General features: G+C 64.8%; 51 protein-coding genes (1 of these 51 running past the window's edge). 17 read left to right on the forward strand and 34 right to left on the reverse strand.

All coding sequences use genetic code 11. The annotated features are described in order from the left end of the window. Positions 1-109: 109 nt before the first annotated feature. From kdpE to ACE3TQ_RS07735, 8 genes are all read right to left on the reverse strand, one after another. Positions 110-817 (reverse strand): two-component system response regulator KdpE, encoded by a 708-nt coding sequence (gene kdpE, locus ACE3TQ_RS07700; protein ID WP_374581439.1) that lies wholly within the window; start codon positions 815-817, stop codon positions 110-112. Further along, positions 814-3,543 carry a two-component system sensor histidine kinase KdpD gene (gene kdpD, locus ACE3TQ_RS07705; protein WP_374581440.1) on the reverse strand — a complete coding sequence of 910 codons (2,730 nt, stop codon included), beginning with the start codon at positions 3,541-3,543 and terminating at the stop codon, positions 814-816. The genes kdpE and kdpD overlap by 4 nt, the downstream gene beginning before the upstream one ends. 1 nt (position 3,544) lies before the next feature. Beyond that, on the reverse strand, positions 3,545-4,129 hold the full coding sequence (gene kdpC, locus ACE3TQ_RS07710) for a potassium-transporting ATPase subunit KdpC (protein ID WP_374581441.1): 585 nt from the start codon (positions 4,127-4,129) through the stop codon (positions 3,545-3,547). A gap of 13 nt (positions 4,130-4,142) precedes the next feature. Then, positions 4,143-6,200: a potassium-transporting ATPase subunit KdpB gene (gene kdpB, locus ACE3TQ_RS07715; RefSeq protein ID WP_374581442.1), complete on the reverse strand. Its 2,058-nt coding sequence runs from the start codon at positions 6,198-6,200 to the stop codon at positions 4,143-4,145. A gap of 12 nt (positions 6,201-6,212) precedes the next feature. After that, entirely contained in the window at positions 6,213-7,913 is a 1,701-nt protein-coding gene (kdpA, locus tag ACE3TQ_RS07720; RefSeq protein WP_374581443.1) for a potassium-transporting ATPase subunit KdpA, read from the reverse strand. Beyond that, the gene (locus ACE3TQ_RS07725) at positions 7,913-8,002 is read right to left on the reverse strand and encodes a potassium-transporting ATPase subunit F (protein WP_374581444.1); all 90 of its coding nucleotides are present in this window, start codon (positions 8,000-8,002) and stop codon (positions 7,913-7,915) included. Before ACE3TQ_RS07725 ends, kdpA begins: the two co-directional genes overlap by 1 nt. Positions 8,003-8,194: 192 nt before the next feature. Beyond that, positions 8,195-8,905: a TorF family putative porin gene (locus ACE3TQ_RS07730; protein WP_374581445.1), complete on the reverse strand. Its 711-nt coding sequence runs from the start codon at positions 8,903-8,905 to the stop codon at positions 8,195-8,197. A gap of 196 nt (positions 8,906-9,101) precedes the next feature. After that, complete coding sequence (locus ACE3TQ_RS07735; RefSeq protein ID WP_374581446.1) at positions 9,102-9,917, reverse strand: two-component system response regulator; 816 nt, start codon at positions 9,915-9,917, stop codon at positions 9,102-9,104. A gap of 127 nt (positions 9,918-10,044) precedes the next feature. Between ACE3TQ_RS07735 and ACE3TQ_RS07740 the strand changes: the two genes are divergently transcribed. Beyond that, entirely contained in the window at positions 10,045-12,045 is a 2,001-nt protein-coding gene (locus ACE3TQ_RS07740) for a DNA topoisomerase IV subunit B (RefSeq protein ID WP_374581447.1), read from the forward strand. A 133-nt stretch (positions 12,046-12,178) separates the two neighbouring features. After that, positions 12,179-14,518 carry a DNA topoisomerase IV subunit A gene (gene parC, locus ACE3TQ_RS07745; RefSeq protein ID WP_374581448.1) on the forward strand — a complete coding sequence of 780 codons (2,340 nt, stop codon included), beginning with the start codon at positions 12,179-12,181 and terminating at the stop codon, positions 14,516-14,518. 64 nt (positions 14,519-14,582) lie between these two features. Here the strand turns inward: parC and ACE3TQ_RS07750 are convergent, their stop codons facing one another. Continuing rightward, positions 14,583-15,989, reverse strand: a complete 1,407-nt coding sequence (locus ACE3TQ_RS07750) for a M64 family metallopeptidase (protein ID WP_374581450.1) — start codon at positions 15,987-15,989, stop codon at positions 14,583-14,585. Positions 15,990-16,081: 92 nt separating this feature from the next. Here ACE3TQ_RS07750 and ACE3TQ_RS07755 point away from each other — a divergent pair, with 92 nt between their 5' ends. Further along, positions 16,082-16,633: a sigma-70 family RNA polymerase sigma factor gene (locus ACE3TQ_RS07755; RefSeq protein ID WP_374581451.1), complete on the forward strand. Its 552-nt coding sequence runs from the start codon at positions 16,082-16,084 to the stop codon at positions 16,631-16,633. Next, a complete protein-coding gene (locus ACE3TQ_RS07760; RefSeq protein WP_374581453.1) occupies positions 16,630-17,316 on the forward strand; it encodes an anti-sigma factor domain-containing protein in 687 nt (228 codons plus the stop codon). Before ACE3TQ_RS07755 ends, ACE3TQ_RS07760 begins: the two co-directional genes overlap by 4 nt. On the opposite strand, the gene ACE3TQ_RS07765 is transcribed toward ACE3TQ_RS07760, so the two are convergent. From ACE3TQ_RS07765 to ACE3TQ_RS07795, 7 genes are all read right to left on the reverse strand, one after another. Then, positions 17,317-18,411, reverse strand: coding sequence for a HupE/UreJ family protein (locus ACE3TQ_RS07765; protein ID WP_374581454.1), 1,095 nt, complete (start codon positions 18,409-18,411; stop codon positions 17,317-17,319). It lies immediately after the preceding gene. Further along, on the reverse strand, positions 18,408-19,577 hold the full coding sequence (locus ACE3TQ_RS07770) for a hypothetical protein (protein ID WP_374581455.1): 1,170 nt from the start codon (positions 19,575-19,577) through the stop codon (positions 18,408-18,410). The genes ACE3TQ_RS07765 and ACE3TQ_RS07770 overlap by 4 nt, the downstream gene beginning before the upstream one ends. Before the next feature lie 8 nt (positions 19,578-19,585). Then, entirely contained in the window at positions 19,586-19,822 is a 237-nt protein-coding gene (locus ACE3TQ_RS07775; RefSeq protein WP_374581456.1) for a hypothetical protein, read from the reverse strand. Between the two features lie 11 nt (positions 19,823-19,833). Further along, positions 19,834-21,297: a DUF4331 domain-containing protein gene (locus ACE3TQ_RS07780; protein WP_374581457.1), complete on the reverse strand. Its 1,464-nt coding sequence runs from the start codon at positions 21,295-21,297 to the stop codon at positions 19,834-19,836. Between the two features lie 67 nt (positions 21,298-21,364). Then, positions 21,365-22,861, reverse strand: coding sequence for a cyanophycinase (locus ACE3TQ_RS07785; RefSeq protein WP_374581458.1), 1,497 nt, complete (start codon positions 22,859-22,861; stop codon positions 21,365-21,367). Then, a complete protein-coding gene (locus tag ACE3TQ_RS07790) occupies positions 22,839-23,270 on the reverse strand; it encodes a GNAT family N-acetyltransferase (protein ID WP_374581460.1) in 432 nt (143 codons plus the stop codon). The genes ACE3TQ_RS07785 and ACE3TQ_RS07790 overlap by 23 nt, the downstream gene beginning before the upstream one ends. Continuing rightward, complete coding sequence (locus tag ACE3TQ_RS07795; RefSeq protein WP_374581461.1) at positions 23,270-23,785, reverse strand: hypothetical protein; 516 nt, start codon at positions 23,783-23,785, stop codon at positions 23,270-23,272. The genes ACE3TQ_RS07790 and ACE3TQ_RS07795 overlap by 1 nt, the downstream gene beginning before the upstream one ends. A gap of 50 nt (positions 23,786-23,835) precedes the next feature. Between ACE3TQ_RS07795 and argH the strand changes: the two genes are divergently transcribed. The 3 genes from argH (at position 23,836) to ACE3TQ_RS07810 (ending at position 26,025) form a co-directional block, all read left to right on the forward strand. Further along, on the forward strand, positions 23,836-25,233 hold the full coding sequence (gene argH, locus ACE3TQ_RS07800) for an argininosuccinate lyase (RefSeq protein WP_374581463.1): 1,398 nt from the start codon (positions 23,836-23,838) through the stop codon (positions 25,231-25,233). 177 nt (positions 25,234-25,410) lie between these two features. Continuing rightward, positions 25,411-25,677, forward strand: a complete 267-nt coding sequence (locus ACE3TQ_RS07805) for a hypothetical protein (protein WP_374581466.1) — start codon at positions 25,411-25,413, stop codon at positions 25,675-25,677. Between the two features lie 6 nt (positions 25,678-25,683). Continuing rightward, positions 25,684-26,025: a hypothetical protein gene (locus tag ACE3TQ_RS07810; RefSeq protein ID WP_374581468.1), complete on the forward strand. Its 342-nt coding sequence runs from the start codon at positions 25,684-25,686 to the stop codon at positions 26,023-26,025. A gap of 69 nt (positions 26,026-26,094) precedes the next feature. Here the strand turns inward: ACE3TQ_RS07810 and ACE3TQ_RS07815 are convergent, their stop codons facing one another. From ACE3TQ_RS07815 to ACE3TQ_RS07840, 6 genes are all read right to left on the reverse strand, one after another. Then, positions 26,095-26,847, reverse strand: a complete 753-nt coding sequence (locus ACE3TQ_RS07815; RefSeq protein WP_374581470.1) for a DUF3304 domain-containing protein — start codon at positions 26,845-26,847, stop codon at positions 26,095-26,097. Positions 26,848-26,998: 151 nt separating this feature from the next. Next, on the reverse strand, positions 26,999-27,748 hold the full coding sequence (locus ACE3TQ_RS07820; RefSeq protein ID WP_374581472.1) for a DUF3304 domain-containing protein: 750 nt from the start codon (positions 27,746-27,748) through the stop codon (positions 26,999-27,001). Positions 27,749-27,966: 218 nt separating this feature from the next. Then, on the reverse strand, positions 27,967-29,946 hold the full coding sequence (locus ACE3TQ_RS07825) for a DUF2235 domain-containing protein (RefSeq protein ID WP_374581474.1): 1,980 nt from the start codon (positions 29,944-29,946) through the stop codon (positions 27,967-27,969). Further along, a complete protein-coding gene (locus ACE3TQ_RS07830) occupies positions 29,936-30,532 on the reverse strand; it encodes a DUF3304 domain-containing protein (protein ID WP_374581476.1) in 597 nt (198 codons plus the stop codon). The genes ACE3TQ_RS07825 and ACE3TQ_RS07830 overlap by 11 nt, the downstream gene beginning before the upstream one ends. After that, positions 30,481-31,362: a DUF4123 domain-containing protein gene (locus ACE3TQ_RS07835; protein ID WP_374581477.1), complete on the reverse strand. Its 882-nt coding sequence runs from the start codon at positions 31,360-31,362 to the stop codon at positions 30,481-30,483. Before ACE3TQ_RS07835 ends, ACE3TQ_RS07830 begins: the two co-directional genes overlap by 52 nt. Continuing rightward, positions 31,363-34,236: a type VI secretion system Vgr family protein gene (locus ACE3TQ_RS07840; RefSeq protein ID WP_374581478.1), complete on the reverse strand. Its 2,874-nt coding sequence runs from the start codon at positions 34,234-34,236 to the stop codon at positions 31,363-31,365. 130 nt (positions 34,237-34,366) lie between these two features. Between ACE3TQ_RS07840 and ACE3TQ_RS07845 the strand changes: the two genes are divergently transcribed. From ACE3TQ_RS07845 to ACE3TQ_RS07855, 3 genes are read left to right on the forward strand one after another with little or no spacing between them, the layout of a single operon-like run. Next, positions 34,367-34,909, forward strand: a complete 543-nt coding sequence (locus tag ACE3TQ_RS07845; RefSeq protein ID WP_374581479.1) for a TRAP transporter small permease subunit — start codon at positions 34,367-34,369, stop codon at positions 34,907-34,909. After that, positions 34,906-36,627 carry a TRAP transporter large permease subunit gene (locus tag ACE3TQ_RS07850; RefSeq protein ID WP_374581480.1) on the forward strand — a complete coding sequence of 574 codons (1,722 nt, stop codon included), beginning with the start codon at positions 34,906-34,908 and terminating at the stop codon, positions 36,625-36,627. The genes ACE3TQ_RS07845 and ACE3TQ_RS07850 overlap by 4 nt, the downstream gene beginning before the upstream one ends. Then, positions 36,624-37,043 (forward strand): DUF3052 domain-containing protein, encoded by a 420-nt coding sequence (locus tag ACE3TQ_RS07855; RefSeq protein ID WP_374581481.1) that lies wholly within the window; start codon positions 36,624-36,626, stop codon positions 37,041-37,043. Before ACE3TQ_RS07850 ends, ACE3TQ_RS07855 begins: the two co-directional genes overlap by 4 nt. On the opposite strand, the gene ACE3TQ_RS07860 is transcribed toward ACE3TQ_RS07855, so the two are convergent. The 3 genes from ACE3TQ_RS07860 to ACE3TQ_RS07870 are packed head-to-tail and all read right to left on the reverse strand — an operon-like array spanning position 37,040 to position 38,601. Beyond that, positions 37,040-37,510, reverse strand: coding sequence for a DUF4124 domain-containing protein (locus tag ACE3TQ_RS07860; RefSeq protein WP_374581482.1), 471 nt, complete (start codon positions 37,508-37,510; stop codon positions 37,040-37,042). The genes ACE3TQ_RS07855 and ACE3TQ_RS07860 overlap by 4 nt on opposite strands. Positions 37,511-37,517: 7 nt before the next feature. Then, positions 37,518-37,898 (reverse strand): glyoxalase superfamily protein, encoded by a 381-nt coding sequence (locus ACE3TQ_RS07865; RefSeq protein ID WP_374581483.1) that lies wholly within the window; start codon positions 37,896-37,898, stop codon positions 37,518-37,520. 40 nt (positions 37,899-37,938) lie between these two features. Beyond that, positions 37,939-38,601 (reverse strand): hypothetical protein, encoded by a 663-nt coding sequence (locus ACE3TQ_RS07870; protein ID WP_374581484.1) that lies wholly within the window; start codon positions 38,599-38,601, stop codon positions 37,939-37,941. Between the two features lie 349 nt (positions 38,602-38,950). Here ACE3TQ_RS07870 and ACE3TQ_RS07875 point away from each other — a divergent pair, with 349 nt between their 5' ends. Both ACE3TQ_RS07875 and ACE3TQ_RS07880 read left to right on the forward strand, forming a co-directional pair. Further along, positions 38,951-41,482, forward strand: a complete 2,532-nt coding sequence (locus ACE3TQ_RS07875) for a M4 family metallopeptidase (RefSeq protein ID WP_374581486.1) — start codon at positions 38,951-38,953, stop codon at positions 41,480-41,482. Between the two features lie 126 nt (positions 41,483-41,608). Continuing rightward, positions 41,609-42,853, forward strand: a complete 1,245-nt coding sequence (locus ACE3TQ_RS07880) for a M24 family metallopeptidase (protein ID WP_374581487.1) — start codon at positions 41,609-41,611, stop codon at positions 42,851-42,853. Here the strand turns inward: ACE3TQ_RS07880 and ACE3TQ_RS07885 are convergent, their stop codons facing one another. Beyond that, positions 42,854-43,297 carry a DUF2846 domain-containing protein gene (locus ACE3TQ_RS07885; RefSeq protein ID WP_374581488.1) on the reverse strand — a complete coding sequence of 148 codons (444 nt, stop codon included), beginning with the start codon at positions 43,295-43,297 and terminating at the stop codon, positions 42,854-42,856. A 9-nt stretch (positions 43,298-43,306) separates the two neighbouring features. Beyond that, positions 43,307-43,672, reverse strand: a complete 366-nt coding sequence (locus ACE3TQ_RS07890; protein ID WP_374581490.1) for a hypothetical protein — start codon at positions 43,670-43,672, stop codon at positions 43,307-43,309. Positions 43,673-43,797: 125 nt separating this feature from the next. Between ACE3TQ_RS07890 and ACE3TQ_RS07895 the strand changes: the two genes are divergently transcribed. Genes ACE3TQ_RS07895 through ACE3TQ_RS07915 form a run of 5 tightly spaced genes read left to right on the forward strand, consistent with a single transcriptional unit; the run spans position 43,798 to position 49,029 of the window. Then, positions 43,798-46,584: a DUF3857 domain-containing protein gene (locus ACE3TQ_RS07895; RefSeq protein ID WP_374581491.1), complete on the forward strand. Its 2,787-nt coding sequence runs from the start codon at positions 43,798-43,800 to the stop codon at positions 46,582-46,584. A 14-nt stretch (positions 46,585-46,598) separates the two neighbouring features. After that, positions 46,599-47,843: a hypothetical protein gene (locus ACE3TQ_RS07900; RefSeq protein WP_374581492.1), complete on the forward strand. Its 1,245-nt coding sequence runs from the start codon at positions 46,599-46,601 to the stop codon at positions 47,841-47,843. Between the two features lie 59 nt (positions 47,844-47,902). After that, positions 47,903-48,352, forward strand: a complete 450-nt coding sequence (locus ACE3TQ_RS07905; protein ID WP_374581493.1) for a hypothetical protein — start codon at positions 47,903-47,905, stop codon at positions 48,350-48,352. Beyond that, complete coding sequence (locus tag ACE3TQ_RS07910) at positions 48,297-48,548, forward strand: hypothetical protein (protein ID WP_374581494.1); 252 nt, start codon at positions 48,297-48,299, stop codon at positions 48,546-48,548. Before ACE3TQ_RS07905 ends, ACE3TQ_RS07910 begins: the two co-directional genes overlap by 56 nt. 46 nt (positions 48,549-48,594) lie before the next feature. Further along, a complete protein-coding gene (locus tag ACE3TQ_RS07915; protein WP_374581495.1) occupies positions 48,595-49,029 on the forward strand; it encodes a hypothetical protein in 435 nt (144 codons plus the stop codon). On the opposite strand, the gene paaZ is transcribed toward ACE3TQ_RS07915, so the two are convergent. The 7 genes in view from paaZ to paaG are tightly spaced (at most 14 nt apart) and all read right to left on the reverse strand, a layout consistent with a single transcriptional unit that may run on beyond the window. After that, entirely contained in the window at positions 48,993-51,038 is a 2,046-nt protein-coding gene (gene paaZ / locus ACE3TQ_RS07920; protein WP_374581497.1) for a phenylacetic acid degradation bifunctional protein PaaZ, read from the reverse strand. The genes ACE3TQ_RS07915 and paaZ overlap by 37 nt on opposite strands. A gap of 13 nt (positions 51,039-51,051) precedes the next feature. After that, positions 51,052-51,666 carry a phenylacetic acid degradation protein PaaY gene (gene paaY / locus ACE3TQ_RS07925; protein WP_374581498.1) on the reverse strand — a complete coding sequence of 205 codons (615 nt, stop codon included), beginning with the start codon at positions 51,664-51,666 and terminating at the stop codon, positions 51,052-51,054. 2 nt (positions 51,667-51,668) lie between these two features. Beyond that, positions 51,669-52,874: a 3-oxoadipyl-CoA thiolase gene (pcaF, locus tag ACE3TQ_RS07930; protein WP_374581499.1), complete on the reverse strand. Its 1,206-nt coding sequence runs from the start codon at positions 52,872-52,874 to the stop codon at positions 51,669-51,671. After that, positions 52,871-54,187, reverse strand: coding sequence for a phenylacetate--CoA ligase PaaK (paaK, locus tag ACE3TQ_RS07935; RefSeq protein WP_374581500.1), 1,317 nt, complete (start codon positions 54,185-54,187; stop codon positions 52,871-52,873). The genes pcaF and paaK overlap by 4 nt, the downstream gene beginning before the upstream one ends. Before the next feature lie 14 nt (positions 54,188-54,201). Beyond that, positions 54,202-54,648, reverse strand: a complete 447-nt coding sequence (gene paaI / locus ACE3TQ_RS07940) for a hydroxyphenylacetyl-CoA thioesterase PaaI (protein WP_374581502.1) — start codon at positions 54,646-54,648, stop codon at positions 54,202-54,204. After that, positions 54,641-56,197, reverse strand: a complete 1,557-nt coding sequence (gene paaH, locus ACE3TQ_RS07945; protein ID WP_374581503.1) for a 3-hydroxyacyl-CoA dehydrogenase PaaH — start codon at positions 56,195-56,197, stop codon at positions 54,641-54,643. The genes paaI and paaH overlap by 8 nt, the downstream gene beginning before the upstream one ends. A gap of 2 nt (positions 56,198-56,199) precedes the next feature. Then, positions 56,200-56,535: the final stretch of a 2-(1,2-epoxy-1,2-dihydrophenyl)acetyl-CoA isomerase PaaG gene (gene paaG / locus ACE3TQ_RS07950; RefSeq protein WP_374581504.1), read on the reverse strand. 456 nt of this gene lie beyond the right edge of the window; the window shows 336 of its 792 coding nt (coding positions 457-792); the start codon falls outside the window, past its right edge — the gene reads right to left on this strand; the stop codon is at positions 56,200-56,202.

Here is a 56,535-nt window from a genome sequence, read left to right on the forward strand (position 1 = left end):
CCCGGCCCCCAAAACTCCCCAGTTGGGGCCCTCTAATATGTTTGAAATTTACATACAAAACGCCAAACTTTAACCCCTCACCCCAAAGTGGACATTTTTTGCTTGATGCTCAGCTGAGCTGGAGGCGGTAGCCGACGGCGGTTTCGGTCAGCAGGTGTTGCGGCTGGGCGGGGTCGTCTTCCAGTTTGTGGCGCAGGTGGCCCATGTAGATGCGCAGGTAGTGGCTGTTGTCGGATTGGGCGGGTCCCCAGACGGCGCGCAGCAGCTGCGGTGCGGTCATGACGCGGCCGGCGTTGGCCACCAGCACGGATAGCAGGCGGTATTCGGTCGGCGTGAGGTGCACGTGCTCGCCGCGCTTGGTGACGCGTCGGTTCGGCAGGTCCACCACCACTTCGCCAAACTGTACCTGGCCGGCCAGGTCGGCCTGCGGTTGGCGCTGGCGGCGCAGGGTGGCCCGCACGCGGGCCAGCAGCTCGCCGACGCCGAACGGCTTGCCCAGGTAGTCGTCGGCGCCGGCGTCGAGGGCCTTGATCTTGTCTGCTTCGTTGACGCGCGCGGACAGCACAATCACCGGCACGTTCGACCATTTGCGCAGGTCGGCGATGAAGTCGTTGCCGTCGCCGTCCGGCAGGCCGAGGTCGAGGATGACCAGGTCCGGCCGGCGCGTGCCGGCGTCGATCAGGCCGCGCTGCATGCTGGCCGCTTCGTGCACATGCCAGCCCTCCTCTTCCAGCGCGGCGCGCACGAAACGGCGGATCTGCGGTTCATCCTCGACCAGCAGGGCGGTGGGGACGATGTCGGTCTGCTGCATACTCATGTTTCCTCAATTTCCGGCACTTGTGGCGGGGTGCCGACCGGCAGCGTGAACACCACGGCGGCGCCGCCCAGTGGCGACTTGTCGGCGGCGATGCTGCCGCCGTGCGCTTCGACGATGGCGCGGCAAATCGCCAGCCCCAGGCCGACGCCCGGCTTGGCCGATTCCTTTTCGCCGCGCGTGAATTTCTCGAAGATGGCTTCTTCGCGGCCGCGCGGCAGGCCGGGGCCGTCATCGTACACCATCACGCGCACGAATTCGCCGCGCTGCACGGCGTAGACCACGATGCGCGATCCGGGCGGGGTGTATTTGGCCGCGTTCTCGAGCAGGTTGCACAGCACGCGCTCGACCAGCACGGCGTCGAAGCGCAGCAGCGGCAGGTCGAGCGCGAGCTGGGTGCTGACCTGGTGGCCGCCCAGCTGCAGCCGGCTGGCGCGCAGCGCGCTGCCGACCACTTCTTCCAGCGGCTGCCATTGCAGGTTGAATTTCAGGCCGCCGCTTTCGATGCGCGCCATGTCGAGCAGGTTGGCGACCAGGGCGCTCATGCGCAGCGATTCGTCGTGCAGCGACTGCGCCAGGCTGGCCTGGGTCGGCGACAGCGGCGGGCGCGATTGCGCCAGCGATTCGGACAGTCCGACCAGGGCGGTGAGCGGCGTGCGCAAGTCGTGCGACAGCGCGGCCAGCAGGGAGTTGCGCAGGCGCTCCGATTCCATGCTGACCAGCGCGCCCTGCGCCACCTCCACGTAATGCACGCGCTCCAGGGCGATGGCGGCCAGCGCGGCGAAGGTGTCGAGGTGCTGCCGCTGCTCGGGCACCATCAGCCAGCGCCGCTGCGCTGGCCGGATCGCCAGTACGCCGCGCGTGCGCATGGGCGCCAGCAGCGGCATGTAGAACAGCTGGCTGGCCGGCAGCGTCCCGGTGCCCAGGCCGGCGCTTTCGGCCTGGTCGAAGGCCCATTGCGCCACGCCGAGGTCGACCTGGCCCGTCGCGGCATGGCCGGGCGGCAGGTGCAGGCGCCCTTCCGCATCGGGGACCAGCAGGACAGCCTCGGCGCCAAAGGTCGATTGCACGAAGCGCGCTGTGGTCTCGAAGATCTGCTCGGTCTGCAGCGCGCCGGACAGCTCGCGGGCGAATTCGTACAGGGCGCGGGCGCGCGATTCGCGGTACGAGGCGACCCGCGCCTGGAAGCGCAGGCCGGCCGTCAGGTGGCCGGTGATCAGGCCGACCGCCAGCATGACGGCGAAAGTGATCGTGTATTGCAGGTCGGAGATGGCGAAGCTGAAGCGCGGTGCGACGAAGAAGAAGTCGAAGCTGGCCACGCTGACGCAGGTGGCCAGCACCGATGGCCCGCGCCCGTAGCGAACGGCGACCAGCAGCACCACCAGCAGAAACAGCATGGCGATATTGGCCAGGTCGAAGTATGGCAGCAACGGCATCGCCAGCAGGGCCATGCCAAGGCTGGCGCCGGCGGCGACGGCATAACCGGCGGCGCGGCGCTTGCCGCGGCGCGCGTCGTCGGCGGCATCGGCATCGGCAGTGGCGTCGGGGGCGGCATAGGCCTCGGTCCCGACTGGCAGGCCGCTGCTGCGCGCCGCGGCCGGCACCTCGATCAGGTCGAACTCCGGCGCGTAGTCGGCCAGGCGGCGGATATGCGGCCGGCGCCACGGCCAGCTGCGGTGCGCGCGGCCCATGGCGATGCGCGACAGGTTGTGGCTGCGCGCGTACTCCACCGCGGTGGCGGCGATGTCGCTGCCGGACAGCACCGCCGTGGCGGCGCCCAGGTCCTGCGCCAGCTTGAGCGTCTTCAGGATGCGTTCGCGCTCGGCGGCGGGCAGGCGCTGCAGCGCCGGGGTTTCGACATACACGGCATGCCAGGCCGTGCCCAGCTGCCCGGCCAGGCGCGCGGCGCTGCGCACCACCTGCTCGGCGCCGGGGCGCGGGCCGACCAGCGCCAGCACGGCGGCGCCGGTTTTCCAGATGGCGTCGATCGATTGCTCGACGCGGTAGGCGCGCACGTCGTCCTCGATGCGGTCGGCGGTGCGGCGCAGCGCCAGCTCGCGCAGCGCAATCAGGTTCCCTTTGCGGAAGAAGTTCTGCGCCGCGCGCTCCGCCTGCTGCGCGTGGTACACCTTGCCGCCCTTCAGGCGCGCCAGCAGTTCATCGGCCGGGATATCGACCAGCACCACCTCGTCGGCCGCATCGAACACCGTGTCCGGCACGGTCTCGCCGACCTGGATGCCGGTGATGCCGCCCACCACGTCGTTCAGGCTTTCCAGGTGCTGCACGTTGACGGTGCTGAAGACGTCGATGCCCGCCTCCAGCAGCTCCTCCACGTCTTGCCAGCGCTTGGGGTGGCGCGAGCCGGGCGCGTTGGAATGCGCCAGTTCGTCGATCAGCACCAGCGGCGGACGGCGGGCCAGCGCGCCGTCGATGTCGAATTCATGCAGGGTCTTGCCGCGATAGGCCACGGCGCGCAGCGGCAGCACGGGCAGGCCCTCGGCCATTGCGGCCGTCTCGCTGCGGCCATGGGTCTCGACCACGCCGACCAGCACCTGCTGCCCGGCCGCCTGCAGCTTGCGCGCGGCGGCCAGCATGGCATAGGTCTTGCCGACGCCGGCCGACGCGCCGAAATAGATGCGCAGCTTGCCGCGCGCCGCCTTGCGCTCCTGCGCCTGCACATACGCCAGCAGCGCGTCCGGGTCGGGCCGTTCGTCGTCGAGTGGGATCATACTAGCGAGTATGCGGCGTTTTACCGTCCAGCGCCAGATTCAGCCCCAGCACGTTGACGCGCGCCTCGCCGAAGATGTCCAGGAAAGGCAGCGCCGCATGCTGCTGGACCAGGGTTTCCACATGTGGCGCGGGCAGGCCGCGCGCGTCGGCCACGCGGCGCACCTGGTACAGCGCGGCCGCCAGGCTGATCTCCGGATCGAGGCCGCTGCCGGAAGCGGTGACCAGGTCGGCCGGGATGGGCGCCGTGTTGGCCGGGTCGGCGGCGCGCAGGGCATCCACCCGGCTGCGCACGGCCTCGGTAAAGGCCGGATTGAGCGGCCCCAGGTTGGAGCCGCCGGAACCGGCCGCGTTATAAGGCGTGGGCGCGGTGGCCGACGGACGGCCCCAGAAATAACGCGGGGCGGTGAACTCCTGCCCGATCAGCGCGGAGCCGAGCGGCTTGCCGTCCACTTCCAGCAGCGAGCCGGAAGCCTGCTGCGGGAAGGCGACGCTGGCGACGCCGGTCACCGCCAGCGGATAGGCCACGCCGCATGCCACGGTCAGGGCGGCGAACAGCACCAGGGCGGGTCGTAAAGTCGAAATCATGGTCTTCTCCTGCTTATACGAGGTTGAGGGCTGCCAGCAGCAGATCGATCAGCTTGATGCCGATGAAGGGCAGCAGCAGGCCGCCCAGGCCGTACACCAGCAGGTTGCGGCGCAGCAGCGCGGTGGCGCCGATGGCGCGGTAGCGCACGCCCTTCAGTGCCAGCGGGATCAGGAATACGATGATCAGCGCGTTGAAGATCACGGCCGACATGATGGCCGAGCTGGGGCTGGACAGCTGCATGATGTCCAGCGCCTTCAGCTGCGGGTAGGTGCCGACAAAGGCCGCCGGGATGATGGCGAAGTACTTGGCAATATCGTTCGAAATCGAGAACGTGGTGAGAGAGCCGCGCGTCATCAGCATCTGCTTGCCGATTTCGACGATCTCCAGCAGCTTGGTCGGATTCGAATCCAGGTCCACCATATTGCCGGCCTCTTTCGCCGCCTGCGTGCCGGAGCTCATGGCCACCGCCACATCGGCCTGCGCCAGCGCCGGCGCGTCGTTGGTGCCGTCGCCGGTCATGGCAACCAGGCGGCCGTCGGCCTGGTAGCTGCGGATAAGTTTCAACTTATCCTCAGGCGTGGCCTCGGCCAGGAAGTCGTCCACGCCCGCTTCGGCCGCGATGGCGGCGGCGGTCAGCTTGTTGTCGCCGGTGATCATCACGGTTTTGATGCCCATGCGGCGCAATTCGGCGAAGCGCTCCTTGATGCCGCCTTTGACGATGTCCTTCAGCTCCACCACGCCCATGACGCGGCCGTTGTCCGCCACCACCAGGGGCGTGCTGCCGCGGCGCGACACGTCGTCCACGGCGCGCGCCACCTCGGCCGGCCAGGCCTGGCCGGCGGCTTCCACGTGCTTGCGCACAGCGTCGGCCGAGCCTTTGCGCACCGCGCGGCCGTCCATGTCCACCCCGCTCATGCGGGTGTTGGCCGAGAACGGAATGAAGGTGGCATGCACCGGCGACAGTTCGCGCTCGCGGATATTGAACTTCTGCTTGGCCAGCACCACGATGCTGCGCCCTTCCGGCGTTTCGTCCGCCAGCGACGCCAGCTGCGCCACGTCGGCCAGTTCGCGCTCGGTCACGCCCGGCGCGGCGAAGAAGGCCGGTGCCTGGCGGTTGCCGAGGGTGATGGTGCCGGTCTTATCCAGCAGCAGCACGTCCACATCGCCCGCCGCCTCCACCGCGCGGCCGGAGGTGGCGATCACATTGGCCTGCATCATGCGGCTCATGCCCGCCACGCCGATGGCCGACAGCAGGCCGCCGATGGTGGTGGGGATCAGGCACACCAGCAGCGCAATCAGCACGGTGATGGTGACCGGCGAGCCGGCCTGCGACGCCGCCACCGAGAACAGCGAGAACGGCAGCAGGGTCGCGGTCACGATCAGGAACACGATGGTCAGCGCCACCAGCAGGATGGTCAGCGCGATCTCGTTCGGCGTCTTCTTGCGCTTGGCGCCTTCGACCATGGCGATCATGCGGTCGAGGAAGGTCTCGCCGGGATTGGCGGTCACCTGCACCACCAGCCAGTCCGACAGCACGCGCGTGCCGCCGGTCACGGACGAGAAGTCGCCGCCCGATTCGCGGATGACGGGCGCCGATTCCCCGGTGATCGCGCTTTCATCGACCGAGGCCACGCCTTCCACCACCGTGCCGTCGATCGGGATCACGTCGCCGGCTTCCACCAGCACGTGGTTGCCCTTGCGCAGGTCGGTGGCCGGGCAAGGCAGCCACGGCGTGCCGTGCTTGGGCACGGCCAGCTTCTTGGAGGTGACGCTTTGTTTCAGGCTGCGCAGCGACGCGGCTTGCGCCTTGCTGCGTCCTTCGGCCATGGCTTCGGCGAAGTTGGCGAACAACACAGTGAACCAGAGCCAGACCGCGGTGGCCAGGATGAAGCCCGGGCTGGCCTCCCCCGCGCCGTCCAGCGCCTGGAAGTAGAGCAGCGTGGTGATGATGCTGCCGATATAGACCACGAACATGACAGGGCTGCGCAGCTGCACGCGCGGGTGCAGTTTGCGGAAAGCGTCGGCCACCGCCGGCAGCACGAGCTGCCGGTCGAACAGCTTGAAGGACATGGTGGGTACTCCTTACTTATACAGTTGCAGGTGCTCGATCACCGGGCCGAGCGCCAGCGAAGGAACGTAATTCAACACGCCCACCAGCAGCACCACAGCCACCAGCAGGAAGACGAACATCGGGCCGTGGGTCGGCATGGTGCCGGCGTTGGCCTGCAGGCGCTGCTTGCCGGCCAGCGAACCGGCGATGGCCAGCACCGGCACGATCACCGCGAAGCGGCCAAACCACATGGCGATGCCCAGCATGGTGTTGTAGAACGGCGTGTTGGCGGACAGGCCGGCGAAGGCGCTGCCGTTGTTGTTGGCGGCGGAGCTGAAGGCGTACAGGATCTCCGAGAAGCCGTGCGCGCCGGGGTTGGCCACCCCGCCCTTGCCCGCATCCAGCATGACGGCGACGGCGGTGCCCACCAGCACCAGGGTCGGCGTGACCAGGATGGCGATGGAAGTCATCTTCATTTCGTAGGACTGGATTTTCTTGCCCAGGTATTCCGGCGTACGGCCGATCATCAGGCCGGCGATGAAGACCGCCATGATGGCGAACACCAGCATGCCGTACAGGCCCGCGCCGACGCCGCCGAACACCACCTCGCCCAGCTGCATCAGCAGCATCGGCCCCATGCCGCCCAGCGGCGTGAAGGAATCGTGCATGCCGTTGACCGCACCGCACGAGGCGGCGGTGGTGACGGTGGCGAACAGGCTGGTGGCGGCGATGCCGAAGCGCGTCTCCTTGCCTTCCATATTGGCGCCATCCACGCCCATGGCCTGCAGCGCAGGGTGGGCCTGCTGCTCGGCGGCTGTGATGCCGATGGCGGCCGCCGCGAACATGATGGTCATGGCGCCCAGCAGCGCCCAGCCCTGGCGGCGGTCGCCCACCATGCGGCCGAAGGTGAAGCACAGCGCAGCCGGGATCAGGAAGATGGCAAGCATCTGCATGAAGTTCGACAGCGCGGTCGGGTTCTCGAACGGGTGCGCCGAGTTGGCGTTGAAGAAGCCGCCGCCATTCGTGCCCAGCATCTTGATCGCTTCCTGCGACGCCACCGGGCCCATGGCGATGGTCTGGGTCGCGCCCTGCAGCGTGGTCACTTCCTGGTACGGGGAGAAGTTCTGGATCACGCCCTGCCCCGCCAGCAGGATGGCCAGCACGAAGGCCAGCGGCAGCAGCACATACAGCATGATGCGCGTCAGGTCGACCCAGAAGTTGCCGATCGACTTGGCCGAACGCGCCGCGAAGCCGCGGATCAGGGCGAAGGCGACGGCGATGCCGGTGGCGGCGGACAGGAAGTTCTGGCCCGACAGGGCGACCATCTGGCTCAAATAGCTCATGGTCTGCTCGCCGGCATAGCCTTGCCAGTTGGTATTGGCCACGAAACTGATGGCGGTGTTGAACGAAGAGTCCGCGCCCACGCCCGGCAAGCCTTGCAGGTTAAGCGGAAGCCAGCCCTGCAGGCGCTGCACCCCATACACGAACAGGGTGCCCAGCAGGTTAAACACCAGCAGGGCCATGGCGTAGTGCTTCCAGCCCATGCCGCGCTGCGCCTCGTCATCCGGCACGCCGGCGATGCGGTACAGGCGCTGTTCCAGGGCGTACAGCCAGCCCAGGCCCGGGATGGCGCGGCCGTCGGCCACGCGCGCCAGGAACCCGCCCAGCGGCCAGGCGGCAGCCAGCAGGACGAGCAGGAATACCGCCAGCAGGAGGATTGATTGGGCCGTCATTACATATCCTCCGCTTTCAGCAGGGCGAGCAGCAGGTAGGCCAGCAGGCCCACCGTGGCGATAGCGCCGACCAGGTAGAAGATGTTCATGGCCGGTCCCCCAGCTTGGCGCAGCCGGCGGCCATGGCAGCCACCAGCGCGAAGAAGGCGACGATTGCGCCGATAAATACAAAGTCCATTGTGGTTCCCCGAAAGGTCTTGTTTTGCTGTGGACCAGCTTATCGAGCCGCGCCTAAAATCGGTGTAAAGACTCGGCAAGCCGGTGTAAACAAGATGTAAAAATCAGAAGGTGCGGCTGGCGGTGAGCTGCAGCGCGGACTTGCCCAGGAACTTGCCGTTGGCCGGCGAGGCATAGGCGGACTTGCGGGCACTGGTGCCGACGGCCGCCAGCTGCACGCTGGCATAGCCAAAGTCGCGCGTGACGCCGAGCTTCCAGTCGGTGTAGTCCGCATCGCCGTGCCGGCGCACGCGCTGGCGGCCGGCGTGCAGGTTGATGGTGGTGCCCTGGCCGGCTTCCAGGTTGGTCGACAGGTCCAGGTAGCCGGAGTTTTTGCTGTCCACGAAGCCGAACAGGTTGGTCACGGCGTGCGAGTACTTCAGGGTGGCCGGGCCGACGCCGAGCTGGCCGTAGATTTCCGTGGTATCGGGATTGGCCTGGCCGGGGATGCGGCCCTTGTAGATATAGGTCAGGACGCCCACGTCATAGCTGGCCGATGCGCCCAGCTGGCCGCGCTTGCCGCCGTATAGGTCCAGCTCCACGCGGCCGGCGCCGCCGGCATCGCGCGTCCAGCTGATGGTCGAAGCCCAGGCGCCCGCGTACAAGCCGCTGCCCGCGTCAACCACATCCGCCCCGCCCTGCAACGCCGGCTGCAGACGGGTTTGCGAGATGCCGCGATAGCGGTAATCGCTGGTCAGCGCGGTATTGAACGACAGGTCCGCCGCAAAAGCAGGCGCCGCCAGCATTGCGGCAGCGAGGAAAAACACGTTCTTCATAAATCCACTTTCGTCAAAAAAGAAGGTAACGAAAGCGTATCGACCAACGCGTAAAAACGGTCTAAAGACTCCAGCACCGCCCATCAACGCCGCATAAAAATGTCCACCTTGGGGCGGTACGGCGATCCGGCAGGAAGAAAAGCGGACATTTCTTCAGGAAATGTCCACTTTTCTTCCTGACCCCATGGTGGACATTTCAGAGGCGCATGAATTTGCGGAGGACGGATTGCACCTGGTGCTGGGCCAGGGGCTTGTCCAGCATGCCGGCGGCGCCGGCGGCGCGGGCGCGGGTGCTGTCGTAGTCGTGGGCGGATTGGGCGAGGAAGACTACTTCGGGCTGCCCTGCTTCGCTGCGCAATTGGGCGCATAGCAGGTAGTGGTCGATGATGGGGGCGGCGAAATCGAGCAGTACGACGGCGACTTGCTGCTGCCGGCATAGCGCGAGCGCGGCGACGCCGTCCACCGCCCACAGCACGGGCGTGCCGAACTGCTTCAGGCTCCGGCCCAGTTGTTCGCTGAAGTGGGCGTTGGCGTCGACGCACAGCACGGCGCCTTCGCGGCGCGGCTTACGCATCCTTTCGTACACGGCGGGCTCGGTCAGGTCGAGGTCGAGCCGTTCGCGGCGCCGGCGTTCGGGCACCAGCGGCTGGCCGGCGGCGGACAGGCCGGCCAGCACTTCGGCGCGGCGCGCCATCAGGCGGGCCAGTTCGGCGTACAGGGCGTTCCATTGCACCGGCAGCGGCAGGTTGGGATAGGGCAGCACCACGCCCGTGGCGCCCAGCACCAGGGCGGGCCGGATGTCGCCTGCGGCCAACGATGCGATGGCGGCCAGCGCTTTCAGTTCGGTGCCGTTGGCGAGGTAGATGTCGGGGTCCTGCAGGCTGTCGGCGGACAGGCACAGGTAGCTCGGTCCGTCGGCCGGCGCCCGCGCCAACCCCTGCGCAAGGGCGCGTTCGGCGTCCGTCGGGAAGCCGACCAGCCTGACAGCGAACGGGTGCCGATCTGTGGTCATAAACCCATTTTACCGCCGCGATTCCCTTGCGCCACCGGCCGTTGCGGATAGAATGCGCAGGCAAGAGCCCCGTCAAGACGGAAAATACTGTATATAATCACAGCACTTTGCACTACCAAGAACATGTATGGCCACTAAAAAACCAGTTTCCGACTACAGCGAATCATCCATCCGCGTCCTGAAAGGACTGGAACCCGTTAAGCAGCGCCCGGGTATGTATACCCGTACCGAGAACCCGCTGCACATCATCCAGGAGGTGATCGACAATGCCTCCGATGAAGCACTGGGCGGCCATTGCAAGAACATTATCGTGACGCAGAATGCCGACGGTTCCATCACCGTCGAGGATGACGGCCGCGGCATCCCGGTCGGCCTGCACCCGGAAGAGAACGTGCCGACGGTGGAAATCGTCTTCACCCGCCTGCACGCGGGCGGCAAGTTCGACAAGGGTTCGGGCGGCGCCTATGCCTTCTCGGGCGGCCTGCACGGCGTCGGCGTGTCCGTCACCAATGCGCTGTCCAAGCGGTTGGAGATCTCGGTGTGGCGTAAAGACGACGCCGGCAACGGTTTCCACCAGATCGCGTTCGAGCACGGCGACCTGGTCGAGCCTTTGAGCTCCATGCCGGCGCCGAAGGACGGCAAAAAGTCCGGTACCCGCGTCACCGCCTGGCCGGATGCGAAGTATTTCGATTCGCCGCTGATCTCGCAGGTCGAGCTGCAACGCCTGCTGCGCTCCAAGGCGGTGCTGCTGCCGGGCGTGTCCGTCACGCTGAAAAACGCCAAGACCGGCGATGAGCAGACCTGGATGTATAAGGATGGCCTGCGCGGCTACCTGAACGAGCAGCTGGCCCAGACCACGTCGGGCGGCGAAACCCTGATTCCGCTGTTCGAGGGCGAGCAGTTCGCTACCCCGGACGCGGAGGGCTTTGCCGAGGGCGAAGGCGCGTCGTGGGTGGTGGCGTGGACCGAGGAAGGCGCCGTGGTGCGCGAGTCCTACGTGAACCTGATCCCGACCCCGAACGGCGGTACCCACGAATCGGGCCTGCGTGAAGGCCTGTTCGGCGCGATGAAGAACTTCGTCGAGCTGCATTCGCTGCTGCCGAAGGGCGTGAAGCTGCTGCCGGAAGACGTGTTTGCGCGCGCTTCCTTCGTGCTGTCGGCCAAGGTGCTGGACCCGCAGTTCCAGGGCCAGATCAAGGAGCGCCTGAATTCGCGCGACGCGGTGCGCCTGGTGTCGACTTTCTCCAAGCCGGCGCTGGAGCTGTGGCTGAACCAGCACATCGACTACGGCAAGAAGCTGGCGGAGCTGGTGATCAAGCAGGCGCAATCGCGCCTGCGCTCGGCGCAGAAGGTCGAGAAGAAGAAGTCTTCCGGCGTGGCGGTATTGCCGGGCAAGCTGACCGATTGCGAGTCGGACGATACGGCGCGCACTGAGATCTTCCTGGTCGAGGGTGACTCGGCGGGCGGTTCGGCCAAGATGGGCCGCGACAAGGAGTTCCAGGCCATCCTGCCGCTGCGCGGCAAGGTGCTGAACTCGTGGGAGACCGATCGCGACCGCCTGTATGCGAACAATGAGATCCACGATATCGCGGTGGCGATCGGGGTTGATCCGCACAACTATGGCGATACGCCGGACCTGTCCGGCCTGCGCTACGGCAAAATCTGCATCCTGTCCGATGCGGACGTGGACGGCTCGCACATCCAGGTGCTGCTGCTTACCCTGTTCTTCCGCCATTTCCCGGCGCTGATCGACCGTGGCCATATCTGCGTGGCGCGTCCGCCGCTGTACCGCGTGGATGCGCCGGCGCGCGGCAAGAAGCCGATCCAGAAGCTGTATGCGCTGGACGACGGTGAGCTGGTGGCAATCGAGGACAAGCTGCGCAAGGATGGTTTGAAGGAAGGTTCGTGGACCATTTCCCGCTTCAAGGGCCTGGGTGAGATGAATGCGGAGCAGCTGTGGGAAACCACCATGAATCCGGATACACGCCGCCTGCTGCCTGTGTCGCTGGGCGATTTCGACCATAGCTATTCGTCCTCGCGCTTCAATATGCTGATGGGCAAGGGCGAGGCTGCGGCGCGCCGTGCCTGGATCGAGGAGCACGGTAACGAAGTGGAAGCTGATATTTAAACCCGGTAAACCTGTGTCTGACCCAAGGGTCAGACACATCCTCCGCGACAGCCGCGTGACGTGGGTCAGACGGGGACGCCTAGTCCCTTGGGTCTGACCCAGGTTTACCGGGTCTAAGGAAAAGACAACAAATATGACTCAAGCAAATCTCTTTGACGACCCAACCCCAGAGATGCCGCCCAGCGGTGGCGGCAGCGATGACGGCGGCGAAACCCTGACCCTGTCCACCTTCGCCGAGCGCGCCTACCTGGACTACGCCATTTCCGTGGTCAAGGGCCGCGCCCTGCCGGACGTGTGCGACGGCCAGAAGCCGGTGCAGCGCCGCATCCTGTATTCGATGAATGAACTGGGCCTGGGCCCGACCGCCAAGCCGCGCAAGTCCGCCACCGTGGTGGGCGATGTGCTGGGTAAGCTGCACCCGCACGGCGACCAGTCGGTGTACGACGCGCTGGTGCGCATGGCGCAGGACTTCTCGCTGCGCTATCCGCTGATCGACGGCCAGGGTAACTTCGGTTCGCGCGACGGCGACGGCGCTGCGGCGATGCGCTACACCGAAGCCCGCCTGACCCCGATCTCGCGCCTGCTGCTGGACGAAATCGACCAGGGCACCGTGGACTTCATCCCGAACTACGACGGTTCGTACGAGGAACCTGCCCTGCTGCCGGCGCGCCTGCCGATGGTGCTGCTGAACGGCGCCTCCGGTATCGCGGTGGGCCTGGCGACGGAAATCCCTTCGCACAACCTGGGCGAGGTGGCGAAAGCCGCCGTGGCCATGATCCGCAACCCGAAGATCTCGCATGCGGAACTGATGGAGCTGATCCCCGGCCCGGACTTCCCGGGCGGCGGCCAGCTGATCACCCCGCGCGCGCAGATCGACGATATGTACGCCTCGGGCCGCGGCTCGATGAAGGTGCGGGCGCGCTGGAAGATCGAGGAACTGGCGCGCGGCCAGTGGCAGGCGGTGGTGTACGAGCTGCCGCCGGGCACTTCGGCGCAAAAGGTGCTGGAGGAAATCGAGGAACTGACCAACCCGAAGGTCAAGCTGGGCAAGAAGGCGCTGTCGCCGGAACAGGTGGCGCTGAAAGGCTTGATCCTGGGCCAGCTGGACAAGGTGCGCGACGAAGCCGGCCGCGATGCGCCGGTGCGACTGGTGTTCGAGCCTAAGTCGAAGAACCAGAACCAGACTGAGTTCATGCACATGCTGCTGGCGCACACTTCGCTGGAGACTTCGGCGCCGATGAACCTGGTGATGATCGGCGGCGACGGCCGTCCGCGCCAGAAGGGTATCGGCGACATCCTGGCCGAGTGGATCGAGTTCCGCTTCGCCACCGTGACCCGCCGCACCCAGTTCCGCCTGAACAAGGTCGATGAGCGCATCCATATCCTGGAAGGCCGCCAGATCGTCCTGCTGAATATCGACGAAGTGATCGCCATCATCCGCAATTCGGACGAGCCGAAGGCGGCGCTGATCGAGCGCTTCAAGCTGTCGGACCGCCAGGCGGAAGACATCCTGGAAATTCGCCTGCGCCAGCTGGCGCGCCTGGAAGCGATCAAGATCGAACAGGAACTGTCCGAGCTGCGCAAGGAGCGCGAGGGCCTGCAGGACGTGCTGGACAATCCGTCCACCCTGCGCCGCCTGGTGATCAAGGAAATCGACGGCGACGCCAAGACTTACGGCGATGCGCGCCGCACCCTGATCGAGGAAGCGCAGAAGGCTGTGGTGGAGCAGAAGGTGGCCGACGAGCCGGTGACCGTGATCATCTCCGAGAAAGGCTGGGTGCGCGCACGTACCGGCATCGGCCACGATCCGGCGCAATTCACCTTCAAGGCGGGCGACTCGCTGTACGGCGCCTTCGAGTGCCGCACGGTCGATACCCTGCTCGGCTTCGGCGACAACGGCAAGGTGTATTCGGTGCCGGTGGCTGCCCTGCCTAACGCGCGCGGCGACGGCGTGCCGATCACCACGCTGGTCGACCTGTCGGGCGGCGCGCGCCTGCTGCACTATTACGCAGGCACTGGCGACAAGCAGCTGCTGCTGGCGTCGGATGCGGGCTACGGCTTTATCGCCAAGGCGGGCGACATGGTGTCGCGCCTGAAGGGCGGCAAGTCCTTCATCACGCTGGACGAAGGCGCCAAGCCGCTGCCGCCGACCGTGGTGGTGGATAACGCCAGCGCGGTGGCGGTAATCTCGGAGAAGGCCAACCTGCTGGTGTTCGGCATGGACGAGATGAAAGTGCTGTCCAACGGCGGCCGCGGCGTGATCCTGATGGACCTGGCCGATAAGGAGAAGCTGGTGGCTGCCTGCGCGATCACCGACAAGGGCGTGACGGTGCAGGGCACCGGCAATGCGCAGAAGGCGAAGGAGGATCGCATGGGTCCTACCGCGCTGGCGCCGCACTTCGGCAAGCGCGCGCGCAAGGGTAAGCCGATGCCGGTACGGATCAAGCCAACCGGTTTGGCGCCAAACACCTGACCCTGGCCCGCGGCAGCCGCGTCAAATGGGTCTGACCCTTGGGTCAGACCCAGGTTTAACGGGTTTAACGCGGCGCGTAAAGGTCGATCGTCTCCTGCACCGCCTCATTGCACACCACGCAGAACGCCTCGCTGCGGTCAAACATCAGGCACTGCTGCTGCGAACGGTAATAACCGGTCGCTTCATAATTCGCCCCCTCAAACGCCCCCACCGCCTTGCGGTTCGGCGCCTTGGAGAACAGGTTGTTCGTCCAGGCCAGATCTTCCTTGAACAACTTGCTCATCTCCGATTCCGGGCGATTATCCTTGCGCAGCTGCGCGCGGATCTTCTGGTACTCGCGCGAGTGCGCCTCGTATTCGGCCTTTGGCCACGCGGTCGGCAGTGCGGTGCCGGGCGTGACGTGCTTCTTCCATTTCACGTTGGCCGGATCCAGCAGCGCCGTCACATTCGGCTCCCACGGTTCCATGCGCACGCCGCCGGTGGCGTAGGCGACCGGCGAGGTGTAATACTCGTCCGCCAGGCCGGCGAAGTGGTGGCCGAATTCGTGCACGAACAGGTAGTTGTTCCAGTCGTTGTCGGCCGCTGCGGTGCTGAACTGGCCGTAGATGCCGCCGCCGCCGTACGTATCGTTGTTGACCAGGATCTCAATGAACTCGTACGGCGCATGCTGCGAAATCTCGCGCAAGGCGCGGTTGTCCAGCGTCAGCACATAGCGCTCGCTGCCGAAGATGTCGTAGCGCGTGCCCAGTTTGGACGCCTTGTGCGCGCCGGTCGAAGGGCGCGATACGCCGCTCTCCTGGGTCGGCACCGCAATCGCCCACACGTTGAAGTCCTTGGCGCGCTCCTTGAACGGCGACACGGTGAACAGGTAGTCGGACAGCTTGCGCGCCGAAGCTTCGAACTTGGCCATGTCGGACTTGGTATAGCCGTCGCCCAGGATCAGCAGGTCGACTTTCTTTTCGCTCGGGCCGTTGACGCGGATCGGGATCGGCTTGGCCGGCGCCGGGTCCTGCTTGCGCACCACGTCCATGGCGTCGGTGTCGATCTCCACGCTCCAGGCAATGGAAAACTCATTGCGTTCATCGCGCTTGAGGATACGCACCTTGACCGGGCGGTCCGGCTTGGGGAAGCGCACCGATTCATGGAAGCCGCGTGTCAGCTTGCCCGCTTCCTCGGTGGACTTCCATTCGCCGAAGATGGTGGAAAAGGTGCGGGTGTACAGCACCTTGCCGGTCTTGGCATCCGCCACTTCCACCTTGTTCACGCCACGGTTGGTGGTGTCGATGGTCTTGGACATATCGCCCGGCCATGGCAGCGGCTCAATCACAACTTGTTCCAGTGCGTAGCTTTCGTTTAGCGCGTTACCGGTGTGCATATAGTCGACACGGACGGTAGCGGGCTGCGCGGCCATTGCAAGACCGGCAACGGCGCCCAGTGCGGCGCCCGCCAGCAGGCGATTCAGGTAGGACATGAAGTCTCCAGTGTGGTTTTAATGGCGAGTATTGTAGCTTCGGTTTGCGCAATCCTATAGACCACCCGCCAGGGCGGGCCTAAGATCATTCCATGCCTACCGAACCCGATCAGCTCCGCACATGGCTGGCCGCAGCCGGCCAGCAGGACGCCGCCGCCTTCCGCGCCTTGTATAACGCGGCGGCGCCGAAACTGTTCGGCTTTGCCTTGCGTATATTGCGTAAGCGCGAATTGGCCGAGGAAGCGCTGCAGGAGGGTTTCGTGTCGATCTGGCACGCGGCCCCCGACTACCAGGCCGGCCTGGCGGCGCCGCTGACGTGGATGGCGGCCATCGTGCGCAACAAGGCGCTGGATATCCTGCGCCGCACGGACAATACGATGGAACTCGATGACACGTTGCTGCGCGACGATGCCAGCACACCCGCCGAGGCGAGCGAAATGAGCAGCGATGCGCGCGCCCTGGCCGCCTGCATGGCGCGCCTGGAAGGGCTGCACCGGCAGGCGATCGGGCTGGCCTTCTTCCACGACCTGTCGCATAGCGAAGTGGCGCAGCGCATGTCGCTCCCCGTCGGCACCGTGAAAACCTGGATACGGCGCGGCCTGGAACGGCTGCGCCTTTGCCTGGCCAAGGGAGGCATGCCATGAATATCCGCGGCAACGAAGCCCTGCGCGACAGGCTGGCGGCGGAATACGTCACCGGCACCTTGCGCGGCGGCGCGCGGCGCCGTTTCGAGGCCTGGATGTATAGCGATGCTGCTTTGCGCACCCTGGTGCGCGAATGGGAGGGGCGCCTGCTGCCCATGCATGAATTCGTGCGCGCGCAGGAGCCCTCGCCACATATCTGGCGCAATATCGAAACGCGCCTGCACCTGAAGCCGGAACGCAGCCGCTGGCATTTCTGGCGCGGTTTCGGCCTCGGCATGGCGTCGGCGGCGGTGGCGGCGGCGCTGGTGGCGACGATCGGCTTGCAGCAAGTGCGCGGACCGTCCTACGACCTGGTGGCCACGCTGACGGACCAGCAGGCGCAGCCTGCGCTGCTGGTCAAGGCCGATACCCGCAAGCGCGTGCTGCAGGTGCATACCGTTGGCGCGGCTGCGGTGCCGGAGGGACGCTCGCTCCAGCTGTGGGCTATCCCGAAGGCCGGCTCGCCGCGTTCACTGGGCGTGCTCGGGGCCGACGGGCGCGGCACGTTTGCGCTGGCGGCGGGCGGCGTGGGCGGCGACGTGGTGCTGCTGGCGATCTCCCTGGAGCCACTCGGCGGTTCGCCCGATCCGAACGGCCCCACCGGGCCGGTGCTGTACAAGGGCCCGTGGCTCAAGGCCATGTGATCACGCTGCGGCGCGCTGGATAGTCCACGCCAGCGCCAGCAGCGCGATGCCGGCCGATCCGCCTTTCACCACAACTTGCCGGTAGGCCCATGTGCTGCGCATGGCATAAGCCAGCGGCACGAAGGCTGCAACAATCGCCAGCTGCCCCGCTTCCACGCCTAGATTGAATGCCGCCAGGGCGAGCGCCTCGGCTCCTTGCGGCAGGCCGAGGTCGCCCAGTACGCCGGCAAAGCCAAAGCCGTGCAGCAGGCCGAAGGCGAAGGCTGCCAGCCAGCGTTTGCCTTCCACCACCGGGCGCAGGTTGTTGAGCGCGGCGCATGCGACGGAGGCGGCGATGGCCGTTTCGACCCAGCGCGCGGGCAGGCTGGCGATGTGCAGCGCTGCCAGCGCAAGCGTAATGGAGTGGGCCAGCGTGAACGCGGTGACGATTTGCAGCACGTTGCCGGTGGCCCTGCGCCAGCCCGCAGCCAGGGCGGCCGGCAGCAGCAGGCAAAGCAGGAACAGGATGTGGTCATAGCCGGTCCAGATGTGCCATACGCCGTGGCGCGTGTAGTCGGCCGCCTGGCGCCAGGCGCTGGCCGCTGCCGCCTCCGCCTCGGCCTCGGCCTCGAAGCGTGTACTAGCGCCGCCCAGGACCACGCTGCGCGTGCTGCCGTTGGCGCTGATGCTGGCCAGGCCGCGATGCTGCGCGTCGATATCTGCGAACAGGCGGTAATCGAGGATGAAGGCGGTGCCGGCCGCGCATGCGCCTTGCAGCAGCAGGACAGCATAGGCGCCATCCGAATGGCTTTCCACCTGGTGGCCGGTGGCGCGCAGCCGGCAGCCCGGCGCCAGGCGCAGGCGGGCCAGCGCGTAGTCGGCGATATCGGCGTGGCGCACGCGCACCTCGTCCCAGGTCAGCCGCAGGTCGCCGTCTGCGTCCAACCCGAGCGCCAGGTCGAGGTCGCGCAGGGCGATGTCCCAGCGGCCGTCCAGCGCCAGCTGCGCGGGGCCAGCGGCCAGCCGCAGGGTCAGGTAGCTGTCGCTCGGCTTGTGGGCGCTGGCGGTGCCGGCGGCCAGCATCAGGCATAAGGCTGCGAGGAAGCGGGTGATCATGCCGGGCCTCCTTCCAGCGCGCGCACCAGGGCGTCGATGGCGCGGTCTTCCATGCCATGCTGGCGGCGCCACGCCAGCGCTTCACGCACGGCGGCGGGAGCGCGCGCCGCCACCGCCGACTCGAGGAGGATGCGCAAGTCGGCCGTCTCCTTCTGCACTTGCCAGTTAGCCAGCGCCAGCTTGAGGGCGGCTTGCGGATTGCGGCGCAGGCGCAGTTCGAAGCGCGCCTGCTCGCGCTGGTGGGTGGCATCGCCGCGCCGCAGCGCGGCGTCGAAGCGCGCCTGCAATTCAGCCACAGACGAGGAGGCTGGTGCGCTGGCCAGCGCAAAGCGCAGCAGCAGGCTGTCGATATGGCGCTGCCCGCGCAGCAGCAGTTGCACCTCGGCGTGACGGCGCTGTTCAAGCAGCAGGTCGGCGTAGGCGCCGAGCAGGTAGCTGTCGTGCGGCGCCAGGGCGAGCGCCTGCCTGAAGCGCGCTTCGGCCGCTGCGGCATCGCCGCGCCGCGCGGCCAGTTCGCCAAGCAGCGTCATGGCCCAGACGCGCACGCCCTCCCCGCCCACCTGCTGCACATCCGGGGTGGCGCGGGCCAGCGCCAGCGCCAGCAGGCGCTCGCTGGCGGCGAGCTGCCCGTTCGCGGCACGGGCGTTGGCCAGGCAGGCGATGCCCGCCAGCTCGCTGGCCAGCCCCGACAAGCGCCCGCAGCTGCGCACGGCCGCGCTGAACTCGCCTTGCACAACCTGTATCGTGGCCAGCGTCAGCCAGGCCTGCGCATTGGCCGGCTCGGCGGCGGTCACCGCCGCCAGATCGTGCATGGCTTCCCGGAAGCGATGGTTCGATTGCAGCAAGGTCGCGCGCAGCAATCGGATCGGCGGCGGCGGGGCGGCGCCACTCCACCAGGGCGACAGCAGCGCCTGCGCCTGGCCGAAATAGCGCGGATCGCTGCTGGCCCGTCCCAGCTCGATATAGCGTTGCGCCAGCGCGGCGACATGTTGCGGGTCGCGCGGTGCGGCAGCCAGCTGCGCGCGCTGGCGGTACAGTGCGGCGTCGGCGCGCTGCGGCAGGGTTTCCAGCACCTGCGCCCCGGAACGCGGGACGAAAGGCGCCGCCGGTGCGCAAGGCGGCGCCAGCGCAGCCAGGGCGAGCGTGAAAGATGCAAGCGCTTTCATGGCAGCCCTCACTCAATGGCAATCGGCTCGCCGCTGTCCGGCATTGCCGGCAGCACAGCGCCCGTGTCAGCCGGTTCGGCGGAGTCCGGGGCATCGCGCACCAGGGTCACCAGCGCCGCGGTAAATGCGTCGCCGGGCATTGCAGGTGGCGGTGGCGGCGTCGCTTCGGCGCCGGCAGAACCAGCGCCGCTGCCGCCGCAGGCAGCCAGCAGCAAAGCCGCCAGCACAGGGCATAGGCATTTCATGGCGGTCCCTCCTACTGCTGCGGCGAGCCGGCAATCGGCGTCCGCAGATACGGGAAGCTGGCGTTGAAGTAGCTGTCGTCCACAAACGCGCCATCGGTAAAGCGGATCGCCCCCGCCGGCGCATCGCCAGGCGCGCAACCGATATTCAGCGTGCACAGCTTGCCCATCACCACGCGCAGGGCGATATCGACCACGTCGTCGCCCGGCCGCCGCCCATTCGGGAAGCCGGCATTATCGCCATCGATCACGCCCAGCCGCTTCTGCGCGCCCTTGGCCACCGGCGCAATCGCCGTGTTCAGGCGCAGCATTTCGGCGGGCTTCACGCGCGCCGGCTGGTTCAGCCCCGGCACCCCGGTCAGGAAGGCCGTCACCAGGTCCTTGCGTGGGAAATTGGTCGGCGCCTTCGCCCCCGCGCTGCCGAACAGCACTTCCACCAGCGCCGGCAAGGTCGGGTTGGTCACGTAATCGGCGAACTGCGCGTCCTGCAGCGGCTTGCTGTGATTGAAGCGGTCCTTGTCCTTCAGCCCGATCACCACCTCGTTCACCAGCGGCATGCCAAGGCGCGACACCTGTGTCCACGCCCCACCCTCGCGCGAGCCGCCGTTCGGACTGAGCAGGCGGCCCTGGCGCAGGCTGGCCGTGGTCCAGCCGCCGATCACCGGCTCGTTGCCGGAAACCAGGCAGGACGTTGCCACCTCCAGCACGATCGAGGTCACGTTCTTGTCGTACAGGTCGTCGCGCGCGTTCTTCTCGGCATTGGCCAGGAACTCCACCGCCGGCGCCTTGATGTTAATCAGGTCGAAGGTTTCGCCCAGGTTGACCACGAACGGATCCTTGCGCTGCCCGACGAACATACGCCCCGGCACCGTGCAGCCGGGAATCGCCACCGGCACCACATGCTTGCCCGCATACGCTGCATAGTCGGGAATCGACTTGTTGCCGATATTGTCGATCGGCTTGTCAAAGACATTGGCGCCGCTGCCCGCGTGGCGCAGCGCCTGCCGCACGCCGCGCCGGTCGCCGCGCACCAGGTCCACGGTAAAGGTCTCGCGCACGTTCAGCCCGGCCGGGTTCACGTCGCTGATCGGCCCGCCGTTGATCACGAGCGGGATCGGCACCTTCTTGCCGCCCACCGTGAATGCGCCGTTCTTGATGGTGTTGGTGAAGCGGAACTGGAACGTCAGGTCTTCCCGCGCATCGCCATTGTTATCGATGTGGATCTCATACAGCGCATCCGGGTCCATCATGAAGTAGTTCGGCCCGCCGTACGCATCCTGCAGCGGCGAGTAGTTGGCGACCAGGGTCACGAACTGCTCGCGCCCGGTTTCGTAGCTGCGGAACATGTAGAAATCGGTCGCATCGACCTTGGGTTCGCGCGTGATGAACGGCGCTTCGCGGTGGCTGGATGCCAGCGCCGCCGGTGCCAGGGCCGACAGCAATGCGAGCTGGATAGCGGTGTGCTTGATGGTTGCCATGGTGTCCTCCCGTGTGGTTGGTTGCCATGGCATATACACGCCGCTTACGCGGGCGGATTCACCCGCCTCATTTATATTTGTATAGCGGCCGAGTGATTTCGATAGGCCGGATATCAAGCCGGATGTTGAGCACCGAGTAGGCCTCGCCCACGGTGGACACATAGCCCACGCTATCCGGCGTCTTGGTGAAGCGGAACTCGAAGCCGACCTCGGTACCGCTGGCGCGTGGATTGCCGCTGGCAATGCCGATCGCCTCTTCCTGGTTGCTGTCGATCAGGCGCTCCATCAAATCAACCACCGCGCTATTGCCCAGCACATCATTGCTGAACACGGCGCCGCGCCCCAGGGTGCGGGTGGGGTCGATGCGCCCGGCCGCCTTGTCGGTGGCCGGCGTGAACATGTGGCTGGCGATACTGAACTTGTCGCCACGGTCCAGGTAGCTGATCACCGCATTGCGCACGCCAAAGTGTGGGTTCGCCTTGTCCCACTCGGCGCGCGACAGGTCGATCAGCAGCGCGCCCTTGTAGCCGATGATTTCCACCTCGCGCTGGGCGTTGACCACCATCGCGCTGTCCTCGTCGATGCCAAGGCCGATCTGGTAGCCCTTGGCCAGCATGGCCGGGATCATGCGCGCAAAGCGGCCGCGCACCAGCAGGTGCTGGTCGACGAACACATCGTCGCCGATAAAGCCCAGGCCCGGCCCCAGCTCGCGGCCATCCGCAATGCCGGTCTGCAGCATGGCCAGCACCGCTTTCGGATTGGCGAACATGGTGCTGCTCATGATGGCTGCACCGGCCGAAGTGCCGGCGATCACGCCGCCACGGCGGTAGACGTCCCACACCGCTTCCAGCACGGCAGTCTGCGAACCGTCCTCGCGTACCAGCGCCTTGGTGATGCGGCCCTGGTCGCCGCCGGCAAAATAAACGCCGTCCGCCTCGCGGATTTTCTTCGCCAGCGCCGCATCGTCCGCATTCTTCTTGTAATCGCTGCCCGTCAGCCGCACCGCCACCGGCACCAGGAAGGCATCCGCCCCCCATTTGCGCAGGTAGCCGATGATGATCTGGGCCGAACGTTCCGGATTGCCGGCCGCCGAAGGGAAGACCGCGATGCGCGCGCCCTTGCCGCCGGCCAGTTTCACCACCCGCTGCCAGACGTCCGCATTATCGCCGCGCAGGCCGCCGCCGATGATGACCAGGGAGCCCTGGTGCGCCGCCACAGGCGAAGGCGCGATCGCCGCCGAGCCGCCGCTGAGCGTGGCGCTGGCGCCCGCCACGATGCGCACCGGCGCGGCCGGGTCGGGCACCGGCGCTGGCGGCTGCGGCGCGGACGGGGTGGAGGAAGCGGGCCCTGCAGGCGGCGCCTTGGCCGGGGCTTCCGGCGGCGGCGTGGTGCTGGTACGGCCGCTGGCGGCAGGGACGGGGTTCTTGGGCGGCGCTTCCTTCGCGTGCGAAGTCAGGCCGCAGGCGGCTAGCAGGGCCAGGCCCAATCGGGCCAGGCCGGCGCGGGAGTACAGCTTCACGATGACCTCCTCTTCGACTTGCTCACTGGCAGCGCTGGTAGACATCTGGGTAATACCTCTCCATCAGTGTAGCCGGGCGCGACGGTGGCGTAAAACCGAATTGTGCATACAGTCCGTGCGCATCCGCCGTGGCCAGCGTGAAACGGCGCAAGCCCTGCAGATCCGGGTGAGCGAGCACTGACTTCACCAGTGCCTTGCTGTAACCCCTGCCGCGGTACGCCGGCAGCACGAATACGTCTACCATATTAGCGAAGGTTGACCGGTCTGTGACAACGCGGGCAAAAGCCACCTGATTTCCATCAAGGTAGCCGCCAAAGCACAGCGAGTGCGCGATTGCGCGTTCGACAATTGCACGCGGGATGCCGCGCGCCCAGGCCGACTCTTCCGACAGGAAGCGGTGCACCAGGCCGACATCCAGGCGGGCCGGGTCGCAGCTGACCTCAAAGCCGTCCATCAGCGCGACTTCAGGTAGCGCTCCGGCAGCGGCGCTTTCTCGCCTTCCGGTTGCCACAGCAGTTGCGAGATCCACCAGCGCTGGCCGTCGTTCACCAGCTGGATCGAATTGATGCCGCGCACGAACGGTTTCTCGCCCGGCGCCCGGCGCGCCTCATAGGTGGTGAAAACGTGGGCGATCTGGCCGAAATGCTCGCTGGTGCGCGCCAGCTCGGACTCGTAGAAACCCTCCTTGGCAAACACCGGCGTGGTGCGCGCGATGTAATCCTCGATGCTCAGCACGCGGGTATTCAGCACGCCCTCCTTGTTCGGGCTGTGCACCACCATGCGGCCGTCGGGCCGGAACAGGGAACGCAGGCGGTCCCAGTCGCGCACCTTGCCCGCCGGGCCGGAAATCGTGTCGTACAGGGCAGCCACAATGCTGTCCACAGAGGCCACGTCGGCCGGGCGCGCACCCTGCGCCAAAGCACTGCCGGCGGCCAGCGCCAGCAGTAGCAAACTTGCTAACTTCTTCATCCATTCTCCTACTTGTTTATAATCTTCCGACTCTCACCGGAAAACCTACTATGACAGATCAATTCTCCAAGAAGGCGGAAGCCTGGTCCGCACGCTTCTCCGAACCCGTTTCCGACCTCGTGAAACGTTACACCGCCTCCGTGTTTTTTGACAAGCGCATGGCCAAGGCCGACATCCAGGGCTCCCTGGCACACGCCGACATGCTGGCCGCGCAAGGCATTATCGCCGCCAGCGACCTGGCCGCGATCCAGAAAGGCATGGCCCAGATCAGCGGCGAAATCGACGCCGGCCAGTTCGAATGGCAGCTGGACCTGGAAGACGTGCACCTGAATATTGAAAAGCGCCTGACCGAGCTGGTAGGCGACGCCGGCAAGCGCCTGCACACCGGCCGCTCGCGCAACGACCAGGTGGCAACCGACATCCGCCTCTACGTGCGATCCGCCATCGACGACATCACCGGCCTGCTGCTGCAGCTGCGCGGCGCCCTGGTCGACCTGGCCGAGAAGAATGCCGACGTGATCCTGCCCGGCTTCACCCACATGCAAGTGGCGCAGCCGATCACCTTCGGCCACCACATGCTGGCCTACGTGGAAATGTTCGGCCGCGACGTCGAGCGCATGCAGGACTGCCGCAAGCGCGTGAACCGCCTGCCGCTGGGCGCCGCCGCCCTGGCCGGCACCACCTTCCCGATCGACCGCCTGCGCGTGGCGCAGTCGCTGGGCTTCGACGACGTGTGCCACAACTCGCTGGACGCCGTCTCCGACCGCGACTTCGCCATTGAATTTACCGCCGCCGCCTCGCTGCTGATGATGCACGTGTCGCGCATGTCGGAAGAACTGATCATCTGGATGAGCCCACGCGTCGGCTTCATCGACATCGCCGACCGCTTCTGCACCGGCTCCTCGATCATGCCGCAGAAGAAGAACCCGGACGTGCCGGAACTGGCGCGCGGCAAGACCGGCCGCGTCTACGGCCACCTGATGGGCCTGCTGACCCTGATGAAAGGCCAGCCGCTGGCCTACAACAAGGACAACCAGGAAGACAAAGAACCGCTGTTCGACACCGTCGACACCGTGGTCGACACCCTGCGCATTTTCGCCGACATGGCCGGCGGCATCACCGTCAAGCCGGAAGCCATGCGTTCGGCCGCCCTGCAAGGCTACGCCACCGCCACCGACCTGGCCGACTACCTGGTCAAGAAAGGCCTGCCATTCCGCGACGCGCACGAAGCCGTGGCGCACGCCGTGCGCGCCTGCGACGACCTGAAGATCGACCTGTCCGAGATGTCGCTGGAACAGCTGCGCGCCTTCTCGCCGCTGGTGGGCGAAGACGTCTTCGCCGTGCTGACGCTGGAAGGCTCGGTCGCCGCGCGCGACCACGTGGGCGGCACCGCACCGAACCAGGTGCGCGCAGCGATTGCCCGCGTGCGCCAGCAGCTGGCCGGCTGACGCCTCTCTACCCTGATCGCCCGCGCTGGATGCCACACTCCAGCGCGGCGCCCCTCTTTCCTTCGTTAGGCTAGCATGCGCCACCGCCCGGCACCGGGCACTCACGAAGGAAACCTCTTGCAGTCGCATCTACCCCGCCAGCGCGCCGCCTGGCATGCCGTACTCCTTGGCACATTCATGGCGCTCACCCTGGTGTTTGCCGTTGGCTACGCAGCCCTGGAGTGGGCCGATACCCGGCAGGACAAGTCCTATTACGGCATGACCATCATCTTCGGCGGACTGTTCGCCGGCCTTGGCGCCCTGTTCGTCGGCCCGCTCTCAGGTTTCAGCTTCCTCCGCACACGCCGCAGGTTTTGGCAGGAATGGGGGATCATGATCGGCATGCTGACAATCAGCGGCATTATCCCGGGCTACATATTCTTCCTCGCCACACCGTTCCTCTGACGCTGCATGAACCACAACCGTAGACCCTTATGGCGCGCCGCCCTGACCGGCTTCGCGATTGCCGTTGCCGAGGCCATTTCATCCACGGCCGTCGCCCTTTCGCTGGATTCTTTCGGCCGCGTCCCATCCGGCTACGCCGGCGCGGCGGTTGGACAGGCAATGGGCATGCTTTTCATGATTGCCTTAGCCATGGCGGCCTGTGTTGGCTTGATCGTCGGCGCCACCCTGTTGCGGCGCAAGCGCGGCGTGCTTGTCGAATGGAGCTTGATACTGGGCTGCCTGGCGTTCTTCGTCGTGCTGCCGATATACGTCTTCATAATCAGCCTGGAGAACGTCAACGCGCTGTAATGCGTACTGGCGGGGGAATGGGATGTGGTCACAGACCCTGCCAGATTCGTCGTGAAGATAGATCAGCCATTACGGTAGCTCATTCTTCAATCTGGAAATTCTTCCTTCAGCGTATGTGATCATCTCATCAGCCTCCTTCTTCAGAAATTCCACATAGCGCTGATCATTCGGTCCTGAATATGACGCGAGCAGCGACGCCTCGCCTTGCTCCTTTCTGAACTCCCAATTTTCCTTTGCGTAGGGGATCGGATCGTCATCAAGCTCCCGTTTTAGCTTGCTGAATCTTTGAAGCACATCCTCCGCTTCGGACAGATCACGTCGAATCAACTTTTCCCTATGTGATTTGGATGCGATCGGCATGCCTTTAATCTTGCCGGGCCACTTTTCGTGTGATGGACCACAGTTGCATGCGATCAGGTCAAACGTTCCGTCAGGGTTGCGAATCACCCAGAGTTCGCTTGGGCGTTCATCGACCGGCTTGGGGAGATCCAAGGTTACGGATTGCTTCACTCTCCTTGGACTTCCGTCAGGGCCATTCGGTTGCGAAGTAAGCCAGAGTTCTAGTTGCAGTTCGACCTTGATACCCGGCTGCCATTTTTCAGGAACTGTATAGCAGCACATAAGACCGCCGGCGCCAAACGAGTTGATCGTCTCGCCGCCGGCGCGGTTCTCACCGTCTTTGGGATCGACGATCCTGTAGGTGATCTCATCCTCTGTGTAATTAACGGCATGGACTGGAACGCCAACTGGTTCCGACTGACACGCTGAGATCAATACGCAGCCGCCAAGTACCGCGTATTTCAAAATGCGTTCGAGCTTCATTCCTCAATTCCGTCTTGAGCGCGAAGGTGGGACATTCTTCGCTTCGCATTCCATGCCAAGCTCCGGGCCGTCATGCTCCTGAAAAATGCGCAGCTCATCTGATGAGGACAGGGCGCGTCGATGCGACGCAACGTCGAACGAAGCTCTGCCATCAATGGGTTTCCTTCCGCAATGCCGCAATCTTCTTGTCCGTGCTCGCCACAATTTCATCTGTCTCTGCTTTCAAGAATGCGATGTACTGCTTGTCAGAGGGGCCGGTATACTTCGATATATCTTCCCTGCGGTGTCTAGAATCAGTTTCCCATTGCTGCTTCGCGTACCGAACAGGGTCTTTGGTTAACTCATCCTGTGCTTCCTTAAAAGTCCGCAAGGTATCCTCAAGCAACGCCAAGTCACGCCGAATCAACTTCCGGCGATATGATTCCGATGCGATTGGCATGCCCTTGATCTTTCCCGGCCACTTTTCGTGCGATGGGCCACAATTGCATGCGACCAGATCAAACGCTCCATCAGGATTGCGAATTACCCAAAGCTCGTTCGGTTCATCATCGACAGGCTTGGGGAGGTCCAAGATTACGGTTTGCTTCTCTCTCCTTGGACTTCCGTCAGGGCCATTCTGTTGAGACGTTAGCCAGAGCTCAACTTGCAGTTCGACCTTGATACCCGGCTGCCACTTCCCTGGAACTGAGTAACAGCACATAAGACCGCCAGCGCCAAACGAGTTGATCGTCTCGCCACCGGCACGGTTCTCATCGTCTTTGGGATCGACAATCCTGTAGGTGATCTCGTCCTCTGTGTAATTAACGGCATGTACTGGAACGCCAACTGGCTCCGACTGACACGCTGAGATCAACACGCAGCCGCCAAGTGCCGCGTATTTCAAAATGCGTTTGAGCTTCATTCTTCAATCCCGTCTCAGGCGCGATCGTGGACACCTGGCATTCCCCCGATTCGACGGACACGTCACTTAGGCGCATTTAGAAATGCGGCTGTAATTACTGCCGGATTTTCGGGCCGCTCCCTGCGCTAGCGCCATAACTAAATTCAGCCTTTAGAGTGTGCGTGGAGCACGCCGCTAGCGGCATGGCAGATAATATTGGGGATTATGTCAGCCAAAAATTACCGAGTGCGCGCGTACTCAATGGCATCGAGATCCCATTGCTTCTTCTGAGCTCGTTTTGCACGTGCAACCCGTAGCTTTCTGGCGTTCTCCTCTGCGACCGAATTTCGGATGATCGAGTCTTCTTCATTCCCGAAGTAAACTTTGCGGAACTTTGCCATTCCGGTGCCATTCGCGAGGAACTCGTTAAGACCATCTTTCGCTAGTCCAGCCATAGAGTCATGTACCCATTGGTCGAAGAACTCAACGAGCTCCATGGCCTGTGGCTCTTCACTCAAACTCTGCAGAACACTCACGATGTCACGCTCCGGCGCATCCTCATCAACCAGATATGCATAGTTATTATCTGCAAGCCACTTAAACCAAGCATCAACTTTCGCGCCCATTTGCTGCGCGACTTGATCGGCACTTCCGTCTTCGGCATCGTCATAAAGTGCACTTCCGCGCACTGCAACTTTATGGATGATGAGATCTGCTGGAAATTGAGGATCAGGATGTGAAGCAAGCAAAGTGCTCCGATAAGGCTGGGGAAGCGGGTGGTCGCACCAGCTGGTGCCTTGCATTACCTTATCCATCATCTTCACTGCACGAGCCAATATCGCAATGAAATGCTGCTGTGTATCGCGGAGATATTCGCGCTCAGCTGACGCTGCTTTGAAAAAATTTCGAGAGTAGTAATAGCTCGCGTTCGGATTCGACCCCTTGATCTTCCGCGCTTGATATCGATACGTAAAGTAGTGCGCCATGTGTTGGCGCATCATATCTTCAACGGGAGCCTCTTTAACTCTGGCATGGCTCATATACGTTTGGAATGCGTTCACAGCCGCTTGAGTGGGCACTAATGCTTCCCGGGCACCTTGCTTCATCTCGTGAAGCATGTAAAAGGGAACACCAGCTGCCAGTGCCGCACAGTACATCTCGAATCCCGCAATGCGCGCCAACGCATCGGTTTTTCCTTGAGCTCGACGCGAGTACCCTCCCCCCACATCAGAATGGGCACCTGGATAAACGTACTCTCTTACATTCGGAGGATATATACCCTCCACTCGAACAGAATCCAAGGGAAATGTTGAGCGGACCTCATGCGCCGCTACAATATGCAAGCAACTCTGAACGTGCTTGTGTACCTGCATATTGTTATCTGCCCATGATTGATGCCCATCAGCTTTTAATATTCCCGACGTGTAGGCATTCGCAATCCCGACAGAAGCAACCGTATCAAAAATCCCTAGAAAATTAATGATCAGAGGAATGCCTGCCAGATAGTGCGTACCTCCTTTTTCCTCGCAAATTTCGAACAGCCAATTCACAAATGCACGAGATTCCGCAGCCCCCCGCGAGAAACCAAAGACCGAGACGCTAATGCACTCGAGTTCTGGGATACTCGCGCGGCGCTTCTTTATCCTCTCACTTAACCGTGCAGTCCAAATTCTGAATGCATTATTTCGCATGAATGCCGTTGAGCCTATACCGCCCAAATTATTGGCAATATTCCTTTGCCGCTCATTGCTTATTAACTCGTCCCGCGAGACGTAATCACTCACAAAATTGAGTAATTCGAGCATCGCCCAAAATATTCGTGGCTCGCCATTCCAGGACATTGCAGTGCCCATTTTTCCGCCATCGTCATCGATCTCTTTAAACGGAGTTCCAACGCCAGGAATATATGCTGCATAGTACTTATCTGTCCCAGTGTCTTGTGCATCAGGGAATGCATGGAATAGTCTGACTACATTACTATGCTGATGCTTTGACGGATATTGCTCAACAGATTTGAAATCTCTCTGCATATTGTTGCCAGTTCCATCGAAAAAGAAGCCAGCAAATATTTGACCAGAACAACTAAGAGCCGATTTCCCGACGCGCTTTGCGCATAATGCTTTTGCGCGCAACATCAACTCTCGAGCATTAAGCGGGCGGGAGTTTGATCGGCTTTGAAAGAGTTCTGGATTCTTGGCGGATTGAAATTTAGCACTCATGCCGCTCTCCTGTTTGACTCTCCCACTTTAAATATTCATCCATAGTTGAATCGGCCTTCCAGGGCAATCGAGACAAGTCATCCATTGGGTAAAGCGGATGTTCCGGTGAGCAGCTTGAAACCACCACCTTCACTTTATGGTCGTTATAAAAATGCACGTGAAAATCACCAACTGGATTACCATATCGCGGGATTTCAACTTCTACTGACTGTTCGGGCAAAGGTTTCTCACCTGCTTCGAGACCATATTCCCAGGATATTCTGGCTCGCATCCCGGGACGCCATTGGGCGGGAAGCAAAACACAGCAAGTACGTTTCCCACCACCACCTTCCGGCTCCACATTGGGTCCCATGGCACCATTCACGAAAAATACGTGGATGTACCGATCTTTCGTGTGATTAAAACCCTTTATCGTCGCGGTTACAGTGCGTTCGCCGCACGATGCCAACAAGGACAAGAATGCAATTCCTAGCATGGAAGCAAAAAAACGCTTCATCCTCGAAAAGCCGATATTCGTATCAAAAAAATGCATACTCAGATCAATCCTTCTGTCACCAGCGCCATCCCCAAACCACCATCTTCCCATGCTTTCGCCTTTAAAAACCTAGCCACTCCCTCATCATGTATCGATCTCCCCTCTGATAGGAATGCCGCGACAGAAAACGATACAACATCAGCCCAATTGCTTACTTCGTACTTCCTCGCAATTTCACAACTCAGCGCAATATACGCGTAGCGCTCCGAGTTAAGCATCCCCGTCGGCAAAATGTCTGACATTGAGGTTGATATCATCGACATCACGTTGTCAGGCTCAGCCGCAGCAAGCAAAGCCCCCAGTTGTGCTTGATCTAAATTTATTCTCGTCGGTGCGCCATTAAGTGGTTTTGGAACCACCAGTGGGGTGAGGCACCCACCCCGATCAAGGATCAGCCATTCCGCCACTGATCCCGCAATTGCTGACCATTGTTGAGGCGTGAGTACTCGGGGCAGTTCAGAAAGCGTGCGCGTGTCGGCGAGACGGAGCAACATCCGCTGCTGATCTACAACCGTAATCCAGTGGAGGGGCTCCCACTCAGTGCATAGCTCATCCAGCGGAACTCGGCTGGCGAGGAAACTGATCATGGGCCGGTCGTGACAATGGCGCAGCAAATTGGTCAAAGTTGACTGGCCATTGTGCGGGTCAATTGGCATTAGCATTGGAGCCGCTTTAGACAGGCCTTCATAAGGCGCGCCACCATAGCAATTTAACGAATGTCGCCAGTACGGCGCATCTTCCGCCTTGGGGTAATCAAAGGCTGAGTCAATTAATGCCGCCCAATACAGGCCTTTCTGCGCTCGCGCACGTTCCGTTAAACGCAACAGTGCTTTGGGTACATTTGCAGGATCCTGCCCGAATACTTCCACATTCTTTGTCATTTAGACCACCGCTACAGGCGAACCTGACCTTAATGCTTTGATGAGGCATTCAACGCACACCGGCGCGCTGGAAGGCAGTTCTGGGAACCTGTACTCAGCTCTCTCAGGTCCTACGAGCGACTTCTTGCCCGCCTTGATCTCAATCTTGCCCGGGCACTGCACGGTGATATTGCCGCCGTCGATGGTGATGTTGGCGCCGCCGGCGGTGGAGAGGCTGATCTTCTTGGCAGAGGCCCAGTCGATGTGGGCGTTGGAGCTCTTTACGTTGATCACGTCGCGCGCCTGCACCGTCAGCTCGCCGGCTTGCGCCTGCACGTCGATCGGATCGCGGGCGGCGATGAACTGCATTCCCAAATCCTTCTCACCCGGTTTGACGGCGCCACCCAGCATGCCGATCGACTGCTGCGTGTGGATGCGAAGTTGCGCGCCGGTGGCGAGTTGCGCGTCGGCGCCGGACATCGCGATGGCGGTCTCGCCTGCGGCCACTTGCAGGTCGCGCGCGGCCGTCATTGCCAGGCCGTCTTTGGCGCTGATGGCGATGACTGGGTCGGCGCTATGCGGCAGATTGCCCGAGCCGGGACTTGTCGTGCGTTCGCCGGAATCGGCTTGCGCGGCGTCCAGGCTGGCGCCGCCGACCATGCCGGAAACGGCCGTCAGCAGCGATTGCAGCGGCGCCTCTTTCTCATCGAGTACGCTGGCCTTGGGCTTGTGCGCTCCCATATGCGATGCCAGCCCGATGGTGCCGTGCTTGACTGCGGCATCGCTGAAGGTTTCGCCCAGCTTGACCGCTTGCTTGAGCATGGCGATGCCGGCGGCGTTGTCGCCGGCAGGTTCGCGTTGGGCGGCACTGTGCGCGACCTTGTAGCTGGTGACCAGCAGGCCAGCGCCGGCACGCACGGCGCCGTAGGCATCGGTGCGCAGTTCGGCGCCCTGTCCGCGCAGGCTGCCGCGATAGTTGTCGGCGCTGTGCAGCAGATGTCCCAGGTTCAGTTCCGTGGCGGACTGCGTGGTGCGCAACTGCACACGGCCCTGGTTGTCTGTGTCGTCGAACAGCAGCTGGTTATAGCCGCTGCCGTTGAACTCTTTGCTGCGCAGGCCCCACATGGCGGAACCATTGCGGTGCGCGGCGCTGCTGGCGCCCGCGCCGTGCCAGACCGGGGCGTGGCCGCCAGCCAGGTTGCCTTGCGCCGATGGCGCGTGGTCGTGCGCCTGGGCGTAATGGTCGTCCGCCTGCTGGGCAGTCGCGCCGCCCGGGGTGGGCGCGGTGCCGCTTTCGCCCTGGCCGTTGTACAGTGCGCCGACGACGATGGGACGGTCGATGTCGTTTTCAATGAACTGCACCAGCACTTCCTGGCCGATGCGGGGCAGGAACTGGCTGCCCATGCCGCCGCCGGCCAGGCGCTGGGCAACGCGCACCCAGCAGGTGGCGGCGCCCTCCCCTTGCCAGTGGAAGCGGATACGGACGCGGCCCAGCCGGTCGCAGCAGATCTCTCCAGCGGAGCCGGGACGGTCATTGCCGTCGGCATCGACGACGATGGCGCTCTGGCTGCCATGTGCGGTCGGCTTGGCATGCTGGCGGCCATCGCTGCTTTCCAGCATGGGCCGCCATGGAATAGTGGCGGGTAGCGCCTGGCAGCTGTTGGCATAGCCAGTGCCGCTGGCTTGCTTGAGCAAGGCAGGCAAGTCGGAGACTGCGCCGGCGAGAGGAACGGCCAATTGTTCGAGCAACTCGGGCACGGGGCCGAACAGTTCTGCAAGGCCTTGCCGCGCAGCGGCGGGAAGATTGTTGAGGCCTGCGCTGCAGACGCGCGTGAGCACGAACTCGCTGCCGCCATCTGGCAGCTCCAGCGGAGCGTTGGTCAGTTTTATGCGGGTGCCGGCGCGCAGCGTGCGCACGGTGCTGCGTAACTCCCAAGGCTGGCTGGCTGCTTCGCGCGCTTGCATCTGCAAGGTGGCGTAGCGTAGCGCGTCATCGCTGTCGGTAAAAGCGTATTGGCCAGGATAGTCGAAGCTTTCCGGCAGTTGGGCGTGGCGGCCAAAGTCGCTAATGCAGGTGGGCACGGTGCTGCCGACCAGGCTCTTGGCCTTGTAGTCGTAACTGTAGACGCTGACGCTGCCCGGCAGCATGCGCCGCTCGCGGCGCAGGGACTGCACTGCGTCCGCCTGTTCCACCGCGCGCGCGGCGTGGTAGCGCAGGCCGGCGCCGGCCTTGCTGCTGGCATCTTCCGGGGTGGCGCTTTGTTCGCGGCTGTCGGCAAACAGCATCAGGGTCTGGCTTTCGGCGCCGTCTTCCAGGCGCCAGGTGATACCTTCCTCCGTCAGCAGGCGGCGCACGAAATCGTAGTCCGATTCGCGGTATTGGCAGCAATAGCTGCGCGGCGGGATTTCGGCCAGGACGGCGCGCGCGTCTTCGCTCCACTGCCATTGCGCATAGGGAGCGTGGGCTTCGAACACCGCGTCCACGATGTCGGCAATCGATTTGTCCTGCCATACACGGCTGTTGCGCACTTGCGTCAGCAGCCAAAGCCAGGACGAGATGCGCAGGCGGTAGCGGGCAAAGCCGCCCTCGCTGCCCAGCATACCGGCCTGGCTGATGTAGCCGTGGAAGGCGGTGCGGCTGCCGTCGGCCAGGCTGGCAAGGAAGGTGGCCGGATGGCCCAGCAAGCCGCGCGGATTGATAGCGGCACTGGTCGACAAGGCAATCACTTCGCGCGCGGCCTGCTCCTGCATGCCGTCGCTGGCCAGGAAGGCTTCGACCAGCAGGCCGCTGTCCTTTGTGTCGTCTGCCTTGGGCAAGCGCAGTTCATAGAGCCGGCTGGCGCTTGTGAACTGCGCCAGGGCAGCATATACCTGTTGTTGAAGGGCTTCCCTCATGAAAGTTTCTTTTGCACAACAATTATCAAATCGGCATACAATAGCAGAGATACGAAAACTGCGGCGTACGTGATTCGGCCTCGGAAGGCTGATATCCTTGCAACAACTAATCCAATAATCAGGAGATGCAATGCAGGGCTTACTCAAGCTGTCGCATTGGCTCGACCGCATAGGTTATCGTTGCGGTCAGCTGGCCAATGTGATGATTCTCGCCTCATGTTTTATCAGCGCCAGCAACGCCATGATCCGCTATGGCTTTGACTGGAGCTCCAACGCCCTTCTGGAAATGCAGTGGTACCTGTTCGGGGCCGCCGTCATGCTGGGCGCCAGCTACACTTTCCAGCGCAACGAGCATGTGCGCGTGGACCTGGTGTACGGCCACGTCTCCGAACGCAAGCAGCTGTGGATCGACGTGTTCGGCATCGTCTTCTTCCTGTTCCCGGCCTGCATCCTGTTCGCCTGGCTGTCGTGGGAGTCGCTGTTCCTGCCGTCGTGGGCCATCATGGAGCAGTCGAGCAATGCCGGCGGCCTGCCGCGCTGGCCGGTCAAGTTCATCGTGCCGCTCGGCTTTGCCCTGCTCACGCTGCAAGGCCTGTCTGAACTGATCAAGCGCATCGCCCACCTGGCCGGACGCGCCCACCTGGACAGCAAATACGAAAGGCCGGTGCAATGATTCCTTTGGAGATGATGCCGCCGCTGATGTTCGGCGGCCTGGTGGTGTTCATGCTGGTCGGCTTCCCGGTCGCGTTCTCGCTGCTGGCGGTGGGCCTGTTCTTCGCGCTGATCGCGATTGCGGAAGGCTTCTTCGGTGTGCCGTTCCTGCAGGCGGTGCCGCAGCGGATTTTCGGCAGCGTGCTGGCCAACGACCTGCTGCTGGCGATACCGTTCTTTACCTTCATGGGCGCGGTGCTGGAGAAGTGCCGGCTGGCGGAGGATATGCTGGACTCCATGGGCCGCCTGTTCGGCGGCGTGCGCGGGGGCCTGGGCTATTCGGTGATCATCGTCGGCTTTATCCTGGGCGCCATCACCGGCACGGTGGCGGCGCAGGTGATCGCCATGGCCATGATCTCGCTGCCGGTGATGATGCGCTACGGTTACCACATGCGCTACGCCACCGGGGTGCTGGCCGCTTCCGGCACCATCACCCAGCTGGTGCCGCCTTCGCTGGTGCTGGTGGTGCTGGCCGACCAGCTGAAAACCCAGACGGCGGCGGCCGACGTGGGGAGCATGTACCTGGGCGCCTGGGGGCCGTCCGTGATCCAGATTGCGCTGTTCGCGCTGTACACCTTCATCCTGTCGCGCCTGAAGCCTGAGTGGCTGCCGGCGGCGCCGACCCATGAGCAAGGCCCGCGCGGCTGGGCGCTGTGGAAGCAGTGCCTGCAGGGCATCATCCCGGCGGCGGTGCTGATCTTCATGGTGCTGGGCACCATGATGCTGGGCGTGGCCACGCCGACCGAATCGGGCGCCATGGGCGCGCTGGGCGCGGTGATCCTGGCGGTGATCCGCCATCCGGAGTTCAGCGGGCGCGATAAGCTGGTGTTCCGCGCCGGCATGGTGGCGCTGGCCCTGGCCGCCGTGATCGGCACCTTCTACTTCAAGGGCCAGTCCGGCATCGATGCCGCCGCCAAGCCGTATGTGCAGGCTTCGCTCGGCGTGCTGTATTTGGCCGTGGCCTGGATGCTGGTGCGCGCCAGCCGCATCCAGCCGCTGCGCGAGCTGATCGTGCAGAGCTACCAGTCCACCATGCGCCTGACGGCCATGGTGGTGTTCATCCTGATCGGCTCCACCTGCTTCTCGGTGGTGTTCCAGGGCGTGGACGGCGGCCTGTGGGTGGAGCACCTTTTCAACGGCATCCCGGGCGGCTGGATCGGATTCCTGCTGGTGGTGAACCTGTTCGTGTTCTTCCTGGCCTTCTTCCTCGATTTCTTCGAGATCGCCTTCATCGTGGTGCCGATGCTGGCGCCGGTGGCGCAGAAGATCCTGGCGCCGGAGCTGGAGCCGATGATGGGCAGCCCGGAAGCGGCGGCTTCGGCGGCGCTGGTGTGGTTCGGCGTGATGCTGTGCGTGAATATGCAGACCTCCTTCATGCATCCGCCGTTCGGCTTTGCCCTGTTCTACCTGCGCGGCGTGGCGCCCAAGGAGGTGAAGTCTTCCGACATCTACTGGGGCGCGCTGCCATGGGTCGGCCTGCAGATGCTGATGGTGCTGCTGGTGGCGGCGCTGCCGCAGACGGTGACCTACTTCCTGGACCGGGGCGTGGGCGGCAAGGTGGAGTCGGGCGACCTGCAGATCGAGCAGCCGGCCATACCGGACGCGCTGCCGGCGCAAAAGCAGGACGACCAGCAGGAGCCGGAGCTTAACTTCTCGCAGCCGGAAGAGGAGAAGAAGTGAGCGCTGCCGTCGGCGCCGGCTATTCCGGGACGCCGCTGGCGAAAAAACTGGGAATAGCCGCCGGCACGCGCGTGCTGGCGCGCCATGCGCCGGACAATTACAGCGCGCTGCTGGCCCCTGTGCCGGATGGCGTGCAGTTCGCGGCGCGGCTTTCGGCCGCAGTCGATGTGCTGCATATCTTCGCCGAGCGGCGCGCGGTGCTGGCGCAGGAATTGCAGGCCGCGCGCGAGGGCATGCGGCCGGATGCGGCGCTCTGGGTATCGTGGCCGAAGAAAGCCGCCAAAGTGCCCACCGATATCACCGAGGACACCATCCGCGAGCTTGCCCTGCCGCTGGGACTGGTCGATGTGAAGGTATGCGCCGTGGACCAGGTCTGGTCCGGCCTTAAGCTGGTGCTGCGCAAAGAGCTGCGTTAGTCCAGCGGGCCGCAGGCGGCCTTGGTGTAATCGCTTTCCAGCTTGTCGATCGATTTCTGGGTTTCGGCCATGGCGTCATGGTTGCCGGCGCGGCGGTTGTCGTTGCGCTGGCCGTACAGCTCTTCGCGCCGGGTGCGCAGCTTGTCGCAGTCGGCTTTGGCGGGCGGCTTGTTGGCAGCCGCCGATTTGAGGTCGGCTTCCTCCTCCTTGGCGCGCTGCTCGCGCTGGGCGCGGTTGCGCGCGGCCAGCTGCTCCATGCGCTCGCGGTCTTCCTGCGCGCGCGCCTGCGCCGCCTTCACCTGGGCGGCGGTCGGCGGCGGCGGCACGTCGAGCGCTTCGCCGCCTTTGGCGCAGGCCATGGACTGGTAGGTGACCTTGCCGTCCACGGTGCATTTGTACAGGCTTTGCGCGCCCGCCTGCGCTGCGGCGGCCAGCCACAAGGCTGCGATCAACGGCGCTGTCTTCATTTTGCAATTACTCCCAATGGGTCTGGGTCAGGAACTTGAGCCGGTTCTGGTCCGGGTCGCGTACGGACATCATGCGCAGGTCGGGCCCGAGGTCGTTGTTGGGGGCGGCCTCCACCGTCACGCCGTAGGCGAGGAAGTCGTCGAACAGCGCATCCACGTCCGCTACGTAGAAGTGTACCAGCCCGCCGGGCTGGCAATCGCCCGCATGCTCGCTCAGGAAGATTTCCATGCCGTCGAAGGCCATGGCCGCGAACAGCGGCAGGCCCGGCTCGAACTGGTGCGTCCACTGCTCGCGGAAGCCCAGCGATTCATAGAATGGCTTGCTGGCGGCGTAACTGGCCACCCGCAGGGCCGGCACCACGCGCTGCATCTCGCGTTTCACGCCCATGCACGTCTCCCTGTAGGAATTACCCTGCAGGGAGTGTACCTCAATGCTTCTGCGCGATCATGTTCGACAGGACGCTGAAGGCGGCGCCCGTGTGTTCCTTCTCGAGCAGCAGGGTGAGTTCGGTGTGCGTGGAGATCAGGTTGATCAGGTTGACCTTGTCCCACGCCAGCTTTTTCAGGATGGCGTGGTAGATGCCGGGCGTGCGCCAGGAATCGGCGGTCAGCTGCAGCGTCACCGCGTTCAGGTTCTCCAGCCGCGCCAGCAGGCGCTCGCTGGCGAACAGCTGCTCGACGAGGCCGATGAACGGCCGGCTGCACACCACCATCACCTCTTCGCTGCCGCGCGTCACGGTCAGGTACAGGCCGTGGCCGGTACCGGCGCGTTCCAGCAGCAGGCGGTGGCATTCGTCGATGCGGTCCGAGCGGCGGAAGGTGAATTCAACCAGATCCGTGCGTGCTGTCAGCTGGCCCGATTGCTGGGCCAGCACCAGTTCCTGCGTTTCCTTGTCGGGCAGGCGTTCGGCCACGCGGCGCAAGGCCATGACCACGGCCGCCTGGCCGACCGGCTTCCACAGGTCGTTCTGGAGCTGCGGCTGCAGCTGGCGCGCCAGTTCCGACAAATTGATCAGGCCACGGCGCAGCCCTTCGCTCAGGAAGGGCGACTCCGTGACGATCCTTTCGACTTTGGTAGATATGGACAACATGAGTGATTGCGCCCTCACTGAGTAATACGTCGTACGAATGACGGGCTAGTGTAAAACGCAAAATTCAACTAGTGCAACGTTGACGTGACAATTAGATACATATTTGTGTTGCATCAAACACGAAACTAGAAAAAGCCCTCTATTTCGTTGTAACTACCCTACATCACCAGCCAATCGTGCGCCTTCTTTATGCAAGCCACGCTAGCTCAGCAGGTAGCAAGATGTAATCAATTGTCTCAAAATGGACAAAAATTTTTAATCTGACTTTTTTTATAAGTTTTTTGACTTGCAAAAAAAAGAGGCATAACTTCCCGCTCTCCAATCCACCTCACACGCTCAAGGAGAGCCGATGAAACTTCGCAAAAGCCTGCTGGCCGCAGCCATTGCCGCCCTGCCCTTCGCCCCTGCCGTTGCTGGTCCCCTGCCGGATGCCCTGATGGCCGCGCCAGCGCAGCCTATGAGCGTGGAGGCCAAAGCCAGCCTGTCCGCGCGCCTGGACGCGCGCCGCGCCGCTGCCGGCCTTGACAGCGAACATGGCTACGCGCTGCGCGACCAGCACCCCGGCGCCAACGGCCAGCGCATCGCGCGCGCGGCGCACACCTTCCAGGGCCTGCGCGTATTCGGCTCGGAATCGGTGGTGGTCACCGACGAAAACGGCGACATCATCAGCGAGTCGGCATCCGACCGCCGCAACGGTCTCGATGCCTCGCGCGCCGCCAAGGCCGCAGGTAAAGGCGCGCCGGACACCACCCCGGCCTTCAACGCGGAAGAAGCGATCCGCATCGCCATGTCGCGCGCCGGCGCTTCCGGCGCCGTGCACCGCTGGAAACCGGAAGCGGAGCTGCTGATCTGGCCGGTGGTGAAAACCGTGCGCACCAAGGAAGCGGCCAACAAGCCCGAAAGCAAGCTGAATGCGCTCGACCTGGAAGAAGTGGTCGACCACTACGAGCTGGCCTACCTGGTCAAAACCCGCCTGTCCAAGGACAAGAAGCCGATCTACCGCGACACCGTGCTGAACGCCACCACCGGCGCCGTGATCCAGCAATGGGACGCGCTGCAGACCGTGGTCGGCACCGGCAATAGCCAGTACAACGGCCAGGTGCCGATCAGCACCTCGCTGTCCGGCTCCACCTACCGCATGCTGGACTCCACGCGCGGCACCGGCGGCCAGTTCGGCGGCATGGCCATCACCAACGCCAACCACGCGCCCGAATCGAACCCGACCCCGGGCCAGATCTACACCAACAGCACCAACACCTGGGGCGACGGCCAGCAGTACATCAGCGGCGGCAGCACCACCAACGCCAACGGCCAGACCGCTGCGGTGAACGCGCTGTGGGGCCTGATGAACACCTACGACACGCTGAAGAACGTGCTGGGCTGGTCTTCGCTGGACGGCAACAACACCGCCACCTATATCGCGGTGCACGTCGACAACAACTACGACAACGCCTTCTTCGACCCGGGCTGCAAGTGCATGTACATCGGCGACGGCGGCACCATGTTCTACAACCTGGGTTCGATCGACGTGATCGGCCACGAAATGGGCCACGGCGTGATCGACGCCACCTCCAACCTGACCTACTCCGGCGAGTCGGGCGGCCTGAATGAATCGAACTCGGACATCATCGGCGAAGTGGTGGAAGCCTACGCGCGCGCCGGCGGCACCGGCAACACCATCCCGCTCACCGGCAACGACTGGATGACCGGCAAGGAAATCAGCCGCAGCGGCAACCCGCTGCGCTGGATGTGGAAGCCGTCCAAGGACGGCAAGTCGAAAGACGCCTGGAGCAGCACCCTGGGCAGCCTGAACGTGCACTACTCCTCGGGCCCGAACAACCGCATGTTCTACTTCCTGTCCAAGGGCTCCAACTCAAACTCGTCGAGTGAGATGTACAGCTCCTACCTGAACAAGCAGCCGCTGGCGATGACCGGTATCGGTACCGACAAAGCCTTCCGCATCTGGTTCAAGGCAGCGACCACCAAGTTCACCTCCTCCACCAACTACGCCACCGCGCGCGCCAAGGTGCTGGAAGCGGCCGAACAGCTGTACGGCGTGAACAGCCCGGAAGCCATTGCAGTCAAGCGCGCCTACGCGGCGATCAACGTCGGCACCGACGTCGACGAAGCAGGCGTGCCGGGCGGCGTGACCATCACCACCCAGCCGAACAACGTGACCGTGGCAGCCGGCGGCACCGCCACCTTCAGCGTGGCGGCATCGGGCGGCACCGCGCCGTACAGCTACAAGTGGTACCGCAACGGCACCCAGGTCAGCGGCGCCACTTCGGCCACCTACTCCTTCACCGCGCAGGCAGCGGACAACGGCGCTGTCTTCAACGCCGTGGTCAGCGACTCCTCCTCGCCGGTGAAAACCGCCACCTCCAACAACGCCACCCTGACCGTCGGCACCACGCCGCAGAACGAGCTGGTGGTGAACGGCGGCTTCGAGTCGGGCACCTCGCCATGGGCCGGCAGCACCGGCGTGATCGGCAACTACAGCGGCCAGACCGCGTATGAGGGCACGCGCTTCGCCTGGCTGGGCGGCAACGGCAGCACCGCCACCGAAACCCTGTACCAGACCGTGTCCATCCCTTCCACCGCGACCACGGCCAACTTCTCGTTCGCGCTGCACATCGATACCGCGGAGACGGGCAGCACCGTGTACGACAAGCTGGTGGTGACCGTGAAGAACAGCGCCGGCACCACGCTCGGCACCCTGGCCACCTACAGCAACGTGAACGCGGCTTCCGGCTACCAGATCCGCAGCTTCAACCTGCTGCCGTACAAGGGCCAGAGCGTGCGCCTGCACTTCAACATGACGGAAGACTCGTACCTGCAGACTTCCTTCGTGGTCGATAAGGTCAGCCTGCAAGTGCAATAAGCTGCAGTAAGTTTTACTCCCCGCCGGTATGCGGCTATCGTCATCCTCCAATACGATAGCTGCATAACCGGCTTTTTTGCGTCCCTGCAGTGCTATGATGACCGCCTTGTTTTATAAGGAGGCGGTATGGGCGCAGGTATTGGCATTGGCATTGGCGGCAAGACGATGGAAGAGGCACTGGCAACCCTGTCGGACATGACAGCAGGCGCCACCCCGATCAGCAAGGAAGAACACCTGGCGCGCATCGCCAGGGCGCAGACCTATATGCGCCAGCACGGCATCGCCGCCATCTACATCAACGCCGGCTCCAGCCTGCTCTACTTCACCGGCACCAAGTGGTACCCGAGCGAGCGCATGGTGGGCGCCATCCTGCCGGCCAGCGGCCCGGTCGAGTACATCGCTCCCGCTTTCGAGGAAGACACGCTGAAGGACTTCATGCTGGTGGAAGGCGCGGTCAACTGCTGGCATGAGCATGAAAGCCCGTACGCCCTGTTCATCGCCGTGCTGAAGAAGATGGGCATTGCGCCCGACACCGCGCAGGCGCCGCGCATCGGCATCGACGAAAGCGCCGCCTTCTTCATCTTCGACGGCATCCGCCCGCTGGCCGAAGGCTATGCACTGGAAAACGCGCGCCCGGTCACCGCGCACTGCCGCACCCGCAAGTCCAAAGCCGAAATCGCCCTGATGCAGCGCGCCAAGGACATGACCCTGGCGGTGCACATCGCCACCGCCAGCATCCTGCGCGAAGGCATCACCACCACCGAAGTGGCGGAATTCATCGACAAGGCGCACCGCAAGGTGGGCGCGCCGGCCGGCTCCTACTTCGTGATCGTGCTGTTCGGCGTGGCCAGCTCCTTCCCGCACGGCGTGAGCTATGTGCAGACGCTGAAGCAGGGCGACACGGTGCTGATCGATACCGGCTGCAAGCTGCACAACTACATCTCCGACATCACCCGCACCTATGTGTACGGCACGCCGAGCGAGCGCCAGCGCGCCGTGTGGAACGCGGAGAAGGCGGCGCAGCTGGCCGCTTTCGAGGCAGCGCAGCTGGGCGTGCCGTGCGAGGAAGTGGACCTGGCCGCGCGCCGCTCGCTGCAGGCGGCCGGCTTCGGTCCGGAATACAAGCTGCCAGGCCTGCCGCACCGCACCGGCCACGGCATCGGCCTCGACATCCATGAATGGCCTTACCTGGTGGGCGGCGACAAGACCCCGCTGGAAGTGGGCATGACCTTCTCCAACGAGCCGATGATCGTGGTGCCGGGCGAATTCGGCGTGCGCCACGAAGACCACTTCTACATGTCGGAAGAGGGACCGCGCTGGTTCACCCAGCCGTCCCACTCGATCGACGATCCGTTCGGCCTGGCGGCCTGATCAGTTTGCTTTGGGAGCGCCGGTGAAGTTCAGGGAAGGCAGTTCCTTCTGGGCTTCATCCGCGCTCACCAGCTCAGGGATCACGCGGCCAACCAGCAGGCCCATTTGCACTTTGGTGCGCACGTATTTGATTTCGCCTTTATCCAGGACGAAGGTCAGGTTGTTGGTGGCTTCGGTGCTGGTGCTTGCCTCGTGCTTGCCGGCGTTGGCATCGACGTAGAAATAGCCGCCCGGGGTCGAATCGCCGACCACCGCGCCGTCCAGCTTGATGGATGGGCGCACGGCACCGCCGACGAAGCTGTCGACGCGGTAGAAGTAGACGCGGCCTTGGTCGGCAGCCAGCTTCGGCGTCAGCGCTTCCTGTTGCGCGAATTTAGGGCCGGTAGCGGCGCAACCAGTCAGCACTACAGCTGCGGCAAGCGCCGCCAGGGATGCAAATTTCATTGGAAATCCTTAAGGGTTGAAAGAAAGCGGCACCGGCTTTTGCGGCGAGAACGCCCCCTCCGCCGGCAGGTAAAAGCCCACCAGCTTGCCGTCTTTGACGACCAGCCAGGCTTCGTGGATATGGCTGCCCTCCACCGTCAGCACATGCTTGTACGGCCGCAGCACATCGCCTTGCGGCACCTGGCCGACGCGGGTCCATTGGCTGCCTTGCATGAGCGTGCGCTCGTAGCCGGTCTCCAGGCGCAGCGGCACGGCGACGGCCAGCGTCAGGCGGCTCTCGGCCGCGACAGGGGTCATGCTGGTTGGCTGGTGGACGACAGCGCAGCCGCACAGCAAAGCGGCGGCCAGCAGGTAGCAGGTAGGCTTTAACTTCATGGTGGCAGCATGATACCCGCTACCGCACACGCCAACTCTCACACATTTCCACCATTAGACGGAAGGCTCGAATTCCGAAAGGCACTGTGCTATTGTTGGGCGCTTCCAACTGACCAGACACCAAGATGTTCCGATTTTCCCCAGGGCGCCAAGCCATCGGCCTGGCCTTTGCGGCCGCCCTGTGCGCCGCGCCTTTCGCCCCCCTCGCCGCCCACGCCCAAGCACAGCCCCAGGCCACTTCGCAAGCCGAACGCGCGTTCCAGCGCGGCGCGCCGCTGCCCGCCTGGGTCGACCGGCTGGCCGTGCTGCCGGCGCCGGTCAAGGGCGAAACGGCCAGCATGCGCTTCTCCGACCTGCAGATCCATGTCGGGCAGACCACCAGCTACTACGTGCGGCGCGCCGCCATTGCGCACCAGCCGTCCGGCCTGGAAAGCCTGGCGCAGATCCCGATCGACTTCCAGCCCGAGTACCAGCGCCTGTACCTGCACAAGGTGGCGATCCACCGCGGCGGCCAGGTGATCGACAAGACCGCCAGCGCCGACATCCGCTTCCTGCAGCGTGAGCGCAACCTGGAGAACGGCATCTACGACGGCTCGGTCACGGCGCAGATCGTGGTGAGCGACCTGCGCATCGACGACACGCTGGAATACGAATACACGACGGTCGGCCAGAACCCCGTCTTCGGCCAGCACGTGCTGCAGGACGGGCACTGGGACAACGGATTCCCCAACGCCTACCGCCGCATCATCCTGGACATGCCGGCCGAGCGCTTCATCAACTACCGCCTGGTGGGCGCGGCCGAGGACAGGATGCCGCGCCAGTCGGCCCAGTACAAGGACGGCCGGCGCATCATGCGCTTCGAGGAACGCCAGCTGGAGCCGGTGCTGCTTGAACAGTACGCGCCGGACGATGTGGAACAGGCGCGCTGGATGCAGTTCTCCGACTTCGCGGACTGGGCCGCCGTCAACAGCTGGGCGCTGGAACTGTTCGGCGCGCGCACCGCGCCCGGCGTGCTGGACGCGCCGCTGCGTGCAGCGCGCGCCGCCAAGACCAGGGAAGAACAGGTGGCCAAGGTCCTGGACTATGTGCAGAACGAGATCCGCTACCTGTCGGTCTCCATGGGCGAGAATTCGCACCGTCCCTTCCCGCCGGCCCAGGTGCTGGAGCGCCGCTACGGCGACTGCAAGGACAAGAGCCTGCTGGCCGTATCGATGCTGCGCGCGCTCGGCATCGAAGCCTATCCGGTGCTGGTCTCGACCACGACCCACAAGGGCCTGGCCAACGTGCTGCCCTCGCCGCTGGTGTTCAACCACGCCATCGTGCAGGTTGTGCTGGACGGGAAAACCTACTACCTGGACCCGACCCGGCGCGGCCAGTACGGCAAGCTGCAGGCCATGGGCCAGTCGCACGCCGGGCGCCAGGTGCTGGTGGTGAAGCCGGGCACGCAAGGCCTCAGCACCATCCCGGCGGCCGCCCCGCACACGCTGCTGAACCGCCGCAGCGAGCGATTCACCGTGACGGCGATGGACAAGCCGGCCGAGCTGGTGCAGCGCAGCGAGATGTCGGGCGTGACGGCCGAGGAGATGCGCGTCGCCGTGGCCGGCATGAGCAAGCAGGAGCTGCGCAAAGCCTACGAAGGGGGCATGGCGCGCCGCTATGCGGAAGCGCAGCTGCAAGGCGAGATCAAGCTGGAGGACGACCGTATCAACAACACCTATGCGGTGGAAGTGCGCTACAGCGTGCCGAACCTGTTCAGCGACATGCGCAACGGCGAAGGCTGGACCATGCAGTACCTGCCCGGCAACCTGACCGAAGTCTTCGCCCCGCCCGGCGCGCCCAAGCGCAAGCATGCGCTGGCCGTGCCGGCCTACCCGGGCAATGCGGAATACGACCTGGTGCTGCGCCTGCCCGATGCCTTCAACATCACGCCGGGCAAGGTGCAGCGCGACCTCGACGACAGCGCCTTCACCCTGCAGCGCAAGCTGGAAGCGGCGCGCAACAACATCCACGTCAACCTGCAGCTGGCCACCAAGGCCGACCGCGTGCAGCCGGCCGACATGACGCAGCACGCGCGCAACCTGCAGCAGTACAACGAGCTGATTTCGGGCGCGCTGAATGCGTTCAAGTCCGACATGCAGGGCGCGGCGCAGGCGCCGGCCACCGCGCAGGCGGCGCCGGCCCCGGCGCTGACCGAGGAGGAGCGCATCGGCGCACTGGTCACCAGCACCACCCGCGCCATCGCCAGCGCGGAGACCGGCGGCCGCGATCCGGTGCCGGCCCTGTGCGAACGCGCCGTGGCCCTGGCCTGGCTGGGACGGCGCGAGGAAGCGCTGAAGGACGCCAACCGCGCCGTGCAGCTGCAGCCAAGCTCCAGCCTGGCCCTGCGCTGCCGCGCCGACGTGAACTTCACGCTGGGCCGCTTCAAGGAAAGCGAGGCCGATTTCAGCAAGGTCATCGCGCGCGGCGCCGAAGAGGCGGAAGTGTTCCAGGCGCGCGGTCTCGCCAGCCTGTACCAGGAGAAGCTGGCGCCGGCGCAGGCGGACTTCCGCTATGCGATGACGCACCACGAAGACCGCACCGAGCAGGCGCGCGCCGCCGTCTGGCTGCAGCTGGCCGGCGGCAAGCCGGCCGGCGCGGCGACCGGACAGGCAGCCGACGCGGCCTGGCTGGGCGAAGTGCGCTCCATGCTGGACGGTAAAACCGATCCGGAGCAGCTGATCACGCACGCCACGCGCAATGTCGCCAGCGGCATCGAGGCGCGCCTGGTGGAGACCTATTTCTATATCGGGCGCCACCTGCTCGCCAGCGGGCAAAAGATCAAGGCAAAAACCTACTTCCAGCGCGCGGTCAACAAGCGCCTGCTGGACAATCCATACCACGTGGCGGCGCAGCACGAGCTGGCGCGCCTTTGAGAGACGGGAATAGCGTGAAACTGAACCATTTATCCGGTGCGCTGCTGCTGGCGCTTGCCGCAGCGGCTGCACCGCACGCCGCTGCCGCCGGCGATTCGCAGGCCGCCTTGCGCGCCGCTATCGAAGCGACCGATGCCGCCGCCAGGGCCGCCCGGCAAGCGCCCTCCTACCAGCAGGACCTGTTCGACATCATGTTCGGCCTGCCCTTCTATGAAGGCCTGGCCTATGCCAAGCTGCCGCCCGGGAAAGCAGCCCTGCGCGACTATTATGTACGCAAGGTGTCCAAGCAGGACCTGACCCAGCGCATGGTGCCCGGCATGCAGGCCATCGTGCCGCCCGTGCTGGCGGCGCAGGTGGCGGCATCCATGCGCGAACCGGCCTACCGCAAACGCGTACGGCTGCAGGTCGCGGCGAAAACCGGCGCCGGCCAGGCAGGCGAGCAGCTGACGCCGGATGAACTGGCAATCCTGAACCGCATCGACAATGCGCAGTCCAGCAAGGACTTTGTGGCGCTGATGCCGCAGCTCTCCGAACTGGTGCGCATCCAAGTGAGCGCATCACGCGAAGAGATCGAGATCCAGCTGGCGCGCGAGGCCCTGGAGGCCATCGAACATACCCAGCGCGAGATCGAGAAAGTCAGCGAAACCGGGCAGCCGGTGGCGATCCGCACCATCGGCGTCGAACCGTGGGACCAGATCATCCGTGCCATTGGCGACAGCACGCTCGGCATGGCGCTCGCTTTCTACCGCTTCAACCAGGAACTGGACAGGCTCGATTACCACCGGCAGCTCAAGGCATCCGGCCTGGTCCAGCGCCATCACTACAGCGAAGCTTCCGTCTTGGTGGACAAGGCGGAAGACGCACTGGCCGCCACCCTGAAGGACCTGGACCAGGTCATCAAGCAGCGCGAGGCGGGAATCAGCCAGAGCGAATTCGCCGCCCAATCCAAATTCCGCGCCAAGCTCGACGACGCGACCGCCAGCCTGTACACCTTTGCCGGCGACCTGGGCGAGTGCTACCGCAGCATGTTCGCCGCCCAGCGCCAGATGATCGCCTTCCTGCAGGAGCGCAAAGGCGCTGCCCGGATGGAGGGCGAAACCATCGTATTTGACGACGACGCCAGCGCCGCCGCCATGAACGAAATATTCAAACGCATCGTCACGGCCGCGCAGCAGGTGCAGGCGCTGGTCGAACGCCAGACCGCGCGCGAAAACGCGGAAATGGAGAAGGCGCGCAGCAGCCTGAAAAAATCCGGCTAATACGGCGGCTTCACGGCCGCTTCATACGGCCCGCACAGTCGCACCGTACTGTGCGGGCCATGGACAATTTCATTTCCCTCCCACGCGCCCTGGGCGCCTACCTGGCGGCGGTCAGCATTGCCGCCCTGCTCTTCACCCTGCCGCGCTTCACGCCCGCCACGCTGGTGCTGGCGTGGATACTGGCCTTTGTGGCGGCCCTGCTGCCGTACGCTGCCGGCATCGCCTATGCCAACTGGCGCGCGATCCGCAGCTGGCGCTTTTTCCTCGGCGGCGGCGCCGCGACGGCGCTGCTGTATGCCCCGCTGCTGGCGGCCATCCACCGGCCGGCGCACTTCTTCGGATTGTTGCCATGGCTACTGCTGTCAGGCCTGGCAGCCGGGGCGGTCGCGCGCTGGCTTGTGATAAAGTCGCCGCACAATGAAGATACTGATCCTGTTATTCAGCGCGCTGCTCGTGGCCGCGCTGCTCGGCGACCGACTGCGTCAGTGGCGCGGTGCGCGCCGCAATGAACGCGGCGCCTGCGCGCTGTGCGCCGCTGAAATCAAATGGAATACCTACGAGGAGCTGCCGCTTGCCAGCGGCGGCGGCGCGAAAATGCGTGTGTGCCAGCGCTGCCATGCGCGCCATTATAAGATCAAGTGGACAGCGTTGGCGCTGATCGTGCTGGGATTCGCCGGCGCCGTGTACATCCTGGCTGCGGCCTGACCGCCGCTTCACACTGAACGCACACTGGCCCGCTACAGTGCGGGCCATGGAAAACACCATCACCCTGCGCCGCGCTTGCCCGGCATTCCTGGCCGCCGTCACGGCCGCTGCAACGTGGAGCGGCATTTGCGGCATGCTGCTGGCCGGCATTCCGCCGCTCCCGGGCGCACTGTACGTATTCGGCTTCGCCTGGCTGCTGGCTGCGGCCGGCGGCATCCTGCCCTTCGCCCTGGGCATCCACGTAGCCAACCGGCTCGGCATACGTCACTGGGCGTACTTCACCGTTGGCGGCATGCTGGCCGCACTGACCGCACTCGGCGTGCTGTTTGGCGTTGACGCCTATGCCTGCGAGGACGAGCCGCCAATCCTGCCGGCCGACCTCGTCCTGCATGTCGCCATCAGCGGCGCCATTGCGGGCGCCGCCTGCTGGCAGGTGCTGCGCCGTCAGGAACGCTTGGAGACCAGCGTCAGGATGTCGTAGCTGGCCACCAGCTCGTCGTTCTGGTTGGTCACCTGCACATCCCACGCCACCACGCCCTGGCCGCGCCCTTTGTCGTCGGTACGGTTGCGGTCGACCTTGCGCTTGCAGGTCAGGCGCGCGCGGATGGTGTCGCCGATCGCCACCGGGGTGATGAAGCGCAGGTTGTCCAGGCCGTAGTTGGCCAGCACCGGGCCCGGCGCCGGCGACACGAACAGGCCCGCCGCGGCCGACAGCACGAAGTAGCCGTGCGCAATGCGCTTGCCGAACTGGGTGTCCTTGGCCGCGATCTCGTCGAAGTGCATGTAGAAGTAGTCGCCCGAAATGCCGCCGAAGTTGACGATATCGGCCTCGCTCACGGTGCGGCGATGGGTCAGCAGCGAGTCGCCGATCTGCAGGTCCTCGAAGCACTTGCGGAACGGGTGCACATCGCTTTCCTTAACCGCGCCGCCGCGCACGTACTCGCCGGTGATGGCGCCCAGCATGGTCGGCGAGCCCTGCACCGCCGCGCGCTGCAGGAAGTGGCGCACCGCGCGGATGCCGCCCAGTTCTTCGCCGCCGCCGGCGCGGCCAGGACCACCGTGCTTCAGCTGCGGCAGCGGCGAACCGTGGCCGGTGGAATCGACCGCTGCCTCGCGGTCCAGCACATGCACACGGCCATGCGAGGCGGCCGCGATCGGCACCGCATAGGCGGCGGTGGCCGGGTCCTTCGTCACCAGGGTCGAGACCAGCGAGCCTTTGCCGCGCGCGGCCAGTTCCAGCGCCTCGTCGATGCCGTCGTAGGTCATCATGGTGCTGACCGGGCCGAAGGCTTCCACATCGTGCACGGCGTCGTTGCTCAAGGCGTTGCGGCACATCAGCAAAGTCGGCGCGAAGAAGGCGCCGTTTTCCACGCCCTGGCCCACCAGCTTCAGCGCGCCGGCGCCGCCGAACAGGATCTCGTTGCCCTGCGCCAGCTGCGCCACGCGCTCGGCCACGTCGCGCTGCTGGTCCTTGGAAGCCAGCGCGCCCATGCGCACGCCTTCCACCGACGGGTCGCCCACCACCACCTTGGCCAGGCGTTCGCGCAGCTTCTCGGCCACCGCGTCGGCGTGCTGGCGCGGCACGATGATGCGGCGTACGGCGGTGCATTTCTGGCCGGCCTTGGTGGTCATCTCGCGCTGCACTTCCTTCACGAACAGGTCGAACTCGGGGTCGTCCGGCGTGACGTCCGGCGCCAGGATGGCGCAGTTCAGCGAGTCGGCTTCGGCGGTGAATGGCACCGAGTTGGCGATGATGTTGCGGTTGGAGCGCAGCTTGGCGGCGGTGTCGGCGGAACCGGTGAAGGTCACCACGTCGGCGCCGCCCAGGCGGTCCAGCAGGTCGCCGGTGCTGCCGATCACCAGCTGCAGGGCGCCTTCCGGCAGCAGGCCGGAATCGTTGATCATGCGGATCAGCGCTTCGGTCAGGTAGGAGGTGGCGCTGGCCGGCTTGCCGATGCAGGGCATGGCCGCCAGGAAGGATGGCGCGAACTTCTCCAGCAGGCCCCAGATCGGGAAATTGAAGGCGTTGATGTGCACCGCGATGCCGCCGCGCGGCACCAGGATGTGGGTGCCGGAGAAGCCGCCGCGCTTGCCCAGCGCCATGGCCGGGCCTTCATGCAGCACGTTGGACGACGGCAGCTCGCGGCTGCCCATACTGGCGTAGGCGAACAGGGTGCCGATACCGCCTTCCACGTCGACCCAGCTGTCCGGGCGGGTGGCGCCGGTCAGGTGCGAGATCGCGTACAGCTCTTCCTTGCGCTCCATCAGGTACATGGCGAGGGCCTTCAGGCGCTGGGCGCGGGTCTGGAAGTCCAGCTTCATCAGCGCCGGGATGCCGGTCTTGCGGCCGTAGTGCACGGCTTCGGCGAAGTCGATCTGCTCGGCGTGGGTGTGGTAGATGACGCGGTTGTCCAGGGCGCTGTGCAGCGCGGTGGCGGCTTCCTTGCCTTGCCAGCGGCCGCCGATGAAGCTTTGCAGGGTGTGTACCATTTCGTAGTCTCCGTTATTTATTCTCGAATGCTTGCTTATGCAGGTGCATCGGCAGCGAACTTTCCCAATCCATACGCGGACGGTCCGGCGCCGCCTCGGTATCGGGTTGGCACTCGCGCATGGTCTGCGCCGAGCGCACCGCCAGCTCGTGGTACTGGTGGGTGCCCGAGCCTTTCCATTTCAGTTCCGTGTCCGTCACTTCGCGCAGGATGCGCGCCGGGGCGCCGACCACCATGCTGCGCGGCGGGATCTGCATGCCGGCCTTGACGAAGGCCGCGGCGCCAATGATGCTTTCGGCGCCGACCACGGCACCGTCCATCACCACCGCATTCATGCCGACCAGCGCATTGCGGCCGATGCGGCAGCCGTGCAGCACGGCGCCGTGCCCGATATGGCCGTCCTGCTCCACCACGGTGTCGCCGCCGGGGAAGCCGTGCATCACGCAGGTATCCTGCACGTTTGCGCCCTCCTCCAGGATCAGGCGGCCGAAATCGCCGCGCAGCGATGCCAGCGGGGCGACGTAGCAGCGCGGGCCGACGATCACATCGCCGATCAGCACTGCGGTCGGGTGCACGTAGGCGGTCGGATGGACCACCGGGCGCACGCCGTTGATTTCGTAGCAAGGCATGGTCAGACCCGTTCAATCACGAGGGCGATACCCTGGCCGACGCCGATGCACATGGTGCACAGCGCGTAGCGGCCACCGGTGCGCTCCAGCTGGTTCAGGGCGGTGGTCACCAGGCGCGCGCCCGAGGCGCCGAGCGGGTGGCCGATGGCGATGGCGCCGCCGTTCGGGTTGACGCGGGCGTCGTCGTCGGCCAGGCCCAGGTCGCGCGTCACCGCCAGGCCCTGGGCGGCGAAGGCTTCATTCAGCTCGATCACATCCATCTGCCCGATGGTCAGGCCCAGCTGCGCCAGCAGCTTTTTGCTGGCCGGCGAAGGACCGAAGCCCATGATGCGCGGCGCCAGGCCGGCGGTGGCCATGCCCAGCACCTTGGCGCGTGGCTTCAGGCCGAACTTGTCCACGGCGGCGGCGGAGGCCAGCAGCAGCGCGCAGGCGCCGTCGTTGACGCCGGACGCGTTGCCGGCGGTGACCGTGCCATCCGGCTTGACCACGCCTTTCAGCTTGGCCAGCGCGTCGATGGTGGTGTCCGGACGCGGATGCTCGTCGGTGTCGACGATTTTCGGCTCGCCTTTCTTTTGCGGGATGGTGACCGGCACGATCTCGCCCTTGAAGAAGCCGGCCGCGTGGGCGGCCGCCCAGCGCTGCTGGCTGCGGATGGCGAAGGCATCCTGGTCGGCGCGCGCCACGGCCCATTGCTCGGCCACGTTCTCGGCGGTCTCCGGCATGGAGTCGATACCGTACTGCGCCTTCATCAGCGGATTGACGAAGCGCCAGCCGATGGTGGTGTCCTCGATCTTGGCACTGCGCGAGAAAGCGCTGTCGGCCTTGCCCATCACGAACGGCGCGCGGGTCATGCTCTCCACGCCGCCGGCGATCACCAGCTGTGCTTCGCCCGACTTGATGGCGCGCGCGGCGATGCCCACCGCGTCCAGCGAGGAGCCGCACAGGCGGTTGATGGTGTTGCCCGGCACTTCCACCGGCAGGCCGGCCAGCAGGCCCGCCATGCGGCCCACGTTGCGATTGTCTTCGCCGGCGCCGTTGGCGCAGCCGTAGTAGACGTCGTCCACCTGCTTCCAGTCCACGGAAGGGTTGCGCGCCATCAGGGCCGCGATCGGGATCGCCGCCAGGTCGTCGGCGCGCACGCCGGCCAGGGCGCCGCCGTAGCGGCCGAATGGGGTGCGCACGGCGTCGCAGATGAATGCTTCAGTCATTTCTGTTCCTTAGGTCGTTTGTCTACTACTCGTTTGGCTTTGCCGGTCGCGGTGCGCTCGATGCCGCCCACGCCCAGCAGGGTGACGGTGGTGCTTACGCCGACGTTGGTCTTGATGCGCTGTTCCAGTTCGCGCGCCACATCGCCCGCGTCGGAGCGGGCCAGGCCGGCGCGCAGCTCGACCAGCACTTCCAGCTTGTCCAGGTGGCCGTCGCGCGTCACCACCAGCTGGTATTGCGGCTCCAGCTTGGGCAGCTTGCAGATCTGTTCCTCGATCTGGGTCGGGAACACGTTCACGCCGCGGATGATCAGCATATCGTCCGAACGGCCGGTGATCTTGCCGATGCGGCGCATGGCGCGCGAGGTCGGCGGCAGCAGGCGCGTGAGGTCGCGCGTGCGGTAACGGATCACCGGCATGGCTTCCTTGCTGAGCGAAGTGAATACCAGCTCGCCTTCTTCGCCGTCCGGCAGCACCTCGCCGGTTTCGGGGTCGATGATCTCGGGATAGAAATGGTCTTCCCAGATCACCGGGCCGTCTTTCGATTCGATGCACTCGCTGGCCACGCCGGGGCCGATCACCTCCGACAGGCCGTAGATGTCCACCGCGTCGATGCCGGCGCGCTGCTCGATCTCGGCGCGCATGGCATTGGTCCATGGCTCGGCGCCGAAGATGCCGACTTTGAGCGAAGACCTGGCGCAATCGAGGCCCTGGCGCTGGAATTCCTCCACGATGTTCAGCATGTAGGACGGCGTGACCATGATGATGGACGGCTTGAAGTCCTGGATCAGCTGCACCTGCTTTTCCGTCTGCCCGCCCGACATCGGGATCACGGTGCAGCCCAGGCGCTCGGCGCCGTAGTGCGCACCGAGGCCGCCGGTGAACAGGCCGTAGCCGTAGGAGACGTGCACCATATCGCCCGCGCGGCCGCCGGCGGCGCGGATGGAACGCGCCACCACATCGGCCCACATATCGACGTCGCGCTGGGTGTAGCCGACCACGGTCGGGCGCCCGGTCGTGCCGCTGGAGGCATGCACCCTCACCACTTTCTCGCGCGGCACGGCGAACAGGCCGAAAGGATAGTTGTCGCGCAGGGTCTTCTTGTCTGTGAACGGGAACCTGGCCAGGTCAGCCAGCGACTTCAGGTCGCTCGGATGCACGCCCTTGGCATCAAAGGCTTCGCGGTAATGCGCAACGTTGTCGTAAGCGTGCTGCAGAGACCATTTCAGGCGCTCCAGCTGCAAGGCTTGCAGCTCGTCGCGGCTGGCGCGCTCGATCGGCTCCAAGTCGTTTGGTGCGGGGATGCGTTGAACCATTGGAAAACACTCCTTCAGCTATGCGTCGGAACCACCTCTCCGGACACGCGGTGCGATTTGCCGCGGAAAGTGGCGATCATCCTGCCCTCCTGGTTGGTGACGTTGACATCGTAGATGCCGGTCTTGCCGGCCAGCGTGCGCTCGACCGCTTCCGCCACCAGCACATCATCCAAACGGCCGGGGGCCAGGTAGTCGATCGTGCAGCCCGCGCCAACCGTCGTGTGGTTATGGCTGTTGCACGCGAATGCGAAAGCGCTGTCGGCCAACGCAAAGATAAAGCCGCCGTGGCAGGTCTGGTGCCCGTTCAGCATATCGACCCGCACCGGCATGCTCATGCGCGCATAGCCGGGGCGGATCTCTACCAATTTCATACCCAGGCCCTGACTGGCAGGGTCGCGCGCGAACATCGCCGCGCCGGCCGCCTCCGCCAGAGCCTGCGGATTCATCTTCGGGTTATGCATGGATGCTCTTCCCGCTTTGCTGGCGGCGGCGCAGCAGCGGCGACACGCGGTAGCGGTCCTCGCCGTAGCTGGCGGCCAGATTCTCCAGCACGGAGACGATATGCGGCACGCCCACCAGGTCGGCCCAGGCCAGCGGCCCGCGCGGGTAGTTGACGCCCTTCTGCATGGCCAGGTCGGCCGCCTGCGCGCTGCACACGCCCTGGTTGACCGCATCGGCCGCTTCATTGGCCAGCATGGCGACGGTGCGCATGACGGCCAGGCCCGGCACGTCGTCCAGGCGAGTCACGCTGAAGCCGGCCGCCTGGAACATGCCGATGGCGGCCTTCATGGCGCGCTCGCTGCACTGGTCCGAGCAGGCAATGGCAATGCGCGGTGAAGTGCCGTAGTCGAACACCAGGTCGTACACCACCATGTCGTCGTGCTTGTCGTCGCGCGCGCGCTGGGTGGCGCTGCGGCCGTCGGTCAGGTAGATGGCGGCGCCGTTGCAGTGGAAGGCCGGTGCCTCGTGCGAGCGGTGGCCCTCGGCGGAATTGCGCTTGGTGACGGTCACGCCGTGCGCTTTCAGCCGCTCGATAATGGCGGTGGCGATGCCCGTGTTCTGCTCGCCCGGTTCAAAGCTGTAGCCGATGTATTCCGGCAGCGGCTGCGGCGCTTCTTCGCGAGGCTGCGGCGCGGCGGCGCCTTCGCTGTAATCGTAGAAGCCCCGGCCCGACTTGCGGCCCAGGTAGCCGGCATTCACCATCTCCTGCTGCAGCACGGATGGGGTGAAGCGCGGGTCGTTGTAGTAGGCGCGGAACACGGATTCGGTGACGGAGTAGTTCACGTCATGGCCGATCAGGTCCATCAGCTCGAATGGCCCCATGCGGAAGCCGCCGCCTTCGCGCATCACGGCGTCGATGGTGGCGGCATCGGCGGCTTGCTCGTTCAGCAGGCGCCAGCCCTCCGCATAGTACGGGCGGGCGACGCGGTTGACGATGAAGCCGGGCGTGGACTTGGCGTGCACCGGGTTCTTGCCCCAGGCGATGGAGGTGTCGTACACGGTTTCCGCCACCGCGGCGTCGGTGGCCAGGCCGCTGATCACTTCCACCAGCGCCATCAAAGGCACTGGATTGAAGAAGTGCATGCCGACCAGGCGCTGCGGCTTGCGCAGCCTGGCGGCGATGGCGGTGACCGATATGGAGGATGTGTTGGTGGCCAGGATGGCATCGTCGGCGACGATGCCTTCCAGATCGGCGAACAGGCTGCGTTTGACGTCCAGGTTCTCGACGATGGCTTCCACCACCAGTTTGGCGTCGGCTACGTCGGCGAGGCCGGCCACGCCGCGCAGGCGGGCGCGCGCGGCGTCGGCATCGGCGGCCGTCATCTTGCCTTTTTCAACCAGCTTGCCGTACACCTTGCCGATATCGGCGATTGCCTTGTCCACCGCCTCGGCGCGGGTGTCGAACAGCTTGACCGTATAGCCGGACGCCGCCGCCACCTGCGCGATGCCGGAACCCATTGCCCCGCTGCCGATCACGGCAACGACACTGCCTTGCGCCAGAGCCGCCATGTTTATTCCCCTTTGAAGTTCGGTGCGCGCTTGTTGATGAAGGCGTCCACGCCTTCGCGGTAGTCGTGGCTGTAGCCCAGCTCGCGCATCATCTCGCCTTCCAGCTTGAGCTGGTCGGCCAGGGTGTTGCCATAGCTGGCTTGCAGGGCGCGCTTGGTGAAGGCCAGGCCCTTGGTCGGGGCGCTGGCGAAGTGCTTGGCCATGGCCATGGCTTCGTTCATCAGTTCTTCGTCGGGGACGGCTTTCCAGATCAGGCCCCATTGCTCGGCGCGTTCGGCGGACAGCTTTTCGCCCAGCATGGCGAGGCCGGTTGCGCGCGCGTGGCCGATCAAGCGCGG

Origin of the sequence: Pseudoduganella sp. (assembly GCF_041914865.1) — a bacterium.
Lineage (GTDB): Bacteria > Pseudomonadota > Gammaproteobacteria > Burkholderiales > Burkholderiaceae_D > Rugamonas.

Bases quoted from the DNA above. Each gene is read 5' to 3' on its own strand.
- ACE3TQ_RS07875 (WP_374581486.1), top strand. From the start codon at position 38,951: ATGAAACTTCGCAAAAGCCTGCTGGCCGCAGCCATTGCCGCCCTGCCC.
- ACE3TQ_RS07890 (WP_374581490.1), bottom strand. From the start codon at position 43,672: ATGAAGTTAAAGCCTACCTGCTACCTGCTGGCCGCCGCTTTGCTGTGC.
- ACE3TQ_RS07885 (WP_374581488.1), bottom strand. From the start codon at position 43,297: ATGAAATTTGCATCCCTGGCGGCGCTTGCCGCAGCTGTAGTGCTGACT.
- ACE3TQ_RS07790 (WP_374581460.1), bottom strand. From the start codon at position 23,270: ATGGACGGCTTTGAGGTCAGCTGCGACCCGGCCCGCCTGGATGTCGGC.
- ACE3TQ_RS07860 (WP_374581482.1), bottom strand. From the start codon at position 37,510: ATGAAGACAGCGCCGTTGATCGCAGCCTTGTGGCTGGCCGCCGCAGCG.
- ACE3TQ_RS07880 (WP_374581487.1), top strand. From the start codon at position 41,609: ATGGGCGCAGGTATTGGCATTGGCATTGGCGGCAAGACGATGGAAGAG.
- ACE3TQ_RS07835 (WP_374581477.1), bottom strand. From the start codon at position 31,362: ATGACAAAGAATGTGGAAGTATTCGGGCAGGATCCTGCAAATGTACCC.
- ACE3TQ_RS07810 (WP_374581468.1), top strand. From the start codon at position 25,684: ATGAACCACAACCGTAGACCCTTATGGCGCGCCGCCCTGACCGGCTTC.
- ACE3TQ_RS07805 (WP_374581466.1), top strand. From the start codon at position 25,411: ATGGCGCTCACCCTGGTGTTTGCCGTTGGCTACGCAGCCCTGGAGTGG.
- paaY (WP_374581498.1), bottom strand. From the start codon at position 51,666: ATGCCTTGCTACGAAATCAACGGCGTGCGCCCGGTGGTCCATCCGACC.
- paaI (WP_374581502.1), bottom strand. From the start codon at position 54,648: ATGCATAACCCGAAGATGAATCCGCAGGCTCTGGCGGAGGCGGCCGGC.
- pcaF (WP_374581499.1), bottom strand. From the start codon at position 52,874: ATGACTGAAGCATTCATCTGCGACGCCGTGCGCACCCCATTCGGCCGC.
- ACE3TQ_RS07760 (WP_374581453.1), top strand. From the start codon at position 16,630: ATGAATATCCGCGGCAACGAAGCCCTGCGCGACAGGCTGGCGGCGGAA.
- ACE3TQ_RS07750 (WP_374581450.1), bottom strand. From the start codon at position 15,989: ATGTCCTACCTGAATCGCCTGCTGGCGGGCGCCGCACTGGGCGCCGTT.
- ACE3TQ_RS07780 (WP_374581457.1), bottom strand. From the start codon at position 21,297: ATGGCAACCATCAAGCACACCGCTATCCAGCTCGCATTGCTGTCGGCC.
- argH (WP_374581463.1), top strand. From the start codon at position 23,836: ATGACAGATCAATTCTCCAAGAAGGCGGAAGCCTGGTCCGCACGCTTC.
- ACE3TQ_RS07845 (WP_374581479.1), top strand. From the start codon at position 34,367: ATGCAGGGCTTACTCAAGCTGTCGCATTGGCTCGACCGCATAGGTTAT.
- ACE3TQ_RS07795 (WP_374581461.1), bottom strand. From the start codon at position 23,785: ATGAAGAAGTTAGCAAGTTTGCTACTGCTGGCGCTGGCCGCCGGCAGT.
- ACE3TQ_RS07840 (WP_374581478.1), bottom strand. From the start codon at position 34,236: ATGAGGGAAGCCCTTCAACAACAGGTATATGCTGCCCTGGCGCAGTTC.
- ACE3TQ_RS07730 (WP_374581445.1), bottom strand. From the start codon at position 8,905: ATGAAGAACGTGTTTTTCCTCGCTGCCGCAATGCTGGCGGCGCCTGCT.
- ACE3TQ_RS07785 (WP_374581458.1), bottom strand. From the start codon at position 22,861: ATGTCTACCAGCGCTGCCAGTGAGCAAGTCGAAGAGGAGGTCATCGTG.
- ACE3TQ_RS07725 (WP_374581444.1), bottom strand. From the start codon at position 8,002: ATGAACATCTTCTACCTGGTCGGCGCTATCGCCACGGTGGGCCTGCTG.
- kdpD (WP_374581440.1), bottom strand. From the start codon at position 3,543: ATGATCCCACTCGACGACGAACGGCCCGACCCGGACGCGCTGCTGGCG.
- paaH (WP_374581503.1), bottom strand. From the start codon at position 56,197: ATGGCGGCTCTGGCGCAAGGCAGTGTCGTTGCCGTGATCGGCAGCGGG.
- ACE3TQ_RS07895 (WP_374581491.1), top strand. From the start codon at position 43,798: ATGTTCCGATTTTCCCCAGGGCGCCAAGCCATCGGCCTGGCCTTTGCG.
- ACE3TQ_RS07815 (WP_374581470.1), bottom strand. From the start codon at position 26,847: ATGAAGCTCGAACGCATTTTGAAATACGCGGTACTTGGCGGCTGCGTA.
- parC (WP_374581448.1), top strand. From the start codon at position 12,179: ATGACTCAAGCAAATCTCTTTGACGACCCAACCCCAGAGATGCCGCCC.
- paaK (WP_374581500.1), bottom strand. From the start codon at position 54,187: ATGGTTCAACGCATCCCCGCACCAAACGACTTGGAGCCGATCGAGCGC.
- ACE3TQ_RS07865 (WP_374581483.1), bottom strand. From the start codon at position 37,898: ATGGGCGTGAAACGCGAGATGCAGCGCGTGGTGCCGGCCCTGCGGGTG.
- ACE3TQ_RS07740 (WP_374581447.1), top strand. From the start codon at position 10,045: ATGGCCACTAAAAAACCAGTTTCCGACTACAGCGAATCATCCATCCGC.
- kdpE (WP_374581439.1), bottom strand. From the start codon at position 817: ATGAGTATGCAGCAGACCGACATCGTCCCCACCGCCCTGCTGGTCGAG.
- kdpA (WP_374581443.1), bottom strand. From the start codon at position 7,913: ATGACGGCCCAATCAATCCTCCTGCTGGCGGTATTCCTGCTCGTCCTG.
- ACE3TQ_RS07770 (WP_374581455.1), bottom strand. From the start codon at position 19,577: ATGAAAGCGCTTGCATCTTTCACGCTCGCCCTGGCTGCGCTGGCGCCG.
- ACE3TQ_RS07735 (WP_374581446.1), bottom strand. From the start codon at position 9,917: ATGACCACAGATCGGCACCCGTTCGCTGTCAGGCTGGTCGGCTTCCCG.
- ACE3TQ_RS07915 (WP_374581495.1), top strand. From the start codon at position 48,595: ATGGAAAACACCATCACCCTGCGCCGCGCTTGCCCGGCATTCCTGGCC.
- ACE3TQ_RS07825 (WP_374581474.1), bottom strand. From the start codon at position 29,946: ATGAGTGCTAAATTTCAATCCGCCAAGAATCCAGAACTCTTTCAAAGC.
- ACE3TQ_RS07830 (WP_374581476.1), bottom strand. From the start codon at position 30,532: ATGGGAAGATGGTGGTTTGGGGATGGCGCTGGTGACAGAAGGATTGAT.
- ACE3TQ_RS07905 (WP_374581493.1), top strand. From the start codon at position 47,903: ATGGACAATTTCATTTCCCTCCCACGCGCCCTGGGCGCCTACCTGGCG.
- ACE3TQ_RS07755 (WP_374581451.1), top strand. From the start codon at position 16,082: ATGCCTACCGAACCCGATCAGCTCCGCACATGGCTGGCCGCAGCCGGC.
- ACE3TQ_RS07765 (WP_374581454.1), bottom strand. From the start codon at position 18,411: ATGATCACCCGCTTCCTCGCAGCCTTATGCCTGATGCTGGCCGCCGGC.
- ACE3TQ_RS07850 (WP_374581480.1), top strand. From the start codon at position 34,906: ATGATTCCTTTGGAGATGATGCCGCCGCTGATGTTCGGCGGCCTGGTG.
- ACE3TQ_RS07820 (WP_374581472.1), bottom strand. From the start codon at position 27,748: ATGAAGCTCAAACGCATTTTGAAATACGCGGCACTTGGCGGCTGCGTG.
- ACE3TQ_RS07870 (WP_374581484.1), bottom strand. From the start codon at position 38,601: ATGTTGTCCATATCTACCAAAGTCGAAAGGATCGTCACGGAGTCGCCC.
- kdpB (WP_374581442.1), bottom strand. From the start codon at position 6,200: ATGTCCTTCAAGCTGTTCGACCGGCAGCTCGTGCTGCCGGCGGTGGCC.
- paaZ (WP_374581497.1), bottom strand. From the start codon at position 51,038: ATGGTACACACCCTGCAAAGCTTCATCGGCGGCCGCTGGCAAGGCAAG.
- ACE3TQ_RS07775 (WP_374581456.1), bottom strand. From the start codon at position 19,822: ATGAAATGCCTATGCCCTGTGCTGGCGGCTTTGCTGCTGGCTGCCTGC.
- kdpC (WP_374581441.1), bottom strand. From the start codon at position 4,129: ATGATTTCGACTTTACGACCCGCCCTGGTGCTGTTCGCCGCCCTGACC.